This is a genomic window from Mycobacterium sp. E796, assembly GCF_001672815.1.
Taxonomy (GTDB): Bacteria; Actinomycetota; Actinomycetes; order Mycobacteriales; family Mycobacteriaceae; genus Mycobacterium.
On sequence record NZ_LZKK01000194.1, the window covers coordinates 1 to 55,430 of the forward strand.

Below are 55,430 nucleotides of genomic sequence, written 5' to 3' on the forward strand. Positions count from 1 at the left end.
TCCTGGCCGAGCACGCTCGCCACGAAATACGGCAGCATATACCCGGCGATTCCCCGATTCACGAACTCTTCGTCGGCGATGGCGGCATGTATCCCCAAATCGTAGGGGTCCGCCTCGTACCGGGTGGCGATGGAATCCTTTGCGGCCCTGTATAACTCGATGTAGGCGTGGTCTTGGCCATCCTGGCTGGCAAAAAACGGCCGGGAATAGCTACCGTTCAGCTGCGCGCTCAGGTATCGGTGCCAGCGCTCGGGCGGCCAGGCGTATTCCCATGATTCGGCGAGGGCGGGCCGGTTCATCCACTCCGAGATCATCTCGGCGTCGGCGTCCGGGTCGGCAAGCCGGAAAGCGTACGGTTCGGGAACGTCGGCGGCGCCGGGCGGCGGCGGCACGCGACGCACCTCGTCGCTGATGTTGGTCAGTTCCCGCGGCAAGATCACTTCGGGTTCGCTCATATCAAACGCGGAGCCTACCCAAGCGCCTCTGTCCACTCGTCGGCCAGCGCGGAAACCCAGCCGGTAGCGGCCTCGGGGCGGTCGGGCGGCGCCGCCACCAGGACCAGTTCGTCGACGCCCACCTCAGCGAGCGCGCCGATGTCGCGGACACTCGGATCGCGCAGCGCCACGGACACCCTCAGCTCGGCGCGATCGCGGCCATCGTCGGCGCAGAGCCGCTCGAGCCTGTCCATGCGTTCGCGCACCGCGGCCGGCCCGTCGAGGTTGAACCCGTACCAGCCGTCGCCCCAAGCGGCCACCCGGCGCAGCGCCGCATCGCTGTTGCCGCCCAACACAATTGGGATGCAGCGCTCACGCAACGGCTTTGGGTTGACCCGGATCGCATCGAAGCGGACGAACGTCCCGTCGAACGAGGCGACGTCGTCGCGCCACAACGTGCGCATCGCCGCCACGTATTCGGCGGTGCGGGCGGCCCGCTGCTCGAAAGGCACACCGAGAGCGGCGAATTCCTCCCGCGACCATCCGACGCCCACGCCCAGCGTCAGCCGCCCGCCGCTCAGCCGGTCCAGGCTGGCGGTCTGCTTGGCGACCACGACCGGGTTGTGTTCGGGGAGCAGGAGCACGCCCGTCGCCAGGCCGATCCGGGACGACGCGGCGGCGGCGAAGCTCAGCGCGATCATCGGGTCGAGCCAATCCGCTTGCGCGGGAACGGCTATGACGCCGTCGTCGGAATAGGGGTAGCGGGACGCGGATCGATCCACCATGACGACGTGTTCACCGGCCCAGAGTGTGGCAAAGCCGCACTTGTCCGCGGCCGATGCGACGGCGTCGATCACCGCCCGATCGGCGCCGGACCCGATTCCCAGCGCGTGCAATCCCAACCGCATTTCAGTTGCCTTTGAGGAGCTTCGCCAGCACCGACGCGTGACTGCCGTCCACTTCGCGGGCGGCGGTCACCAGGGTTACGACGCCGCGCTTGGCCAGCTTTCGCAGTTCCGCCAGCGCCGGGCTGTCGTGCAACTCGTCGGTGTAGCGCGCCGCGAATTCGTCGAACCGTTCCGGGTCATGGTGGTACCACTCGCGCAGCTCCTTCGACGGCGCGACGTCCTTGCACCAGATGCCCACCCGCGGGTCGTCCTTGCGCACCCCGCGGGGCCAGATGCGATCGACCAGCACCCGCTGCCCGTCGTTCGGATCGGTTTCGTCATATATGCGCGCCACACGAATGCGGCTTCTCGCGCCCACGCGCTCAGGTTAGCGATCTTGTCGGTCGCCCCGGTATAATCGAACCTATGTTCGAACCGAATGCCGACGAGGCCGCTCTCATCGAGAGGATCGCCGACTTGGAGCGCGAAAAATCGGCGGCCGCCGCGGGTCAGGCGCGGTTGGCCGCGGCCCTCGATGCGTTGCGACGCTCGAACGAAGCCGCCGCCGGGGTGCCGACCGCCCAGCGCGGACGGGGCGTGGCCAGCGAGATCGCCCTGGCGCGACGCGATTCCCCCGCCCGGGGCGGTCGGCATCTGGGCTTCGCGAAGGCGCTGGTGTACGAGATGCCACACACGCTGGCCGCGCTGGAATGCGGGGCGCTGTCGGAGTGGCGGGCCACCCTGATCGTGCGCGAGAGCGCCTGCCTGGACGTCGAGGATCGCCGGACGCTGGACGCCGAGTTGTGCGCCGACCCGGACAAGCTGAACGGCGTGGGCGACGCGCGGCTGGCCGCCGCCGCCAAGGCGATCGCCTATCGCCTGGATCCGCATGCCGTCGTCGAGCGAGCGGCCAAGGCCGAGAACGAGCGCACGGTCACCATTAGGCCCGCGCCGGACACGATGACCTACGTGACGGCGCTGCTGCCGGTGACCCAGGGAGTCTCGGTGTACGCGGCGCTGCGCCGCGAGGCGGACACCCGCGGCGACGGCCGCTCACGCGGCCAAATCATGGCGGACACCCTGGTGGAACGGGTCACCGGACGCGAGGCGGCGGCCCCCACCCCGATCGCGGTCAACCTGGTCCTCTCGGACGCAACGCTGCTGGGCGGTGACGACGCGCCGGCCGACCTCTCCGGCTATGGCGCCATTCCGGCGGCGGTCGCCCGGGCCATGGTCGCCGCCACGCTGGCGGACCGGCGCTCCCGGGCGACGCTGCGCAGGCTCTACGCGCATCCGCGTTCGGGGGCGCTGGTGGCAATGGAGTCACGAGCGCGCCTGTTCCCGCGCGGCCTGGCAGCGTTCGTCGAAATGCGCGATCAACGTTGCCGCACGCCCTATTGCGACGCGCCGATCCGGCACCGCGACCACGCGCGGCCGTGGGCCGCGGGCGGGCCCACCAGCGCGGACAACGGTCTGGGGTCCTGCGAGCAATGCAACTACGCCAAGGAGGCCGCAGGCTGGCGGGTCACGACCACTGTGGACGAAAACCACACGCACACAGCCGAATTCACCACGCCGACGGGGCAGACGTACCGGTCGACGGCCCCACCTCGGGCTCCCACGATCGAAGTCAGCGAGATCGAGTTACGAATCGGCGTCGCTATTGCCCGACACGCCGCTTAGGCCATCGAGGTCGATAACTTCGCCGCGGTTGATGCTGACCCAATCGCGCCCATCGAGATACGGGCGCAGGCTTCGGCCGATGAGGTCGAGATCGGCCGGCGCCTTGGGCCGCTGCAGTTCGTAGACATGCGGCAACTCGGCCATCCCGGTTACGACGTTCCACAGCGTCAGCGCGGGAGTCCCGGTCGGCGGATCCACCAACACGGGTCCGAACAAGCACTGGCCCAACAGAAAAAGCGTCGGCACACCGAACCCGCCCGCGTCGAGGACGCGCTGATGTTCCTCGCGGATCTCGTCGTGGGTGGTGGGGTCGTCCAGCGCCTCGTCCAAAACCGCCGCGTCGACGCCGATGTCGCCCAGCAGTTTTCGTGCCACCGCCGGATCGTGCGGCTTGCCACCCAGGGTGTGCAGTTCACGTCCGATCGTGCCGTACCACCGGTCCAGCAACGACATGTCCGTCCGGCGCAGCAGCGCCCCGATCCGCATCAGCGACCAGCCGTAGGACCACTCCCGTTCCCACGGGTGCTTTTGGCCCTCCGACCAATTGACCTCTTCGAGGCTGAAGAACCGCCAGTTGATGGTTATGCCGAGCTGCTCACGAACGTCGCGGAGCCACAACGACGTCTGGTAGGCGAACGGGCACATGGGGTCGAAGTGGAAGTCCACGGTGGCGCTCATCGGACCGACTCCTAGTAGTGGTACGTGTCCGACGGCGCGGGCGAGTGCACGCGCTCCTCGTCGTCGAACTCCGACACCTCGATGCCGTAGGCGCGGGCCAGCTCTAAGATCTTGGTGGCCCTCGCGATACGCGGCAGGTCGGAGCCGTTGCGGATCTCTCCCCCGTCACGTTCGAACTCGGCGAAAAACTCCTTGGCCCAGGAGATTTCGTCCTGGGATGGGGAAAGCCCCTCGTTCACCACCGCGCACTGATCTGGCGTCAGGCAGATCTTGCCGGTCATCCCGAATTCGACGGAAACGGCCGTGGCCTCGATGAGCTTCAAGGCGTTGGAGCCGATCGTCGGCCCGTCGATCGCGCTGGGCAGGTTGGCCGCTTTCGCGGCGATCGTGAAGCGCGAGCGCGCGTACGCCAGGGTGCTCGGGTCCTCCCCGAAGCCGGTGTCGCGGCGGAAATCGCCGATCCCGAACGCGAGCCGGAATGTGCCCTTGGCCGCGGCGATCTCGGTGATGCGCTCCAGTCCCCGGGCCGTCTCGACCAACGCCACGATGGGCACGTTGGGCAGGCGTTGCGCGGTCTCGGTGACGTGGTCCACCGATTCGACCATCGCCAGCATCACCCCGCCGACGGGCGTACCGGCCAGCGCCGCCAAATCATCGGCCCACCACGGGGTGCCGAACCCGTTGATGCGGACCCAGTCGGTGTTTTCGGCGTTGAGCCAACGCACCACGTTCTCGCGGGCGGCCTGCTTGTCTTTGGGCGCCACCGCATCCTCGATGTCCAGGACCACGATGTCGGCGCGGGAATGCGCTGCGGCCTGGAACCGATCGGCGTGCGCGCCGTTGACCAGCAGCCAACTGCGGGCGAGAACGGGATCGATGCGCCAGCCGATGTCGGCGGGATCCGGCGCCTGGTCGTCGACCTGTTCGTACATCTGATCTGTCGCCATGTTCATTCCGTTGAGTGAAATTCGTGTTTCTTAGACCGTAGTCGCCTGGCGAACCGGCGATCACGCGGGCTTATGCGAGCGCCGCCACAGCAAGCCCCCCACAGCCAGGACGGCGAATACCAGGAGCGCGGCGAGCAACGACTGCAGCGCAAAGACCGCGAAGTCGTTGAGGTCGTACGAGTCGCCATCGCCGACACACTGGAAGCTCACGCTGGTGCCCGACTGGCCCGGCTTGTAGCTGTAGTGCGAGGTGTTGTACGCCATCGCGTATCCGCTGCGGCACACGATGGGACTCATCCACAGCGCGCTCGACGGGATGAGGGCGGTCGCCGCCGCCGCGATGCCGACACACAGGCCGATCCCCCCGCCGAGCAGCGCAACGATCGGCCCGATCCAACCGGCCCCGGAGAGCTTGCGCTGCGGCGCCGCGAAGCCTCGACCGATATAGGCTGCCCGCGGGCGCGGTGCCAGGAAAACGGGATCGGATGGGTCGCACCGCTGGTAGACGACTTGGCCCCCGACTTTGATCGTGCCGCCCGCGCGCAGGCCGGCGCGGTCGAGGACGTCTCTGTACTGCTGCTGGGAAAGTCCCGCGTCGACGACGGCGCGTGACAGCGCCTCCCGAAGCGGGGCCGGTCCCCCGAATGACTGACTGCGGTCGGCCGCCAAGGCTTGCGCCAGCCGGCGCGCGTGCTCGTCGATGGCGGCCAGCTGCGCGGCGGAGACCTCGGCCGGCTGCTCGACAGGTTGGCCCCCACCCGTGGCCGCCCTCGCGTCGGCCAGCTGGCGCTCGAGCTCCGCGATGCGCTTCTGCTGCGCGAGCTGCAGCTCCAACTCGGCGATGCGCTGTTGCGGATCCTGCTGGTCCATCAGCAAACGATCGTACTTGGCAAAATCCTCGGGTGCAGTTTCATTCCTCTCACACCGGGTAGCCCCACCCTTGCGACATTCGGGCCCTTTTTCGCGTCGCACTCTTTCTCGGTCAGTTCACTAGATCGAGCAGAACAAATTCAGGAGCAAACATGCGTAGGTCAATTGCGGTCATTTCTGCCACCGGAGCACTGCTGTTCGGCGGGGCGGGCGTCGCCAACGCCACCACTCAAAGTGTGCCGGTGCCGTCATCGACCACAACGACGCTGGCCGACAACAACAATGGCCAAAACACCGACCAACACAGCGACGACAATGGCCTGTGGGGGCTGCTTGGCCTGCTCGGGTTGGGTGGGCTCATCGGCCTCAAGCGCCGCAAGGACACCGACACAATCGCGGCTGTCGGAACACCCACGACACGCGGCAACGTCTAGCGGCATACGCCGAAGCCCCCGTCGGATGCTGCGCACGGTCTGACGGGGGCTCGCGTTTACCCGTCCCAGCGCCGGGTATTTCTGGCAAAGCGGTGCACAGCCCATAGCCCGCACCCCCAAATCCCCTATCGATGGAGGTATCGGCGATGGCCGACATGATTGTCCAATCGCCCGAGGAGGTCGTCGCGTTTCTCAAAGCGCAGCACAACCTCATCGAGGACATGTTTGACGAAGTGCTGCACGCATCCGACCCCAAGGCACGCGAGAAGCCGTTCGTGGAGTTGCGCCAACTGCTGGCCGTGCACGAGACGGCCGAGGAAATGGTGGTGCATCCGCGGATGCGGCGCGAGGGCGACGATGGCGACGCGATCGTCGACGCCCGGCTGAAAGAAGAGCACGAAGCCAAGGAACTGCTGTCGCGGATCGAGAAACTCGACACCACCTCGCAGGAGTTCGTCGACGAGCTGACCAAGCTCCGCGACGCCGTGCTCGACCACGCCCGGCACGAGGAGGACGAGGAGTTCCCCGTGCTGGAGCGGGAAGTCGACCCGAACGACCTCAAGCGGATGGGTTCGGCGGTGCGTGCGGCCGAGGCGATAGCCCCCACCCGCCCGCATCCTGGCGTGGAATCGGCGAAGCTGAATTTCGCCGTCGGGCCGTTCGCCTCGATGCTCGACCGCGCCCGCGACTTGATCGCGCAGGCCATCGGCTAGCGACGCGACCTTCCGTAGTCTCGGTGAAGTGAGCGTTGCGCCGGACACCACCGTTGCTCTGCAGGACCGGTTCTTTCGCCAGCTGCCGGAGATGGCCGTGCGCTGGCAGGCCGAGCCGGCCCCCGGCCTGCGGCTGCTCGCGATCAACGAACCGCTGGCCGCCGAGCTCGGTCTCGACGCCGACTGGCTGCGGAGTCCCGACGGGCTGCGTTTCCTGGTGGGCAACCTCGTCCCCGGCGGCGCCGTCCCGGTGGCCCAGGCTTATGCCGGGCACCAGTTCGGAGGGTATGTCCCGCGATTAGGCGACGGCCGCGCACTGCTGTTGGGCGAGCTCGTCGACGGCGGCGGGCGCCTGCGCGACATCCACCTGAAGGGGTCCGGCCGCACGCCGTTCGCGCGCGGCGGCGACGGCCTGGCGGCGGTGGGCCCGATGCTGCGCGAGTACATCGTCAGCGAGGCGATGCACGCGCTCGGCGTCCCAACGACCCGGTCGCTGGCCGTCGTCGCCACCGGGCGGCCGGTGCAGCGCGAGACGCAGCTACCCGGCGCCGTGCTTACCCGCGTCGCCAGCAGTCACCTGCGCGTGGGCAGCTTCCAATACGCTTCGGCCACCGGCGATGTCGATCTGCTGCGCCGCCTCGCGGACCACGCGATCGCGCGCCACCATCCGAGCGCGGCCGAGGCCGAGCGACCGTACCTGGCCCTGTTCGAAGCGGTGGTCGCCGTCCAGGCGTCGCTGATTGCCCGATGGATGCTGATCGGTTTCGTGCACGGGGTGATGAACACCGACAACATGACGATCTCCGGTGAAACCATCGACTACGGACCGTGCGCCTTCATGGAGGCGTATGACCCGGACACGGTTTTCAGCTCGATCGATTTCTGGGGTCGCTACGCCTACGGGAACCAGCCGGTGGTCGCCGGGTGGAACCTGGCCCGGTTCGCCGAATCACTGATTCCGTTGCTGTCCAACGACGTTGACGAGGCGGTGGGGCTCGCCGAGGAAGCGTTCGGAATTTTCCGGCCCAGCTACGACGCCGTGTGGTCGGCCGGCATGCGCGCCAAACTGGGCCTGTCCGAGGACCTGGACGCCGGAGTCGTCACGCCGCTGTTCGAAGAATTGCTCGCCCTGCTGAACGAGAGCAACGTCGACTACACGTCCTTCTTCCGCCACCTCGGGCGGGCGGCGCGCGGGGAATCGCAAGGAGCGCGCGGGCAGTTCATCAACCTCGCCGGGTTCGACGACTGGTTGGCGCGCTGGCGCGCCCTCGACCCGGACGCCGAATCGATGGACCGGACCAACCCCGTCTACATTCCGCGCAATCACGTTGTCGAGGAGGCGCTGGCCGCGGCGACGGCCGGCGATCTCGATCCGCTCGGGCGCCTGCTCGACGCAGTCACCGCCCCCTATGACGAACGACCGGGCCTCGAGCGCTACGCCAGCCCCGCGCCGGAGGACTTCGGCGCGTACCAAACGTTCTGCGGCACTTGACCTATTGCGCGATGGCGCGATTCTCGTAGGCCACCGTCAGCCAGAACACCGCGCGCTCGATCCCGGGCACGATCTCGGTGACCTCGATCTCGCCCTGCGCAAAGCGACCCAAGAAGCCGAAGACGACGCCCGTCAGGATCAGCTCGAGATCTTTCGCGTAGTCCGAATCCACCTGGGCCGTAATCGATTTGGCGACGGGGACCACGGCATCGACGCCACGCTGGATCAGCCTTTCGCCGCCCGGCCCGGATCGTGCGCGAAAGTACGAGCGCAGCATCGTCGGGTGTCGCTCCCACGGCTCGAAAATCGTCCGCATCACATCCATCAGGTCGGAGTAAAGCGATTCGCCGCTCGCGCCGGTGGCCGGTGACGGCAGGTTCGCGTAGCGATTGGTGTCCATCCACCATTCGAGCGCGGCGACGATCAGCTCGTCGCGGGTCGCGTACCGCTTGTAGATCGTGGCGAGGGATACCCGTGCGCGCTTGGCCACCTCACGGAGCTGCACGGCCTCGTAGCCCTGCGTATCCAGCAGCTCGACCACGATCTCGATGATCGGATCCGGCTGGCGACCCCCTTCTGCAACCACGGTAACCATGTTACTCTACCGCTCGGGTAACCACGTTACTGAAGGGAGGAATGATGGGCCAACTGGAGGGCAAGGTCGCCTTCATCACCGGCGTCGCTCGCGGACAGGGCCGCAGCCACGCGATTCGCCTGGCGCGCGACGGGGCCAATATCGTCGGCATCGACATCTGCGAAGACATCGCCGCGAACGGCTACCCGATGGCCAGCCGCGCCGAGCTCGACGAAACGGTGGCCCTCGCCGAGGCCGAGGGCGCCAAGATGCTCGGGCTGGTGGCCGACGTCCGCGACTTCCGTCAGGTCAAGTCGGCGGTGGACGCCGGCGTCGAACAGTTCGGTCGCCTCGACATCGTCCTGGCCAACGCGGGGATCGCACCCGTGGCCTTCCGCGAGCTGACCATCGAGGAGGAGCTGGAACAGTGGAAGGCGGCGACCGCGGTCAACCTCGACGGCGCGTACCACACCGCGTGGGCGGCCATCCCGCACCTGCTCGCCGGCAATCGCGGCGGGGCAATCATCTTCACCAGTTCCACGGCCGGACTGAAAGGTTTCGGCGGCCTGCAGGGCGGCGGCCTGGGCTACGCGGCCTCCAAACACGGCATCGTCGGGCTGATGCGGACACTCGCCAATGCGCTTGCGCCGCTGAACATTCGGGTCAACACCGTGCACCCGACCGCGGTCAACACCATGATGGCGGTCAACCCCGCCATGACCGAATTCCTCGAGAACTACCCCGACGGCGGCCCGCACCTGCAAAACCCGATGCCGGTCGGCCTGCTGGAGCCCGAGGACGTCAGCGCCGCCATCGCCTACCTGGTCTCCGACGAGGCCAAGTACGTCACCGGGGTGACCTTTCCCGTCGACGCCGGATTCTGCAACAAATTATGAGCGCGAACGGACGAGTCGCCGGCAAGCGAGTGCTGGTAACCGGCGCCGCGCGGGGAATGGGCCGCAGCCACGCCGTACGACTGGCCGAGGAAGGGGCCGACCTCATCCTGGTCGACATCTGCGCCTCACTGCCGGAGATCGAGTATCCCCTCGCCTCGCGCGCGGACCTCGAGGAAACCGCGCGGCTGGTCGAAAAGCACGACCGCCGTGCCGTCCTCCACGTGGTCGACATCCGCGAGGCGGCGGCCCTGGCCGCGGCGGTCGACGACGGCGTCGCCGAATTGGGCGGCCTGGACGCTGCCGTGGCCAACGCCGGGGTGCTGACCGTCGGCACCTGGGACACGACGACGTCGCAACAGTGGCGCACCGTCGTCGACGTCAACCTCATCGGCACCTGGAACACGTGTGCCGCCGCCCTCCCCCACCTCGTCGGCCGGGGCGGCAGCCTGATCCTGGTCAGTTCGTCGGCCGGGCTGAAGGGCACCCCGCTGCACCTCCCGTACACGGCGTCCAAGCACGGCGTCGTCGGGTTGAGCCGCGCCCTAGCCAATGAGCTTGCAGCGCAGAGCGTTCGGGTCAACACCGTGCATCCGACGGGAGTGGAGACGGGAATGCGCCCGGAGTCCCTGCAGGGCCTCCTCGCCGAGACGCGGCCCGACTTGATCCCCATCTTCCTCAACGCCCTGCCCACCCTCATGGTCGAGGCGATCGACATCAGCAACGCGGTGCTGTTCCTGGTGTCGGACGAATCCCGATTCGTGACCGGGCTGGAGTTCAAGGTGGACGCCGGCGTCACCATACGGTGATTGCCACCAAACCCCAACGCAGAGAGCGGGTTTCATGACAGAACGCTCAGAACTGGGCAGGCACCGTTTCGCCGAGGTGATGACGGTGCCCCCGCCCGACGATCCGAGCCCCACGACCACCAGTGGCCTGATCGATTTCGTCTTCGCCGAAATCTGGTCGCGGCCGATCTTGAGCCGCAGGGACCGGCGTTTCGTCACGCTGGCCTGCGTCGCGGCCGCCGACGCCGAGGAGCCCCTGCAGGATCACGTGTACGCGGCGTTGAACAGCGGCGACCTGACGATCACGGAGATGCGCGAAACGGCGTTGCATTTCGCCGTATACGCCGGTTGGCCCAAGGCGTCCCGATTCAACATGGCCGTCGACGCGCAATGGGAACGGATCCAGCGCGCACGCGGCCAGGACGTGCCGCCACCCGAGCCGCTGCTGCCCCTGACGACGCCGAGCGATCCGGAGAGCCGGTTGGCGAGCGGGGAGGAATGCTTCAAGGCAGTCAATTGCATTCCGTTCGTTCCGATCCGCGACAACCCCTACTCCGGAGCGGGGATTTTGAACTTCGTGTTCGGCGAGATGTGGCTGCGGCCGGGCCTGGGAATCAAGGAGCGGCGCCTGGTGACGTTGGCCTGTGTGGCCATCCAGGATGCGCCCATCCCGATCCTCAGCCACGTATACGCCGCGCTGAAGAGCCGCGACATCTCCTTCGACGAGATGGACGAAGTGGCCCTGCACTTCGCCGCCTACTACGGCTGGCCGAAAGCCTCCCGCCTGAGCCAGGTGATCGGCGAGCAGAAGCAGCGCGTCTCGGCGGAATGGCTCGCGGAAGCCACGTGAGCTCGTCGTTGTCCGGAGGACTCCTGATCGGCGGCGACCGCGTCACGCGGTCGTCCGGCGGGGCCCACCAGCACATCTACCCGGCCACCGGCCAGCCCAACGCGAGCGTGCAACTGGCGGGCGCCGCCGAGATCGACGAGGCGGTTGCCTCCGGGTGGGCGGCCCATCGAGAATGGATGTCACTCACCGCCGATCGCCGGCGGGATAAGCTGATCGACTTGGCCGACGCGGTGCGCGACGACCTCGACGAGCTGGCTCGGCTCAACGTGCACGACTACGCCGTTCCAATCTCGCTTGCCGGCAACGCGATTCTGCTCGAACGATTTCTGCGTCACTTCGCGGGCTACGTCGACAAACCGCACGGTCTCAGCACGCCGATGGCCGAATCGTTCGACGTCAACCTCGTCGAGCGCGAGCCCTACGGCGTCGTCGGCGTCATCACCCCGTGGAACGGCGCGCTGGTGGTGATCGCGTCGTGCGTAGCCCCGGCGCTGGCGGCGGGCAACGCCGTCGTGCTCAAGCCGTCGGAGGTGGCGCCGTTCGCCGCCTTACGATTCGGCGAGCTGTGCGTGGCGGCCGGCCTACCGGCCGGGCTCGTCAACGTGGTGCCCGCCGGACCCGAAGGCGGTGACGCCCTCGTCCGCCACCCCGGCATCCGCAAGGTGCACTTCACCGGCGGCGCGGCGACCGCCCGCAAGGTCCTCCAGGCGGCGGCGGTGAACGTGACACCGGTGGTCGCGGAGCTCGGGGGCAAATCGGCGATGATCGTCTTCGACGACGCCGAACTCGACGCGGCCGCCATGCTGTCGGCGCACCAGGGCCCGCTGATCCAGTCGGGACAGAGCTGCGCCTGCGCCAGCCGGATCCTGGCGCACGAATCCGTCTACGACGCGTTCGCCGAACGCTTTGTGCGCGCCGTCACGAGCGCCAAGGCGGGTGACCCGTTCGACCCGGGCGTGGTGTTCGGGCCCGTCATCAGCCAGCCCGCCGCCGATCGCATCATCGCCGAGATCGACGAGGCCGTCCGCAACAAAGCGGGTGAATTACTCACCGGCGGAACCAGATTGGGCGGCGAGCTGGCGAAGGGCTACTACATCGAGCCGACGGTGTTCGGCGGCGTGGACAACGCTTCCACGCTGGCCCAAACGGAGACCTTCGGCCCGGTGGTATCGCTGATGAAGTTCGGCAGCGAAGCAGACGCGGTGCGCATCGCCAATGACACGCCATACGGCTTGAACGCGTTCGTGCAGACGCGCGACCTCGCCCGCGCGCACCGGGTGGCGCGCCGGCTCGAGGCGGGTTCGGTGTGGATCAACACGTTCAGCGACATCTCACCGCAGGGACCGTACGGCGGTTTCAAGCAAAGCGGCTTCGGTCGCACCGGCGGCCTCGACGGCCTGTACGAATTCCTGCAAGTCAAGAACATTCGAATCGGCATGGGCTGAAGCGTTTAGAGTTCCAGGATGGCTGGAAACGTCGCGGTGATCGGGGCGGGACCGGGCGGTCTCATCGCGGCGCGTTGGCTGCTGTCGCAGGGGTTCGAGCCGACGATCTTCGAGCGCTCACAGGTGCTCGGCGGGCAGTGGGCGGGCCTCGACGGCCGCAGCGGCGTATGGCCCAGCATGCACACGAACAGCAGCCGCGTCCTGACGGCCTTCAGCGATCTCGAGCCCGAGACGAGCCTGGTGTATCCGTCCAACCGCGCCATTCTCGACTACTTGCGCCGCTACGCAGAAAAGTTCCGGCTCGTCGAGCGCATCCAGTTCGGCGCCCCGGTCGAACTCGTCACACGAGACGGCGCCCGCTGGCTCGTTCGTCATGCCGGCGGGGAGGAATGCTTCGAGCGGGTCGTGGTGGCCACCGGAAGGTTCCACGCCGCAGCCATCCCCCCGGTGCCAGGGCTCGAGACCTTCGCCGGCTCGGCCGGGGCGACCTCGACATACCACTATCGGGGGCCCGCCCCGTATCAGGGCAAGCGCGTTCTGGTGGCGGGCTGCGCGATCAGCGCGCTCGAGATCGCTACGGAACTCGCCCAACTCGGCGCGGCGCGCGTGGTGGTGACCCAGCGGCGCCAGCGGTACGTGCTGCCCAAGTTCGCCGCCGGCGTCCCGTCCGATCACCGGGTCTACACGCGGTACGGAACGCTGGCCGACGAGACGCTGCAGCCGGCCGAGATCGACCGGCAACTCAAGGAGATGGTGGTCGCGGCGGGAGGGAGCCCCGAACAGTACGGCGCGCCGGCGCCGGACCCTTCCGTCTCGGTGGCAGGCCTCACCCTCAACCAGCACTACCTCCCGCTGGTGGCCGAGGGCCGGATCACGGTGCGCCCGTGGATGGAGTCGGTCGCGGGCACGACGGTGGCGTTCGCCGACGGCCGCACCGAGGAATTCGACGGGATCGTGTTCGGCACCGGGTTCAATCTTTCGATGCCATTCCTCGGGGAAGGCATCCGGCGCGTCCTCGACCTGGACTCGGTGCACCTGAACGCCGACCGCTACACCTTCCATCCCGACCTTCCGGGTCTGGCCTTCGTGGGCATGTGGGACCAGTCGGGCGGATACTTTGTGCCGCTTGAACTTCAAGCCAGGTGGATCGCGTACACATGGGGCGGCACCGTCTCGTCGCCCACCGAGACCGACCAGCGGTCGGCGATCACGGCCTACCGCTCGCGGCGAGGGACGTCGCAGAAGACGCGGATGAACCTGGTCGCCGTGACCTTCGCCCGGGCCGCTGGTGTCGAGCCGAAGCCGGATGACTGGCCGGAGCTGCGGCGCGCCCTGCTGTTCGGTCCCCTGGCGCCGAGTTGTTTCCGGCTCCAAGGCCCGGACGCGTTGCCCGACGCGCTGACCCGGTTCGCGCGCGACGCCGCAACCTTCGGTGCGATCACATCCAACGAGCTGACCGAGCGGGAACGCAACTACTGGTCGCTCGTGGAAGCGGCCCTGGTCCGTTAGATCCCCTGCCCGGCAATCGTTTACGCCAATTGCGCGAACTCGGCCTGCAGCTCATCCAAACGCCGCAGCGTCTCGTCGCGCGGCTCGGTGGGCAGCTCGACCAAAGCCTGCTCCACCCCCAGCGGCAGGTAAGCCTCGAGTGCTTGTGCCGTGTGCTGCCCCATGTGCATGTTGATCACCGGGACGTCGTGCCCGGCAACGGCGCGCAGCTCCTCCAGCTGACCCGACAGGGCGGCCGCCGACCCGCTCATGGCGAGCCAGCCGGCGTTGAGCCGGGCGATGCGCTTGAAAGCCCCCGGCCCGCCGCCCACGTACAGCGGCGGATACGGCTTCGTCAGCGGCTTGGGCCAGCTGTAGATCGCGTCGAAGTTCACGAATTGGCCGTGGAATTCAGCCTTTTCTTGCGTCCAGATCTCGATCATCGCGTCCAGCCGCTCGTCCGCCGTGCGGCCGCGCACTCCCGGATCGACGCCATGGTTGGCGATCTCCTCGCGCAGCCAGCCCACGCCCACACCAAAGCGGAATCGCCCCTGCGACACCAGGTCGAGCGAGACCACCTCCTTGGCCGTCAGGATCGGGTCTCGCTGCGGGACCAGTGCGATCCCGGTGCCCAGGACGAGTTGCTCCGTCGCGACGGCCGCCGCGGTCAACGCCACGAACGGATCGAACGTCCGGTAGTACTTCCGCGGAATCGGGCCGCCCATCGGATACGGCGTCTTGGCGTCGACGGGGATGTGCGAGTGCTCCGCGAGGAACAGGGAGGCAAACCCGCGCTCCTCGAGTGCCCGGCCCAACTCGACCGGGCCGATTCCCTCGTCGGTGATGAACGTCAGAACGCCGATCCTCATGGTTGCTCCCCTCGTCGCCCGACGACGTTACGCCGCGTCGCCCCCCAAAGCCCCACGCCGATACCGACGACGGCACCGCCGAGGCCGATAAGCCGCTGCGACGGCTTCAACTCGTCGTGCACGCTCATCCCGCCGAGCAGGTCGGCCGCGTCGGCACCGCCCGAGGCCAGGAACCAGCCGCGGGTGTCCTTGCCGCGCAGCGCCGCCGCGGCGAGCAGCCCGCCGATCAACGCATCGCGATAGCCCATGGAATGCAGCAACAGGCGCGCCGTCGGCGTCGGCTCCTCCGGGTCGCCCCACAGCCGGTTCGCCCGGAGCGGGTCGACGAGGAAGGAGATGCCCGACGCGAGTCGGATGCTGCCCGCGACAAGCGCGGCCCGGTCGATTGCCATGGCCGCAGCCTAGAGCCAATCGCTCCGGTGCACGAGCATGAGGTTTCGTTCGCCAGTGAACTAGAGTTCACCGAAATAGTCGTTTTCAGTTATGAATTATGGCCAGTCAGACGTTTAAGGAGGTTGCGGTACGTTGCTCAGCTTCAGCAAACCCGTTCGGGTGAAACGCAATTGCCGCGTCGCCGGTTGTGACCCGCAAGCCGCGCCACCGAAACGGCCGGGACCAGCCACAAGCCCGCGAGAACTATTTCGAGCGAGAACAATTGTGCATTTGTCTAATAGAAGAGTCGGCCAACATTTCCCTCGCTCTCGATCCTGCGCGACGTCAATTCGCCCGACACGGGGTTTCCGAAAGCGGGTGTGTATGACCGATCAGCGGATTATTTTTACAAACTATGACGGGACAGGGGGATCCGCGAGCGCGTCCGCAGCAATATGCGAGCCACACGGTCACGCCACGCCGCAAGAAGCTTGCACCCGACCCCGACGTGCGCCGCGCGATCGTCGATGCCGCGGCGAAATCGGTTCGCGAGCAGGGTGTTCGGGGACTCAGCGTCGCCACGGTGCTGGAGCGCGCGCAGCTGAGCACCCGAGCGTTCTACCGACATTTCGAGTCGAAGGACCAACTGGTGGCGGCGGTCTTTCTGGAGATGACGCGCAGCGAAGTGACGCGGCTGCGCGACAAGATGTCGCAAGCCACCGACCCTATCGAGGCGGTGGCCGCCTGGATCGACGGGCGGCTCGACCTCGCGTTCGACGAGGACATCAGGACGGAGCTGCGGCAGGTGTCGCTGGAGGCCCAATCGAAAATGGTCTCCACCCCCGAGGCGGTGACGCCCGCCTATGGCGCAATCCTCGAGCCGCTCATCGAGCAGCTCCAGCGGGGCCTGGAACTCGGCGTGTTCAAGGACATCGTCCCGGCGGTCGCGGCGAAGTCGATACATGGCGTCGTGTGGGCCGGCACGCAGCGGCAGTGGGCGACGAACCATTGGGACCGAGATGACGTGCGCGACCGAGCCGTGCGGTTCTGCCTGCGCGGCTTGGGCGTGGCGCCGCACACCATCGAGCAAATCACCGCCTTGGGCTAGCCAAAGATTTCGAAAACGTAAATTTTCGATCAGTCGATGTTTGGAGGTTTCCGCTGGCAATGGCGCGGGGTACCTACGCACCTATGAAACGTCTGTATAACCGGACTGCCCTCTTCTGACCCATGACTACCTCGTTGACGCAACGGCGGAACAAGCTCGCCCCCGACCCGGACGTGCGGTGCGCCATCCTGGACGCCGCCTCTCAGTCGATGCACGACTACGGCGTCCGAGGGCTTAGCGTCGCCGCCGTGCTGGAACGCGCGCAGCTCAGTACCCGCGCCTTCTACCGGCATTTCGACTCGAAGGACCAGTTGGTCGCGGAGGTCTTTCTGGAGCTGGCCCGCATGGAGACCCAACGGTTGAGGGGCCGGATGGCGAACACCACCAACCCGGTCGAAGCCGTCGTTGCGTGGGTCGACGGGCGACTCGAACTCGCCTTTGGAGACAACGCCGAATCGGGTTCGCGCCGCCTGTCGTTGGAGGCTTACTCGCAAGCGCTCTCCTCTCCGGAGATGGTGGCCCCCGCCTACGGTGCGATACTCGAGCCGCTCATCGAGCAGCTTGAGCACGGGCTCGAACTCGGCGTGTTCGAAGACATCGTCCCGTCGACCGCGGCGAAATCGATCCACGGCGTCGTTTGGGCGGGCACCCAGCGGCAGTGGGCAACCCATCGTTGGGACCGCGCCGTCGTCCGCGAACGCGCGCTGCGGTTCTGCCTGCGGGGACTCGGCGTTGCGCCCCAGACGATCGAACGGGTAACCGGGGACGACGCCGCGGCGGGTTAGCCCTTACGTGGTTGGGTTCTCACAATCGCTCGGTGATGGTTACCATGGCCGTCATGGCCGAGCCGTCTCCGGCTGCCGACGAAACGTTCGGGCTCAACCGCGCCGAGACGGTTGCCGTACCCAATCACGCGGCTTCGGATGAAGCCGACCGCACGTCGGCGCGCGACTACGACGACGTCCGGGATGAACCGCAGGAAGACCGCCAATCATGGAGCGCCACTTGGCGAAAGGCCGGCGTCCTGCTAATGGGCGGTCTGGGGTTGGCGGGCGCGATCGTCCTGGTCTTCTGGCTCGTCAGCCCGTCCCCCAAGAGTCGGCAACCGGCCGCGCCGACGCCTGCATCGACCACACCCGCGGCGCCGCCTTCAGCGGCCGGCCCGTCGTCCATCGTGTCTACGCCGGATCAGGACAACAAGTACGTGCAGGATTTGAACAACCACGGCATCTCCTTCGCCAATCCCGAGGCCGCCATTCACAACGGGAAGGTGGTGTGCGACGACATCCGTCAAGGGATGACGGTGCCCCAGATAGTCGGGGCGTTCCGGACCAGCAATCCGGGGCTCGACGCCGATACCTACGTGACGATCTCCGTCCACGCGTACTGCCCGCAGAACGCGAACCTGGTCGGCCCGGCGTCCTAGCGCGGTCTGTACGGACCGCCGCCGCCATGACAGACTTCGACATCGGCCATTGACGTGTCGTTGAACTCCGGAGCGTAAACGGTGCGATATTGATTGGACTTGGGGTTGCCTGGGGAGTCCGGGCGAGGGGTCGGCGTTGTCCGCGAAGCGCGAGCGCCCTTGGCGACCATCCGGGAGTCAAAGGAGGCCGCGCATGACGGGCAGCCAAACCAGGCAGACGCCGGTTGGGGTGCTCATCGGCGGTGCGGCTCTCGCGGTAGCCGCCCTGGCGGGCCTCATTTCGGTGGGGGTGTACCTGTCACGGGACAAAACGGCGATGTCGCCGGGCCCGCAAACCGTCACGGTCAGCGCCTCGAGCGCCGCCAACGCCCCGGCCGACGGCGCGGACGCACAGTTCCTCTCCACGCTGGACAGCTACGGCATCAGCGACAGCGGAAAGGCGGCCATGCGTCAGCGGTTCATGGAGCTCGGCCACCACACCTGCTTCATGATGCTGCCGCCGCGGCCGGAGCCCATCGAATCCACGGTCAACAACATCCTGGCCGCACAGAACCAGGACAGAGCCGCGGGCAATCCGTGGCCGAAACGGTTCAGTCATGACGACGCCTTGCATTTGGCACAGGCCGCCGTCTTTGCGTACTGCCCGAGTGCGGCGAAGTAGGAGCACTGGCCCATGGTCGACCGCCGTCAGCTGTTCCGGCTGGCGGGCGGCATCGGCTTGTCGGTGATCGGCGCGGGTGCGGCACGGACGGACGTTGCCTCGGCCGCCAGTTCGGCGCAATTGCTCTGCCGAGACGCCTGGGGCGCGCGGCCGGCCCGCGCCGGCGGGAAGCCCCACACCATCACCCGCATGACCCTGCACCACGAGGCGGTGGTCCTCGGTGAAAATCGCAATGCCCCAAGCCATTTGCGCCAAGACCAGCGGTACCACCAAGACGAGAAGGGCTGGATCGACATCGCGTATCACGTCGGCGTCGACCGCAACGGCAACATCTACGAACTGCGGAGCACCGAATTCGCGGGCGACACAGCGACGGACTACAACACGACCGGCCATTTCCTGGTGCTCTGCGAAGGCGACTTCGATCAGGAGGCCGTGTCCGAGGCGCAGCTGCAGGGAGCCGCGCTCGCGTTCGCCTGGGCCGCGCAGAACTTTCGAGTCGCAAGCAACACGTTGGCGGGCCATCGCGATCTGGCCTCGACGTCCTGCCCGGGCGCGAACCTCTATGCCCATCTCTCGTCGGGTGACCTCAAGCGCCGCATTGACGATTTGCTAGCGGTCGGCCCGGTGGACCTCCAGCGCTTTTGCGGGCCCGACGCGGCCGCAAAAGTCGCGGCCATCGAGGCGGGCAGCTGACGGGGCTTATACGTCGTAGTAGAGCGCGTACTACGTTCTCGCTGTTTATACCCCGTAGCTGTGACGGTTGTGCGACAAAACCGCTGCTCAGCCTGGTTAGTCCGCGCAGCCGTCGGAACCGTCAGAAATTCTGCTGCGTACTGACTGCGTACCGGGAAGGACGGCGGCCCGACGGTACTACAGCACGTCGAGAGCCCGCTTCAGCTCCGAGATTGCGCGATCCCGCAAGTCGTACATCGTCCACTCCTCGTCGTATTCGAAGTACGGGGAGGGGTGAATTATCTTGTACGCCTCGTGATACGCGGCCTGAACTGCTTCAGCCGCGTCTGCCATACCCAACAGGTCGAGCCGGCGAGCGACTGGCCAGACGATCAACTCGTCGAACTCCTTCTCCGCGTGAGCTTGTCTGACCTCACTCGGCTCGTCGAGCCAGTCCGGGTCTCCTCCGAAGGCGGCGTATTGGGTAGCGAGCGCCGCCAAGTCATGTACCAGGTGTGCGGCCTCCGTCACCAAGTCAAGCCGCTCCTCCCGTCGCTGCTGGGCGGCAGCGGCCTCGATCTGGCGTGCGACGGACTGGGCGTTGGCTTCGATCTGGCGGCCGACCGCATCGGCGTTCGCGGTGATCTGCTCGGCAACCACTTTCGCGTTGGACCTGATCTGCCGGTTAACGGCCCAGAACGCGATACCCGCACCTATCAGCGCCAGTAGACCGGCTATCAGCGTCGCGGTCGGCCCATTGATCCAGGCGAGGTCGTCATGCGGAGCGAACTTCCCCACCACATCGGGCGGTACGTTCACCACGACGGTCTGGGTCGGGCTCGGCGTCGGCGTAGGCGTCGGCGTGGTCACCGTCCCACTATCCCCAACCGACTGCCGGCGCAAGACGAAAATCCGCATACCCTCTAGGAGCAGCGGGGCGATGACCTCCAGCCCTACCTAGCTGGATCTGTTTATCCGAGGCTCTTGTAATCGACGTCGCTCGGTGTGTCAGGGTTCCGCCACCGGTTCGGTAACTCTGGTCCCTGCCAAATCAGCCGATTACCGTCGCCGATCACGATCTCCTTTTCAACGTCCAGCATCTTAATTGCCAGCTCCTCGATTTCGGGCCACGCCTTCGTCAGCGTCACATGCCACTCCGGATCGGGCGCGGTTAGAGGCGGTGGCTCGACGTTGCGGTCTCTCCCTTCTACGAACGCAGCAACCTCCTCATCAATGAAGGCTTTGATGGCGTCCACGTCTCCGCCCATTTGCCGTTCGTAAGCGAACCAATCGTCGTGATTACAGCGGAACGCCTCGGCCACCTTGCTTTCGAAGGTGCGGTCGTCGCCATCGCGGGTCTCTTCCCCGATGATCCAGGCGCGCGCATGTGCCCACGGCCCGCCGTAGATGATGAACGCTTGGTCCTCGGGCTCGTGGTCATGCTTGGTGTATCCCCGTGCCTCGTCGTCGACGAGAGGGTTGTACGAGATATCTATCTCGTCGACACGCCCACCGGGACACTTCACTGCGGCGACGGCATGACCTGCCTCGTGGTAGGCCACAAGGCGGCGGTCTTCCTGATCCTCAGGGTGATTCACGCGGTCGAGATTAAGCGATGATCCACAGCCAATAAAGGCCCAAATCACCGAAGCGCCCATAGACACCGAGGGGGTATGTAGCGATCGCGGAAAAGCTCGTTGCACGCGCCCGCCCGCCCAACCGAATTTTTACCGCCTCAGATTCGGCGTTTTTTTCGGACCGTGGTCCGATTAGTTCCCCGTGTTGCCCGCGCCCGAGGCCGCCGCGACGCCACACTGGCGGCGTGGGCTGGTCCGACTTGGCCGCCATCCTCGCTCGCGCTCCCGCCTTCCCCGGCGCCCGCTGCGCCGGCCGCAGCGCCTTGTTCGACCCGCACTCGGCGCGCGAGCCCGACCGCGAGGAGCGCGAAGCGGAGGCGCTCTCACTGTGCCGCGACTGCCCGGCGCTAACGGCCTGCCGGGAATGGTTCGCGACGCTCGCCCCGGCCGAGAAGCCGTGGGGCGTGATCGCCGGCGAACTGCGGCGCGAGCCGCTACCGCCGACCGGGCGCCGGTATGTTCCGACAGGCCGGCCAACCGGCCGGCCGCGCTCCAAGGCCTGAGACGAGCGCCGGACCCGCGCCGGCCGACGTAACCGCCCGATCCCGAGGAGAGCTTCAGGTCAGGCGGCGCCGCGAGCGGGGCCAGACGTCTACTTGGACGCACCTTCGGGTCCGCCGGTTCCGATACCATCTACTAACGTGACAAACCCCACCCCCGAGCCCCTCTTCGATGACTTTGTGAGGACCGATGACAGCCCGGCTCTCTTTTCCGAGGGCTCCTACTCCTTCCTGAATCGCGCAGCAGGAGAACGATTTTCACGCATCCGGTCCCTACTGGAAGACTGGTTTACCCACTACCCGGACGAACACAAGGAGCAGCTCCGCAATTCGCTCACGGTCAGTTCCCCGGGCCAGCACCTAGGGGCCTGGTGGGAGTTGTATACCTTCACCCTGTATCGGTGCCTCGGCTATTCGATCGAGATCCACCCACGCATCGACGGCGTGGAGACCCGGCCCGACTTCCTCGTTACCCGCGAAGACGAGTCGATGTACGTGGAATGCACCGTTGTTATGGGAACCGACGCGCCGGCGACGAAGAATCCCGCCATCGCGGCGGCGATTTACGACGCGATCAACGAGATTTCCGACCCCAACTTCATGATCGGGGTCGAATTCAAAGAGGAAGGCACACAACAGCCCAGACGAAGGCAAATCAAAACCGACATCGGCAACTGGCTGAGAGGACTCGACCCCGACGCCGTGCTGGCAGACATCGAGGCCGCAAACGCCATCGGCGAGTTAGGCGACCCGCCTGAGAAGGACTTCGCTTTTCACGACTGGGTCCTCACCTGCACCGCGTTCCCTGTTTCTCCCGACAAGCGGCGGGAGGGACGCCGGGTCCTCGGTTCCCTACCGCCGTCCGGCGCATTCTGGGTTCGGAACGCAGAGCGTATCCACGATGCCGTGCGCGCCAAGGGTTCTCACTACGGGGCACCAGGATCGCTTGACAGACCACTGATCGTCGCTGTGCTCACGGTCGGCAACTTCGCTGACATAGTCGAGGTTACCGATGCCCTGTTCGGCCCGACCGCAATCAGCTACAACTGGGGCGATCCTTCGTCGGTGACGCCGTTCCGCGAGAGGACCGGGTATTGGCGGGGGCCGGAATCCGATCGTGGCCTCCGAGTATCGGCAGTCCTTTTCAGCCACGATATACAGCCGTGGTCAGTGGCGTCTCACTTGCCGACTGCGGTGATTAATCCGTGGGCAGATAACCGCATTGACGAACATCCGCCATTGCCCACTGTTACGGCCACCGACAACGGCGAGATCGTTGAGAGGCCATCGAACACGACGCCGCACGACGTGTTTGGTCCGAATATCTAAATTCCGGCGCGGCCGATCTACCAGCGGTGGCCGGGCCCGAGAGCGGCTCGCAACGCGGGCCCGGCCACCATTCCCTTTTACCCCGGCGGGTCGGGTCAAAGGAGAAATCCCGACCCCGCCAGGCTGTTTCGGCGCCTATGTGCAGTTAAGGACGCGGAACGCGTTATCTACCAGCACATCTGAGCCGTACCGCATCCAAAGCCACGCTCCACGTTGGCCTGTCGGGCGACGATTGGCGCCGAACAGGTGCGGGATGATTTCGAGCGAACTGCCGATCCGTTGGGAGATAAGAAAATTCGAGAAATCGCCGTACACCAACAGATAATTCTCCGCGCCGGTATCGGTCGTCGAATCCATCTCGGAGTTTTCGTGAATCGGTCGACCCAAAAGCATGGGCGGGTTGGCTGCCAGCTCGGGCCAGCGGATCGCGCCATTCGTCGACTCTTGAGCGCGAAGGAGGTTGATCGTCGCGAGGTGCGACATCCATTGTGCCCGAGGCGAAAAGCGCGGCGGCAGCTTATTTTGCAAGCCGTAGACGTCGGTGTCTTTCACGACCTCGCTCGTGCCTGTGTTGACAACAACCGTTGGGCTACTTGCGATCAGCGCGGTGATGATGCCGGTCGGCTGACCCGATCCGGTACCGACCGTGAACGCGGTCGAAAGCAACTGGTTAGCGCTGTCCTGTAGTACTCTCGCGAGTTCGGTCATTAGGGCCGGGGCGTCGCCCTCTAATTCCACGGAAAAGGGCGTGAACACGCTTCCTTTGTAGTTCGGGATGGCGGGCTGCGCGAAAGTCAGCGGCGCTTCAGCGGCTTCCGAAGCCTCACTAAGCCACTCCGAAGTCGTTCCGGCACTTGATATTCCATGCCAGACGTCAGAAACCGTGGTTACCACGCGAGAGATTTGCATCAGCGGATTTGCCGTACCCGAACTAGTCAGCAACACGGTCGGGTCGAGTTCGTAAGGAATCAAATACCCTCCGGCCGAGTCGGTTTGGGAAAGCGCGCGCTGCTCGGTCTTCAACTCGACGACGCGGCGAAACGCCTCCTGCTCGGGTCCCGACCACAGAAGGTGCCCACGGTCGGGGTCGATGACCAGCTTCGCGAACGCGTTGCGGTAATCCTCGGAGCCGGTCAGCGTGACCCAGCGCGCCGCCCATCCCCGCGACGACGCCGGCCCGACCGACATCAATCGCTCGATGGTTTCGGCGCCGGCGGCGGGCAGCCGGTCGGAACGTACGGAATCGTCGAGGCAGCGCATCGCAGCGCTCCTCAGCCCGCCGCGCTCGCCGGCGTATGGGTCGACCCCGCCGCCGCCGACGTAGGCGCCGCCGGTCGAGCCGCCCTCGAACCGGGTACCGGCCGGGAACGCGGGGTACTCGTCGGAGGCCTCGACCTGAGCGCGCGTCCGGGAGTTGATCTGCCTCATCCGGTCCAGGGTTCGGCGGTCGCGCCGGCCGGTGCGAGCGATGTCATCGAGTTCGGCCATGATGCTGTCGTATTCGGCGCTGAATTCGGCGTCGTTCATCATCGGGATCACCTTCAGGTGTTTGGTCGGGTCCCCGTCCGCGCGGTGAACATTCGCCGCCACTGGGGCTTGACTGAAAAACCGCGCAAGACGGGGAGCCCGAAGACTTTTCGGGGAATTTGGCCGGGTGCGCTGCTGCGTCCCAAACGTGGGAGGCGCTGCGCTGCGCGGCATTTATGGTTGTCGCCGGGTGCCTGCCTGCGCCCCGCCGAATCGGCGGAGGGTGGCGAGCTGCGCGGCTTTCGGAGTGACCTATCCCTACCCTGGACGGACCGACAGGTGCCCGGCTACGCGATCGCCTCGGGTGCCGGGCTACGTGCCCCGTCGCCGATCAGCATACGCCGGCGAGCGCGCTGGGCCTATCCCATCCACACCGGGGGCGGGCCGTTCGTCGGCCCACGACTGAAACCCGCCCCGGAGAGGTTTCGCATATCTCGGCGTGGTCTGAGGGGCCTGTGGGGAAACGGTCCTAAGGTACGGACCTTGTGAGTCTCTCTTCTGTCGCGTCGGCGATCGGCGGTGGTGTTGCCGGTAGCGCCCTAACCTACGGTCTGACATGGTTCCGCGAACAGCGAAGAACCGTCGACGCTTACCGGGCACCCCAGCGACGGGCCATCGGCGACATCATCGCCGCAACCAACGAGATGCAGCTCCGCGCGGACGAGATCGCTGACCTGTTGGACCCGGCGGAAGTACCGAACACGAAGGAGCAGGAAGCGTTCGTTATGTCCGCATTCAAGGCGTTCATTGCGGCGAAGCTGAATCTCGATCGCGCCTTCCAGATCGGCAAGCTGACAATCGCCGACGCCGAGTGCTACGAAGCGATGATCGTCGCGTACAACGAATTCGTGCGACTGGGAGACGAGTTCAAGCGGTACTCCGCCGCAGCCGAGAAGGACGAAGAAGACCACGCCCACCTACTCAGCGAGATTAGGAGGTATCACAGCCAGTTAGGCGACCACGTTGACGACTTGGTGGACCTCGGCCATCGGCGGTTGAGCCTGAAGCAAAGCGTGTGGAATAGGCGAAAGCGGGCGCGGGTCAGCAGAAGGCTGAATGCCAAGTACTCCGACGAAGCGGCGCCGCAGTAGCCCTTTGACGGCTAACTACCGCCGCTTGCCGTCGGCGTCGCGAGGCCCGAACCAGATGAAACCGAGCGGGTCCTCGTCCATTTCGCGTTGCAGCCGGGCCCGTTCGGTGTCGAGGGTGGCGTCGAGCGCGGCCCGCTCGGCTAGGTCCGGGTCATCCAGGCCGGGGTGCGCGGCATTCATTGCGGCCGCCTGAGCGGTCGCCTCGCGGGCGTAATCAATAAAACGCTGCCGTTCCTCGCGGGCGACCTTCCACGCCCCGTCACAGGCGGCGCAGCGGGCGCTATCGGGTAGGGCGGCTTCGGTGTGGCAGGTGATGCAGAGTGTGGTGTGGTCAGTCATGTTGGCCTCCTATCGATTTCGGTGATATCAACTAGTTCTCGTGCCGCGTCCGAGCGCTTGGCTTCCCGGCCGAAGCACCGACGCCGCGACTCACGACGCGCCGCCCTCGGCCGCCTTCGACGCCCGGAAACGCTCATCGCGGCGCCGGCGCCAATCCGCGCGGGCCTCGTCTCGAAGCTTGTGCGCCGCGTCAAGGTCGCCGCCGGCGGCCAGAAACGCGTCCAAGCCGGCCGCCCGGAAACCCGCGCTTAAGAGGAGCGCGAAATCGTTAGAAGCGAGCCGCCTGTTATCGCTCTCGGCTCCGGTCCCGTGCCAGCACTTAAGCGCCCACCACGTAAGCCCGTCGCCGGCCGTGCATTCGGTGAGCCGATCGCGCCAATCATTGAGGTAGGCGGGTAGCTCGACGGCGCTCGGCGGGGGAAACAGCGCGACGGGGGTAAGGGTTTCGGCGCGCGTATCGACGGTGTAGTCGAGGTAGTCGTAGCTGGCGAGCCCGGGCTCACCCCAAAACCCGTTCTCGTCGCACGCCCCGCAGGCCGCGATCCCCCGCCGGCGCTCCTCCTCGGCGCCGGCCTGCGCCTCCTCGACTTCGCGGGCCTCGAATCTTTGCCGGGCCTGTCCGCAGGCGTAGCAGGGGTTATCCGTGCCGTCCGGCTGATGGCGCGAACAGTACGGGGAAAGCGCCCCGCCGATCTTGTTTTCAACGACAGCGAGAGGGGGGTGGGGGGGCGCGGCGCCAGCCGCGCGGGCGGCGCCAGCCGCCTCCTTCCCCCCTCCTTCTTTTTCTCCTTCTTTACTTCTTCGGGTGACATCGGTGTCACCCTTTTGCGTCACTGGTGTCACCCTTTTGGTCACCGGTGTCACCCTTTGCGGCGTGATTTGGCATCCTTTTCCGGCCGAAAGGGTGACACCAGTGTCGCCCTTTTTGTCACCCTTTCCGGCCGCATCGACGGGACCGTCGGCCCGCAGCCGCCACACCGTCGGCTTGTAACGGCCCCCCGCCCGGCCGCCGACCGCGTTGATGAGACCCGCCGTAGAAAGTTTGCTGAGCACCCGCTGAACCGTCCGCCGGCTTACTCCGCAGACCGCCGCGAGCGTCTCCACCGACGGCCACGCGTCGGGCCTATCCGGGCTCGTGTACTCGCACAGCTCGACGGCCACCCGGTACTCGGTGGCGCTAAGCCCCGCCCCGCGTAGCGCCCGGCGGAACTCGCGCGGATTAAACCCATTCACCGGTCACCCTGATAGAGACCCTGCCGACGTGCTGGTAGCCGAGGGCGCCGAGGTGGAGGCTGGTGAGTTGACGGTAGGCCGCTTGGCCGGACCGGAGGTCGTGGCGGGTGCCGGTTTCCCTTGGGGGGCCGGCGCTTCGCTTCCCGGCGGCCCCGTCGTCGTCGGGTTCATACCGAGGTCTTCTCCTGCTCGGCGATCCAGGCGAGCACCGCAGATCGCCGCCACACCCGGCGCCGTCCGAGTTTGAACGAGGCGGGACCTTCGCCGATCGATGCCCAGTAGCGCCAGGTTGACGCCTTAGTGCCGGTCAGCTCCTCTAGATCGAGTGAGTCGAGGTATTCGCTGTCCATCGCGGTTCCTTCCTTTTTCGGTTGAAATACCGATTTGGGGACACCGACAGCTTCACCCCCGCTACTTACGTCGGTCAACCCAATAGAGGTATATACTCCGAATATGGGTAGGCAGGCGAGCGTCGAGCTTCGATTTAGGGAACGTGTGAAAGCCGAGCGCGGGCGCCGCGCCTGGTCGCAAGCCGAGTTATCAGACCGCTTGCGCGCCAAAGGCTTAGAGCACATGCTTCCCAGCACGGTCGCCAAAATCGAAAACGGCGATCGCGCAGTTCGCATCGATGAGGCGAACGCCGTCGCCGACATATTCGGTATCTCCGTCGACGAACTACTCGGCCGTAGCCCCGCTGGCGGCAACCTCGTATGGTCCGCCTCCCGGCTAACGGGTCTCGCTCGTAACAGCGCCGGCCATATGAGCGACCTGATCGAGACTGTGACCGACGAGCTGCAAGACGTCCGCTATTACGCGGCGTTCGACCCGCCCACCGACTCGGTCGACGACCTGATCGTCTCAACCGAAGCGGTACTCTCCGCCCTCGAAGAAGCGCGGCGGACGCTCGACACGCTCGGAGAGGCGTCTATCCCCGGCGTAACGATCACCACCACCAAACGGAAAGGCACGAAACGATGAGCGGACCTCAACGTAACCGGCGGGCCGGCGTCGAAGACCTCTGGACGAAAACGATCCGCGACGAGAACGGGAACATCCAGACGGTGCCGAGTAAGCGGGCCGGCTCCGGAAGGCGCTGGCGCGCAAGGTATGTCGATGATCGGAGTCAGGAGCATTCGAAGGCTTTCACCCGTAAGGTCGATGCGCAGCGCTGGCTTGATTCGCAGACGGCCGCGATCGTCGCCGGCACTCACGTCGCCCCCCGCGACGCCCAACTCACAGTCAAGCAATGGTGCGACCTATGGATCGAGGGCTACAAAGTCAATCGCGCATCGAGCGTGCGTCAGGCCCGTACTCATATTCGGTTGATAGACAAAGAGTTTGGACACATGCTGTTGGCAGCGATCCGGCCGTCGCAAGTCAAGGCATGGGTGGCGAAGCTGCAAGCTGAAGAGTTTGAAGCCAGCTACGTCTACGCGCTGCATCGGCGGTTGTCGAAAATCATGTCCGACGCCGTGCACGACGGGTTCCTCGGGCGCAACCCGTGCTCGCGGCGGACGTCGCCGCCGATGGGGAAGGCCAAGCCGTATGTGGCGACTACCGAGCAGGTGTGGGCAATTCACGACGCGATGCCCGAACATCTACGGGTCGCCGTACTTCTCGGCGCGTTCGCCGGCCTCCGGGTCGCCGAAGTTTCCGGACTCCGGGTCGCCGACGTCGATTTCATTCGCGGTGTCGTTCATCCGCAACAGCAGTGGCCGGCCGACCCGCTGAAAACCCCCGGCAGCGCGACACCGATCCCGATCCCGCAAGATCTAGCACTCCTCCTGTCGGCCTCGGTGCAGGCATTCCCGTCGGAGATGATGGTGACGAACGCGGCCGGCGGCGATCGGTGCGGACCGTGGCTGATCGAGCGGGCGTTCCGAAAGGTCTGCGACGGCATCGACGGGTTGCCCGAGGGATTTCGGTTCCACGATCTGCGGCACTATCTCGCGTCGCTGCTGATCGCGTCCGGCGCCGATATCAAGACGGTGCAGGCGCGGATGCGTCACGCCAGCGCACGGACAACACTCGACACGTATGGGCACCTATGGCCGGATGCCGACGAGTCGACCCGCTCGGCGATCGGCGCGGTGATCGCCGAGCGGATGGGCTCCGCCGAATCTACTGCGTACCCACTGCGTACTAGATCGACTCCATTGCGACGTCGCCGCAGGTCAGAGGGTTAGCTGGCCTAGACGTCGTAGTAGAGCGCGAACTCGTACGGGGTCACCCGCAGGTTGAAGGGCGCGATCTCGTAGTCGCGCTTGTAGTTGATCCACGTCTCGATCAGGTCGGGCGTGAAAACGCCGCCCTCTGTGAGGTATTCGCTGTCCTCCTCCAAACGATCGATCACGGCGGATAGCTGGGTCGGCGCCTGAACGATTTCCGCGGCCTCCTCAGGCGGCAGCTCGTAGAGGTCCTTGTCGACCGGTGGTGGCGGCTCGATCTTGTTCTTGATGCCGTCCAGGCCGGCCATCAGCATGGCCGAGAACGCCAGGTAGGGGTTGCCCGACGAGTCGGGGCAACGGAACTCCAGTCGCTTGGCCTTCGGGTTGTTGCCGGTGATGGGGATCCGCACGCACGCCGAGCGGTTGCGCTGGCTGTAAACCAGGTTGATGGGAGCCTCATAGCCGGGAACCAGCCGCTTGTAGGAGTTGACCGTGGGGTTGGTGAACGCGAGCAGCGACGGGGCGTGGTAGAGCAACCCGCCGATGTAGTGCCGCGCGGTGTCCGACAGGCCGGCATAGCCCTCCTCGTCGTACATCAGGGGGACACCGTCCTTCCACAGCGACTGGTGGCAGTGCATCCCGGAGCCGTTGTCGCCGAACAGCGGCTTGGGCATGAACGTCACGGTCTTGCCCGCCTGCCACGCGGTCTGCTTGACGATGTACTTGTACATCTGATGGTCGTCGGCCGCGTGCAGCAGCGTGTTGAACTTGTAATTGATCTCGGCCTGGCCGCCACCGCCCACCTCGTGGTGGCCCTTTTCGAGAGAGAAGCCGGCGTTGGTGAGGTTCGTCAGGATCCTGTCGCGCAGGTCGACGTAGTGGTCGGTGGGGGCGACCGGGAAGTATCCGCCCTTGGGCCGGACCTTGTAGCCGAGGTTGGGGCTGCCGTCGGATTCCGTCTCCTCGCCGGTATTCCACCACCCTGACGTCGCGTCCACCTTGTAGAACGAGCTGTTGATGTTGGAGTCGAACTTGACCGAGTCGAAGATGTAGAACTCCGCCTCCGGGCCGAAATAGGCGGTGTCCGCGATGCCGGAGCTGATCAGGTAGTTCTCGGCCTTGCGGGCGACGTTGCGCGGGTCGCGTGAATACAGCTCGAGGGTGAAGGGGTCGTGCACGAAGAAGTTCACGTTCAGCGTCTTGGCCTCGCGGAACGGATCGATCGTCGCGGTCTCCGGGTCGGGAAGCAGCAACATGTCGGACTCGTGGATCGATTGGAACCCGCGGATCGAGGAGCCGTCGAAGGCCAGGCCTTCCTCGAACACGTTCTCGTCGAACACGTAGATCGGAATCGTGAAGTGCTGCATGGTGCCCGGCAGGTCACAGAAGCGGACGTCGACGTACTCGATTTGCTCGTCTTTGACGAGTTTGAAGATGTCGTCGGGGGTGTGTTCGGACACGTAATGCTCCTTCGCTCGCCACTATCAGACTGTTGACGCGAGTAGCAGTGGCGCCAGGGTTTTGTACACCTCAACTATTTCGTCGGCGTGACGCGCCCGAGTCGAACCTGTTGCACCGCAGGACTTTCTGCATCCGTGCTCCTCAGGTGGCATGACCCGGCACGGTGGCCGATAGTCATAGGAACGAAAAGCGAAAGGCCGAACCATGAAGACGATGTCATCGGTTCCCCGGCTTAGGCCACAAATCGACCATATCGACGGTCGCATGGAGCACCCCGTTTCCCACCCGGCGCGCGAGATCATGCATCGCGAAATCATCGTCGCCGGTGACGACGCTCTGTCGAGAACCATCGCCGAGGAGTTGCGGGGCGCCGGTGCGCGAATCATCAAGATCAACACCGCCGCCGATCTGCTCGGCGCCGGGGTACATCGCGCTCGTGCCGTGGTGTGCGCCGGGCCAAACGACGCGATCAATCTCGAAATCGCTTTGCTGGCAAGGCAATACAGCCCGGACGTCCGCGTGGTGGCCCGCCTCGCCAATGACGTGCTGCGCGAAGCGGTGTCGACGGTCAACGGCCCCGGCGCGATCCTGGACGTCGCCGAGCTGGCGACGCAATCGCTCGTCGAGGCGGTCCTTTCGCGCAACGCGCACCAGTTCGACACGGCCGGTATCGAATTCGTGGTCTGGGGAGCCGAAGCACCGCACGACGGGACGCTGCGCGAGATATACGGCGACCTGGCGCCGGTGGCGGTGGTCCACGGCAAGAACTCGCCCGCCCCCGGCGAGGTGGTGCCATGCCCAGGACGGGATCAGCGGGTCTACGCCGGCGACTGGACCTCGATGATCGGCGTCAAAGACGAATTGGAAGCCCGCGGGATCAAGGTGCCCCCCGCGACCGCGACGCGCTCTCGCCACTCCCGGGTGCGGCGCATCATCGATGCCACGCGCGCCATGCGCGACGACATCAACCCAATGCTGTATCCCTCGTTGGCATTCGCGCTGTTCCTCACGCTCGGTTCGACCGCCGTGGTGCACTTCAGCTACCGCAACCCGCGGATGTCGTGGATCGACGCCCTGTACTTCACCTCCGAGACGATTACCACCGTGGGCTATGGCGAATTCAACTTCACCCAACAACCCGTTTGGCTGCGGCTGTTCGCGGTCGGGTTGATGTTCAGCGGCGCGATCGTCACGGCCATCCTCGTCGCGTTCCTAGCGGACCTGCTGCTGTCGCGCCGCTTCGTCCAGTTGGCCGGACTTCGGCGGGCCCGGCAAATGCGCGACCACGTCGTCGTCATCGGTCTGGGTTCCGTCGGCATCCGCGTCGTCAGCGACCTGGCCGCGGCCGGATACGACGTCCTGGTCATCGAGAGCGACGAGAACAACCGCTTCCTGCCGACCGCGGCGGAGCTCGACGTACCGGTGATCTTCGGAGATCCGGCGATGCGCCAGACGCTGGAGTCGGCGCGCGTCGATCGCGCCCGCGGAGTGGCGGTGGTGACCAGCGACGACATGGAGAACATCGAGACCGGGATCGTGCTGCTGGAGATCCTCGGATCCGATACGAAGACGCCTATCGTCATGCGCGTTCAGGGCCGGGCGCTGGGCACGGCGGTGAATCAGCGGTTCGGCTTCGAAAACGTGCGGTCGATCGTCGACCTGGCCGCCCCGTGGTTCATCGGCGCCGCGATGGGCCTGCAGGTGCTGGGGACGTTCTGGGTCGGCCAGCGCTCGTTCATGGTGGGCGGGATGCTCGTGGCGGAGGGCAGCGAGCTGGACGGGCTGACGATGATGCACATGTCGACGCAAACGCGGGTGATCGCGATCATCCGGCCGGAAGGACCGATCAGGCTACGCCCCCGCCGCGACGCCCGCCTGCAAGCGGGCGACACCGTCTATCTCATCGGCCCGTACCGCGAGCTGATCGCGACGCTGCGCAAGGGCCAGCCGCCGCCGCTGACCGCGATCAACGGTGGGACTGCGGCGACACTGGCTGCGGCGCGTTCGCCGCACAGTCGAGAAACGCGCCGACCGAGATGGGCGCAGGAGACAGAGGTTTGAGGACTCGGTCCCCGGTATTCCGGTCCGCTCAGCTGGACTTTCCTTGCTCGTCGCCGTCCTCGGACTCGTCCGATTCCTCGGAATCGTCGGCCTTGTCGGAGTCCTCGGACTTGTCCGAGTCTTCCGACTTCTCGGAGTCGTCGGATTTGCCGGACTCCTTGGACTTGTCCAGCTTGTCTGCGTATTTCGTCAATAGCCCACTCAGTTCGCGGGCCTCGTCGGCCGCTAACAAGTCGTCGAATAACCGCTCGTCGCTCTCGGAGACGCGCTCGAGGTAGACCGCGTCGTCCTTGGTGCCGACGTCCCATCGGCCCCCTTCATGACCAGCCATTCGATGCCACCTTCCGATTACTGACGTGAATTGCCGAATCCGATGCCGGTTGTTTACCCACTTCTGCTGCAGCACAGGCCACGATTTCCGTCCGCGGTAGCGTTGGCACCGGACTTGTCCGGGAAAACGGTGAGGATTCATCTCCAGTGACGCCCTTCCAGCGGCCATGTGCCGTATTGGCGGAAGTGCTCGCGGCCGGCGTCGTGCTGGTGCAATGCACCGCCGCGCCGCCACCGCATGCGACCACATCGTCTCCGTCGTGGTCAGCAGCCGTGTCGTCGTCACCGGCCGCGCCGTCACCCGCCAGCGCGTCGCCAGCCCCCGCGGGTGCGACGGTGGAGTCGGTCACCGCCGCAGAACTCGGTGCGACCTGGCGGCCGGGGTGTCCCGTCGAACCGGAACAGCTGCGCCGGGTCGACGTCGACTACCTCGGTTTCGACGGCCAGACCCACCGCGGCCAGCTCGTCGTGCATCAGGAGCTGGCGCCGGAGGTCATCGCGATCTTCGAGCAGCTTTACCGGCTGGGCTATCCGATCGAGAAAATGCAGACGGTCGACCACTATTCGGACGCCGACGACGAGCTGTCGATGGAGGACAACAACACGTCTGCGTTCAATTGCCGACTCATCCCCGGAACCAACGAATGGTCACCGCACGCTTACGGGCGGGCAATCGATATCAACACGCTTCTTAACCCGTGCCTTTACGCCAGCGGGTATTTCGAACCGCGGAATGCGGCGGCTTACCTGGATCGCACTCGCACCGACCCGGGACTCCTACACATCGGCGATCCGGCGGTGCACGCCTTTACAGACCGTGGTTGGCGGTGGGGTGGCGAGTGGACGGCTCCCCTCGACTATCAACATTTCGAGCGGACCTAAAGGCCCCTTAAAGACCCAACGCCCGCGCCGCCGCCGTCGCCACTTCGCCGCGCAAATCCGAGATCGGTTCACTGCCCCGCGTGTGGATCGAGTTGGTGAGCAGAACCACGTAGGTATCGGAGCGCGGGTCGAGCCAGATTGAGGTCCCGGTGAATCCGGTGTGGCCGAAGCTGCCGATCGGGAAGATCATGCCACGCGCCATGGAAAGGGGCGTATCGATATCCCAGCCAAAGCCGCGCAGGTTTTGGCCCGCGATCGCCGGATAGCGCGCGGCGAGCAGCGGATATGTGGGGCTTCGTCTCATTGCGATGGCCTGGCGGGCGGCATCGTTGGCCGCCTGGAGCTGCTGGGCCGTGTGGCCGGGCTGCTGCGGAGTGGTCATCAGCTCCAAAGTCGTTTGTGTCAGGGGAAATTCGCTTGGACGGCCCGCAAGCCGATCGAGCAGCGCCTGCGCGTATGTGCCCACATCGTGCGCGGTCGAGAACACGCCGGCATGCCCGGCCACTCCCCCCATGCGCCGCGCCGTGGTGTCCTGCACGGTGCCCCGAATCAGGTAGTCGAGATCGGGATTCTTGCCCGGATCGGCCCGGCCGTCTTCGTCGCGCGCCGTCGGCGCGATGCGCGGCAAGAGATCCATGCTCCACGTGCCCGCCGGACATCCGTTCCCGGTTGACGGGCCGGCCCATCCAATCGCGGCTCCGCGGACCGTGTGCGGGCCACAGGCTTTGTCCGCGGGGAGGTAGCGGGTGTCCTGCATGCCGAGCGGTGCGAGCACGTGTTCGGCAACGTAGTCGTCTTCCGCCTCGCCGGTGATTTTCTCGATCAGCGCTCCGAGCAGGATGAAGTTGATGTCGGAGTAGCGGAAGACCCCGCCGGGTTCCGACTCCAGCGGCGTTGTGAGCGCGCGATGGATGCCTTCCGCTTTGTTCGCTTCGTCCAGTCCCCATGGATCTTTGAGTTCGACGTCGCCGGTCTCGCCCGAGGTGTGCGTCAGCAACATGCGAACGGTCACCTTTGCGCGCCGTGGGTCGTCCGTCGCGTTGAAGTCAGGCAGGTACTGCTGCACCGGGTCGTCGAACTGAACCTTGCCCTGTTCGTAGAGCTGCATGACGGCGGGCGCGGTTGCCAGGATCTTCGTCAAGGACGCCATGTCGAAGAGCGTGTCCTCGGTCATCGGCTCGGCCGGTGCGGGCGATCCGTCCAGTCCGGGTTCGCCCGCAAGCTTGCGCGAGCCATACGCCTGGTGAAAGACGATCTGTCCGGCGTGCCCGATCACAACCACGGCACCGGGCAGCCTATTCGCCGCGATCGCGTCGTTGATCAGCTTGGAAACCGATGCGAAATCAGGTGCCGGAGCCGCGTCGGGCGGTTTGGAGAGTGTTGGGAAGCTGGGCGCGGGGGCCGCGGCGGGAGCGGGCGTTGGCGTCGTCGGCGTTGGCTGCGAACTCTCGATCACCGCCGTCTGCGATACATGGCCATGCGAGCAACCCGCCACGAGTACGACGGCTCCGACGGCGATGGCCCTTCGCATGCGCTTCATGATGATCCCGCACCGATGCTGGATCCGGCGGCACGGCTTGTCAAGGAAGCGGATTTCATTGCGGCGCACGCCCAATGAGCGCGTCCCGCACGCGTCCCCGCGCCCGCTCGAGCCGACGGTCGGCCTCGGCCGCGTCGACGCCGGCGAGCAGCACGACGATCGCGGTCTTGGCGTGGCCGCCCGCGGCGGCGAGCGCGGCGGCTGCGGCCTCTTCGTCGACCCCGGCCGCGTCGCGGACGATGCGCACGGCGCGGCGACGCAACTTGGCGCTGGTGGTGCGGACATCGACCATCCGCGGCCCATAGGCTTTGCCGAGCGCGATCATGGCGCTGGTCGAAAGCGCGTTGAGCACCACCTTCTGTGCCGTCCCCGCGGTCAGCCGGGTGGAGCCGGCGAGCACCTCTGGCCCGGTCAACAGCTCGATCATTATGTCGGCAGACGCCTCGCTGCCCGGGTTGTTGACGATCGCGACCGTCAGCGCTCCCACTGCGCGCGCATGCTCGAGCGCCCCGAGCACGTAGGGCGTCCGGCCCGACGCCGTGATCCCGACCAGCGCGTCGGCGGCGCTGAGATCGGCTAGATCGGCCGGGTCGAACGCGTCCTCCGCGCCCTCGATCGCCTCGGTCAATGCCGCGCTCCCGCCGGCGATCACGCCACGCACGAGGTCGGTGCCGAACGTCGGCTTGCACTCGGCCGCGTCGAGCACCCCAAGGCGTCCGGGTGTCCCGGCGCCAGCATAGATCAGGCGGCCTCCCCGCTCGAGCCGCGCGACGATGGCTTCGGCCGCCGCGGCGATCCGCGGGACCGCCGCCGCAACCGCTGCGTGCGCCTCGCCCTCGGCGGCGACGAGCAGCGCCGCGACGTCGCCGATCGGCCTCAGGTCCAGGTCGTCGAGGCCGGGCCGCGAACCTTCGGTGGTGAGCGCGTCGAGCCCATGCCGGGCACCCCTTTCAGGGGCCGCTTGCACGCGGATCACGTGCGGCTCGTGAATCGCGCCGAGCCGCAGCGCGCCGTCGAGCGCGTCGCCGACGGCCGGGACCAAGTCCAGCCTTTTGCGCAGCGCCTCCACCCCCGCCAGGCCGCCGACCATCGCGACCGGCCCATCCCCGGCCGCTCGGGCGGTCGCAGCCAGCGACTCGGCGGCGGCGCTGATGATCGCCGACGCGACCGAGTCATCTTCTGCGGCGAGGACGTCGGGCGCGAACGACGCAACCGCCGCCGCGTCGGTGAGCCGCGCCGGCCACGATTCGGGCGCACCGAATCGGGCGCGAGCGGCGTCCAGCAGCGTGGTGGACGGGCCGCGGCCGTCGTGGGCGCGCAGCGCCGCGCGCAGGCCCGCGGCGCCGATCCACGCGCCGCCACCCTCGTCGCCCAGCCACGGGCCCCAGCCGTCGGCGGTTCGCAGCGCGCCGTCCGCGCCGATCGCGAGCGCCACGACTCCGGTCCCGGCGACCAGCACGACGCCCGGCTTCCCGTTCAGCGCGCCCGCGTGTGCGATCACGCTGTCACCTGTCACGGCGACCCGCTCGGCGCGCAGCGACTTCAGCAGCGACTCGGCCAGCGCGCGCGCCGCGGCCGGCGCATTCAGCGCCCCGGCGGCCCCCACGATCACCTCGCCGACCGGGCCGAAGTCTCGCGCGACGGCCACGATGGCCGCCTCCGCGGCCCGCACGCCGCCGGGCGCCGCAAGTCCGGGCGCGCCCGCCCCCTCGGCCCTCCGGTCGCCCCCGGAGGCCCGACACGACGTCTTGCCGAGGTCGATGGCGAGGATCATCGGACCCATAATTTCATCGCGGGTCAGCCGCTAAGCCTTGGCCTCAGTCGTGTCGTTGACGGAGGAGGTCGGCCCAGTTGCTCGGCACCCGACCGCGTGGACCTGGGACCGTCTGGTCCTCGGGACGGCATGCAGGCGGGGAAAGTTGGGGACCGTCATAGTAGTCATTGCTCTCGTAGTCCCAGAACCAGTCCTCGCCCGGCTCGAACGATCGGATGATCGGGTGCCCAGTCTCTCGCCAGTGCTTCGTCGCGTGACGTGACAGCGAATCGTCGCAGCAACCGACGTGGCCGCAGGCAGCACACCGCCGTAGGTGCACCCACCAGCCGCCGGCGGCATCACACTCCGCGCAGCCGGTCCCACTGGGCGGCACCGATGGATCGACAGCTGCAGTCATCGCGACTCCCGGGCTTGTGTGTCTCGCGTCAGTTCAGGAGACCGAGTTCCTGATCGATCTGCGCCCAGTAACGGGGGCCGGTCGGGGTCAGCAGAATCCAGTCGTGAACTTGGCCCTGCGCAAGCACGAAGCCCATCGGCGCCCCGTCGGCCAGGGCTATTTGCTGGAGGGCAAGCGTCTCGTTGTAGAGGGAATCGAACGAGCCTGAGTAGACATACGTCGGGGGCACGCCGGTCAGCGACCCGTATAGCGGACTCACCTCGGGGTCGGTGATCGACAGACCGCCCGCCCAAACCCTGCCGATCTGACCCCCGTCGCGCGCCAGGTCGAGCCAGGGGGATAGCAGGACCATCGACGACGGCACCGGTTGACCGTGGGCCACCAGGTATTCGGCGGCCGCCAGGGCGAGGTTGCCGCCCGCCGAGTCACCGGTCACGCTGACCTGCCCGGGGTGTGCGGCGATCTCCGACGAGATGAGGCCCGCGATATTGGGCACCACCGTGTTTGCGGTGCCGCCCTGCTGCAGCAGCGGGTAGATCGGCACCTCGATCGTCGCGCCGGTCTGATACGCCATCACCGTGTAGTCGATCCAATGGAAGATCGACGGCGGCAAGATGAACGCGCCACCGTGAATGGCCACCACGTAATCGCCGTTGGGATGCGCCGGGATAATCTCAACGACGCGCAGCCCGGTGGGTGTGGTGTATTGGTGCACCGTTTCTCCGAGCAGCAACGTCAACAACCGCGGCGGGTGGTTGGTCCCGATGATGCCGGTTAGCGGATTGTCGCCGGTAAGCAGCGCCAAGAGGGGTGAATGCGGGTCTGCGAACAGAACGTCGAATTCCTGGCTGAATCCGTTCCCCAGCGCCGTGGGGATCTGCTGGATTTCCTGCTGCACACCGAGCAACGCCTGCTCAAAGAGCGCCAGAGGGGAGGCGTTGGCCGCCTCGGCGGCGGCGTACGCGCCGGATGCGCCGCTCAAGGCCTGGACGAACCAGTTGTGGTAGGCCGCCGCCTGCAAGCTGAGGGCTTGATAGCCCTGGCCGTGCGCGGAGAACACGGCGGCGATCGCCGCGGAGACCTCGTCCCCGGCCGCGGCCAACACCCCGGTGGTGGCGCCTGCCACGGCGCGGTTTGCGCTCGCGACCACCGAACCGATCGAAGCCACGTCCGTCGCCGCGGCGGACATCACCTCTGGCAACGCAACAACATACGACACCGCGCCGCTCCCATTACCGATCGCCGAATAGCCAGAGCCTATGCCCGCGCCGCGGAGTCAGGGACAAGTTCGCGAGGACTTCCGCCCATGCGAATACAGGGTTTAGGAGTGTCCACCCCCGGCTATGTATGGATGACCAATATCAGCGTCCGTGCGCGTCCGGCCGATGCGGTCGGTGAGCACCGCGGGAGCGAGACGAAGCGATGACCGCCACGCAACCGGTTGCACCTGATCCACCGACGACTGACATTCCTCGCTACTGGGCAGAGCCGTACTCGCCCAGAGAAAAGGCGCCCCTTGTTGCCGGTGCCACGATCGCGGGCGGCCGGATTCGGCTAATGATCTTCTACGGCAAATCTTCGCATCTTCAGTTCTGGCAAGCCGCTGACACGGTCACGGGGCAACATCTGGCCGTCACGGTGGTCGACTCCGAGAACTCGCTGCCGACCAGTACTGTCGACGCGATTCTTTCCAACACCTCAAGCCTGCGCGGCATCGAGTCGCCAGGCTTGGCGAGGGTCATTGATGTGGGACGCGACTGGTGTGGCGGTGTAGTTGTTTCCGACTGGACGCGCGGTGCCACGCTGAAAGAAGTAGCCCGCACGCAGCCGTCGCCCGTCGGGGTCGCGGACGCGGTGTTATCCCTGGCGGAGACCGCCGACGTAGTGCACGGGGCAGGTTTCGCGTTGTCGATCGACCATCCCGAGCGAATCCGGGTCAGCGTCGACCGGCGCCTGGTGTTGGCCTTTCCGGCGACCATGCCGAATACAACGCCGCGGGATGACCTTCGGGGCATCGGTGCGGTCATGTATGGATTGCTCGTCAACCGTTGGCCCTCCAAAGTCGGTGCCGCGGTTGAGGATTGGGAGAGCGTCGAGACCGATGCGGAGGGCCTGATCCCAGCGCCCGCGGTCCTCAACCCGCAAGTTCCGTTCTTGATTTCATCCACCGCCGCGGGGCTAGTGCGTGAAGGCGACGGCATCCGCAGCGCCAAGACGATCTCGACGCTGCTGCGCGAGGCCAGCGACGACGCCAAGAACTACGCGGCGCCCTCCACCACTCGCGAGCTGCTCTTACCTCCACCGCCCGGCGGCTATGCCACCTTTCGCAATTTCGGACCGGCCGAAAAGGCCGAACACGCTCGCCGTCAGCTGTTGAAAACAATGCTGGGGACAGCGGCGGCTGTCGTTCTCGTCGTGTTGATGACGTTCGCTAGCGCAATCAGCCGGATTGTGGGCGCCGTCAACACCGACGCAGCGATGCACCCGGACAGGCTGGGACTTCAGACCACCACGCCGATGTCGGCTACGCCGGCAGCGCCTCCGCCTGCCACTCGAAGTGGAACGGTAAAGCCGCTCAAAGCCTCAGTCTTTTCACCCGGCGGCGCCCCGGACAGCCCAAACTCGGCCGGGCTGGCGATCGACGGTAACCCCGCCACGGCGTGGTCGACCGACACTTACTTCGACCCCGAACCGTTCCCAAAGTTCAAGGACGGGGTCGGATTACTGTTGGAACTTCCCGAGCCGACATCGCTGAGCGCCGTCACCGTCGACCTGGACAGCACCGGCACGGTGGCACAGATACGGTCATCGCCGAGCGCGACTCCCGCCAAGCTCAGTGACACCGCCGAACTCAGCCCGCGCACCGGGTTGAAGCCTGGCCGCAATGTCATCGCCGTGAACAAGCCCGCCCCGGTGACGTTCGTAGTGCTGTGGATAAGCACCCTCGGCACCACCGGAGGGAAGAGCCACTCCGACATTTCCGAGGTGACGCTTCAGCGGGCAGTCAGCCCAAGGTGACGAACAAAGCAGTCCGAACCCGCTTCGACAGCCGCATGAGCACAAAGACTGCGAATCCGACGACCAGCCCAACCGCCGCGGATGCTCCGGTGTCGACCAACCAGCCCAGCACCGCACCAAAAGGCTTGGCACCGTCGCGAACGTGATCCTCGGCGTGGTGGAGCAGGTGATACGGCGTGTGCCAACCGAGGCGGTTGCTGCCCGCGAGCAGAATGTGGCCGCCGACCCAGAGCATCGCCAGCGTCCCGACCACTGAAAGCGCCGAGAGCACTCTGGGCATCCCCGCCACCAGAACCCGGCCGACCTGTCGCCCGAAACCGGATGTTGTCTCCGTGAGGTGCAGGCCGACGTCGTCCATCTTGACGACGACGGCGACAACTCCGTACACGACGACGGTGAGGACCAGGGCGACGACGATGAGGATGATGAGCCGCGGCACCAACGCCTGGTCGGCCACCTCGTTGAGGGCGATCACCATGATCTCGGCGGACAAGATCATGTCGGTCCGGATCGCCCCGCTCACCACTTCGTGCTCGGCGACCGGCGGAGGATCGGCGTCATGACCGCGGATGCTCTCCCAAATCTTTTCGGCGCCTTCGTAACACAGGTACGTGGCGCCGAACATCAACAGCGGGGTCAGCAGCCGCGGCGCGAACTGGCTGAGCAGCACCGCGACCGGCAGGATCACCACGAGCTTGTTACGCAGCGATCCGATCGCGATGCGTTTGATGATCGGCAGCTCGCGCTCGGCGGCGATGCCGTGGACGTATTGGGGCGTCACTGCGGTGTCGTCGATGACGACCCCGGCCGCCTTGGCGGTCGCGCGGCCGGAGGCGGCGGCCAGTCGAGCGAGGACCGCGACGTCGTCGAGTAGTCCGAAAAGGCCGGCGCTCATCGCGTCTCCCCGATCGCGTGGGAGGTTACGCGGGGTTGGCTGTGGGGTTGGCGAAGACGGGTTGCTCCCCGGACATTCCGGCGACGACGGCAGCGATCTGGTTGGGCGTGCCGATCAGCCCCGTTTGCAGAACTGATTCCCGCGCAAGAGCCGTCGCGGGTTCGTTGCTCATCCATGTTTCGTTGTAGAGGCGCTTCGCGGCCCGGACGGCATCCGGTGACTTCAGCGCGATCTCGTCCGCGAGTGCCAGCGCCGCCGACAGCGGATCCGCGGCTGTCCGGGTGACCAGGCCGAGCTCGGAACCCTCGCTGCCGGAAACGATGCGGCCGGTAAACGTCAACTCCTTCGCGACGTCGATCGGTAGAAGTCGCGGCAGTGTCTGCGTGATGCCCATGTCGGGAACGAGGCCCCACTTGATCTCCATGATGCTCAGCCTCGCGTCCGGCGCCGCGATCCGGATGTCCGCGCCGAGGGCGATCTGCAGACCGCCGCCGAAGCAGTTGCCGTGGATCGCGGCGATGACCGGCGCCGGTACCAACGACCAGTCGTAGCTCACGCGCTGAGCGAGGTTCGCCGGCCGGTCCTGGTCTCTGTCCAACAGGACGCCCGTGCCACGTTCGCCACCCATGAAACTCGCGACGTCCAAACCCGAGCAGAAGCTCTTACCCTCACCGTGCAGAACGACCGCGCGGACCGACGTATCACCGGCCAGCTTCTCCGCGGCGTCCACCAAGGCTTCGAACATCGCTTGGTCGAGCGCGTTGTGTTTGTCGCCGCGCACCATCGTCGCCGTTGCCACGCCGTTGTCCGCGATCCGCACACGGACCCTGTCTTCGTTCACGGTTAGCAATGTATCGGGCCGGCACCCGACCAAGTCGACCGCGGCAACCAAAGGTGGAGCTGCCGGAAATCGAAGTAGCTAACCGGGCAGACCCACTCGTAGCGCAAGGTGCTCATCGAGTATCCGGCGCAGCGCAGCGTCCATCGGATGAGCGGATGCGAGGTCGCGGCCGAACCGACTGTCCACCGCAACCGCCGCGCCTTCACGCAGTTGGGCGGTGTCGACCTGATCGACGAAGGGATCGAACAACGCGGGCGGCGTGGCCAGGTAATACAGCGCCCGGCGCGATTCGGTCAACCCGACGGCATACATCAGTCCGTGTTGGGTGATCACGAAGAGTTCGGAGGTGACCCTGGCATTCGGGGTCTCGGTCTCGACCCATGCCATTGCGGCGCGCCGGGTCTGCGCCAATCGATCCGGAACGTGGTCGGTGAGCGTGAGCAAGCTATCGACGAGTGCTCCACCGGTTCGCGGATATGCGCCGATCGCTGGTCCGAAGTACCGCTGGAAGATCTCGCCGAAAAAGTCGTACTGTTGCTCGCTCATCGCGCACTCCCGGGTTTCAGACAGGCCCCTCAATTGTGCGCCCGAAATCGTCAGCTGGGCAGCACGAGTTTGGCCAGGGCGGTGACCCCGCTGCCCCCCGAGACTGTTACTTCGAGCCGCATCTTCTGTTGTGGAGCTGCCGGGAATCGAACCCGTTTCGGTGTGCTGGTCACTGAGCCGAACCGGCACTGAGCTGCAAAATGACATCAACTGTGATTCACCAGAATTGACGTCTGTGGATAGTGAGTGTGCCCAAAATGTGCCCAGCCAGTGCCGACTGACAGCACGCATTTGCGCTCGCTTCGAGCGCCCGATTACGTGCGGCTTGCGATTTGGGCCGCAAGCAACATTACTCAGCGACATCGGCTGTAGTTCAACACTTTTGGCGCATCCCACCGATAGAATCGGATACAAGCGAGATCAATTTGAGGTGCCGGAGATGAGTAGGACTTGTTCCGAGGAACTGAGTCAGGCCGGGCGTCTGCATATCCCGATTCGTGTTGCGAGCGCCTGATGGCCAAGCGACGCACCTACAAGCGCGACCGGCCATTGCCGCTTGAGGCTCAGCGGCGCTCCGGGCCCAACAGGCGACCGACCAGAGAGCGGCTCTTGTCGTGTTCACGCTCCTGGAGGAGGAAACGAATGCCTTCCTCAATCGCGGCCTTCGTGGAATCCCGCACCTTGCGCACCGTGGGGTCGTCGTCCTGCGAGCCGCTCAGCGACGCGGTGGAGATCGGCCGGCCGAACCAGTAGTACTGGCGTTCCAGGCGTGGAATGGGCGTCGGCCCGATCCCGCGCCAGATCGGCCACGAGTCCGGGCTGCCGAGCACCTTCTCGACGAACAACCGCTCCGGGGCCAGTATCGGATTGTCCGCGTTGACGACAATGTCCACGGCATCGTCGGCGCCGACCGACGCAAACGGGACGATCGGGTAACCGTACTGAATGGCCAAGCGCGCGAACCCCATTCGGTTCTTCCACATGAGCTTGTAGCGCTCGCCCTTGCGCTTGGCCACCTCGCGGGCACCGCCCGGGAAGACCAAGATAAGCTCTCCGCGTTCCATCAGCTCGGCGCAGTTCGCGCGCGTGCCCTCGACGACGCCGACGCGCTTGAGCATGTCGCGCCAGCCCGGCACCTTGAATAGGGCGTGGTCGCCCAGGCCCCGCACGAGGCGTCCGCGCTCCCACAGCTCCGCGCACAGCAGCGGCAGGTCGAGCGCCCCCAGGACGGTGTGGTTGCCGACCAGCAGCGCGCCGCGCTCGGCGACCTCGTCGATCCCGTACACCTTGGGGTTGATCACCTTGCGCAGCGGCTCGATCAGCCGAAGGGCGACCGCGATCTCGGCAGACGAGGGCGCGTCGGGAACGGAGGCGGCGGCGTTGGCGCTCATGACGGTATTATCCGCCTCGCTTACCTCAGTCGTCGGCGATCGCCGGGGAACTGAGCGCGGGGACGGTGTCCTCGCGAGGCAGCACCGACCGCGCAGCCACGGCGAACATCTCGAGCTTGTCGACCACCGTCTGCCCCTCCGGCTTGTGCCCCCAGATGCTGATGCCCTGGTGGGTCGTCGGCTTCCAGACGGACTCGTCGACGACGATCGGGTTCCAGCCGACCTCCCACTCGAATCCCGAGGGGGTCATCGCGTAGTACGACAGTTCCTTGTCGTTGGTGTGCTGCCCGACCGACATCGGAATATCGAAACCCAGCGCCTTGACGCGCTGATACGACGTCACCATGTCGTCGAGCGTGGCGGCTTGGACGTTCACGTGTTGCACTCGCGTGCGAATCGGGTTGACGGGCAACATGTTCACGGATGCGATCGCCACGGAGTGGTGACGTTCGTTGACGCGCAGGAAGCGGACCTTCAGCTTCAGGCCGTTGATCGTCTCATCGATGTAGTCCGACAGGCGCGCGTTGAACACGTGGTCGTAGTAGCCCCGCATCTCGTGCGGCTTCTTCGTGACGATCGCCACGTGGCCCAATCCCCCTGCGCCGGTGACGAACCCGCTGCCCGGTATGTCCAGCGCCAGCGGCGCCGTGCGGGCGGTGGTGTACACCTCCTGGGTCAGCCCGTTGGGTCCGGGGAACCGCAGGAAGCGCTCCACGCCGCGGAGTTTGGCGTCGTCGTCGGAGCCCTCCACGGCCGGCACGCCGTGGTCGGTGACCCGCCGGCAGGTTTCGTCGAAGGTGGCGTGGTCATCGAGATGCCAACCGAAGGCGACGACGTCCTCCGCCGGCCCCTGCCGCAGCAGGAAGCGACATTCGTTGGCGTCCAAGCGAAACCGCATCGTGTCGGGCAGCATCTCGTCGAGGTGCATGCCGATCGCCTCGCGCCCGAAGCGCTTCCAGTCGGCGAACTTGTTGGTTTCGATCACGACATAGCCCAGGTGGACGTTGCCGAAGATGTCAGTGGTCATGAGATTCTCCTTGCAGAGGGTCAGGCCGTCAAAAACGCGGTGGTGACGGCGTTGAAGAAGTCGGCGCGTTCACATTGGACCCAGTGGCCCGTTCGCCGTGATGAGCACGTCGGCGTTGGGCATCCGCTCGCCCAGCATCGCCGCGCCGCTGGGCTTGTTGAACTTGTCGTCAAGCCCCCAGACGACGAGCGTCGGGGTGGCCAGGTGCTTGAGCCGGCGGTCGCGCGTGAAGTCCATTCGCCACAACGCCCTTGGCCCGTCGGCCGTTGCAGGGGCGGATTGGCGACGACCTCGGGCTCGATCGACGACTGGTAGCGCGACTCGATCACGGCATCCGGGACGGATGCGCCGTCGTACACCAGATACGAGCGGATCAAGGTACGCAGCTTTTCGGGGCTGGGCCCGTCGCCGCCGTGGTAGCTCAACTTAAAAACTCCCTGACGAGCCGTGCGAAGGTGTCGGGGTGCTCGATCTGCAGCCAGTGGCCGGCGTTGGGAATGACTTCCAGGCGAGCGGTCGGGAGGTGCTCGGCGTACCAGGTGCTGGATTCCAGCGGAATGATCCGGTCGGTGTCTCCGTGGATGAGCAGCACCGGATGCGTGATCGCCTTGAGGGCCTCGTCGCTGATCGGAAGCGGATCGCCGACAAGGAAGAACGTCGCCCGGTGTGAGCGCTCCACCTCCGGGCGGGTTGCCCGCGGAAACCGTTCGGCCGCAATCTGTTCGAGCTGATCGCCAAACACCGCCGGATCCGCCACAAAGTTGGTCAGCAGCTGACGCATCGACTCGACAGAAGCGTTGTCGTAGAAGAGGATCAGAGACAGCAGGCCCGGCGATAGCGGTACTGGCGCACCTCCGGCGCCCATCAACACGATGCGCCGCACCCGTTCTGGATGTGCCAGCGCCAGGCACAATCCGACGATGCCCCCCATCGAATTGCCGACGATGTCGACTTGGTCGACACCGAGTTGGTCGAGCAGCGCCACCAGGGTCTGAACCCGTAGCGCGGTGAACGCGCCGATGCCCTGCGGCGGCGGGTCGGGGTGGGTGGAGTCGCCGAAACCGACGACGTCCGGGGCGATGTTGTAGAAGTCGCCGCTCAGCTCTTCGAGCGCGCCCTGCCAGTTGGTCAGTGCGGTGACGCCCGGCCCGGATCCGTGCAGCCACAACACGGGTCGTGAGCTCGGGTCACCGGAGGTCGACAGGTGAAAGCTCACGTCGCCGACGGCGACGTCGCGGGTGGTGATCGCGCTCATGAGACTTTCCAGCTGTGATCTGGCAGCCGGCGCAGCTGGTTGGCTTCCTGGTCCGTGGCAGTCAGTTCCGGCGCGATGCGTCGAACCTCTGTCATCAACAGACATACGAGACACCCTTCTTATTGGAATGTTCACTACGTTAACGTTGTGGCTACGATGGTGTCAAGCGTCATTGCGGACAGGATTGGTGGGGAGGTGCTGGCGTTGGCGACCGTAGAACGCAACCCGCGCCGCCGTCGGGCCAACGGTGAGGCGTCGCGGGAGAAAATCCTGATCGCCGCCACCGAAATCGCAGCCGAACGTGGATACGAAGGGACTTCGATCGGATTGGTCAGCGCGCGTTCCGGCATGCCGGCCAGTTCCATCTACTGGCATTTCAAGGACAAGGACGCGCTCATCGCGGCTGTGATCGAGCGCAGTTTCGAACTCTGGCTGACAAACGTGGGGGGTTGGGCGCCTCGAAACCCCGATCAGCCCATTCAGCAGCGGCTCGCCGCCATGATGGCTCGAACCGCCAAGGCGCTACACGAGTCTTCGGATTTCCTGCGTCTCGGTCTGATGCTCGCGTTGGAGCACCGCGACCAGGAGCCCTCGGCGCGGCGGATGTTCCTGGCGGTCCGGCAGGAGACGCTGCGACGCAGCGCTGCGGCATTCGCCGAACTGTTTCCCGAATTGCCCGAGTCAGCTACTCGACAACTGGCCACGTTCACCCTGGCGATGGCCGATGGGCTGTTCGTCGCCAACGAGATCGACGGTGACGGTATCGACGTATTTGGCCAATTCGAGCTTCTCGCCACCGCGCTGATGGCTGTGGCCACCAGTTGAGTCGGGCGCACTGCGACCAGTTCATGTAGTGATTACTCCACGATGAGCCGCCGCCATTTGAAGCACAAGCGGTAGCACTCACCCTTGCGTTTGATCACCTCGCCGCCGCCCGGGAAGACCAGGATCAGCTCTCCGCGCTGCATCGGCTCAGCGCAGTTAGCCCGAGTGCCCTCGACAACACCGACGCTCGTGAACAGGTCGCGCCAACCCGGCATCTTGAACTGGGCGTGATCGCCCAGCGCTCGCACGATGCGTCCACGCTCCCACAGCTCAGCACAAACCAGCGGCAAGTCGAGAACCCCAGGACCGGTGTCTCCCGCCCGTCCGACACTGCGCTCAGGTCAAGCGCGGAAGGTCAGCCGTGCTGATTTCGTGTGCCTCGGCAGGATCGATCCCCAGTGCGCGCAGGAGAAGTTCGGCGGTCAATGAGCCGGCGTCACGCCAGGTCTGATGTCCTTCTAAGACCATCCACATGGCGCTGATCGTGGCCCCCAGTACCAACGATGCGACGCTGTCGATCTCGGATGCGTTGAGCTTGTAGCGCCCTGCGGCCACACCAGCACGGACGTCGCTCATGGCTGGGCCTGACATCCAGGACCGCAAGGCCTCCTCGCTGAGACCAAATTTCACCGCGAAGCGACCCAATGTCGGGTTCTCGTGGGCGAAACGCACCCAGAGCCTCACACCGGTAGCCAGCCGAGCGGCCGGATCGTCGATGTCGATGAAAGTTGATGACACCCGTTGATACATTTCGTCGCTGAGGTCTTTGACGATGCGATTGAACAAGTCCTCGACCGACCCGATGTTGCGGTAGAGCGTGCCCCGGGCCACGTTCGCCTCTTGAGCCAGTTCGCTGATGGTGAGCGCAGTCGTTCCCTTCTCGATGAATAGCCGCACGGCGGCGTCGCTGATCCGCTGATCGGTCGTCGTTGCCATCGGCCTGCCCCTCACTCGAAAACATTCGCGTCAAGCAATGGTACATCAATGCTCTATTAGCAGCCCTTTCGTTCCTACTTATACAGACTTGACTTATCTTGAACACTAATGTTCAATACTCGTATGCGTGAGCGGAAGCGACCGGTCATGCTCACCGCCCTACACGGCGAAAACAAGTTCGACACCCACCGCCTATCGGCCTGTTGAAAGTAGCGAAATCATGACCACTTCCATCCTCCGCACCGCCGACGCCTGGTACGTCCAGCTGTCCACAGGCGCAGCGAAGATTGACACCACCGCCACCACAACCGGCGAGCTGCTTGCTGACCGCGAAGCGGTGGCCGCCGCCACCACAAGCAGCCAGACCGTGCCGGTCGACAGTTTGGATCTGCTGTCGCCGGTGACCGCGCCGTGTCGCGTCGTCGCACAGATGACCAACTTCAGGTCTCACGTCAAAGACGCGGGCATGGATCCCGAGACGATCCCGCTGACCTTCTTCCGCAAGTCTTCGGCCTCGATCACCGGACCTCACGACGACATCGTCAAGCCGTCACACGTCGGCTTGCTCGACTACGAAGTCGAGATCGGTCTTGTCGTCGGTCGCGACATCCCGGTCGGCACCACGATCAGTGAGTCAGCCCTGTCCGATTACGTGGCTGGCTTGGTCGTCACCAACGACGTGTCTGCCCGCGACATCCAGCTGCCGCAGACGCAGTTCTACGAAGCCAAGTCCTACCCATCCTTCACCCCGACTGGTCCAGCGTTGGTGCTGCTGGATGCTGAGGAATTACAGCGGTTCGGCGACTTGCGGCTCCAGCTGCGCGTCAACGGTCAACTGCGCCAGGACAAGCTCGTCGACGGTGACATGATCTATCCGCCCGTTCAGGCGCTGCAATCCCTGTCGCGCTTCCAGGATCTGGCCGCCGGCGACCTGATCCTGACAGGGACGCCCGTCGGTACCGCGCTAAGCGCCCCACCCAAACCCATGGAAATCATCGGAAATCTGTTGCCGCCCGCAGTCAAGTGGAAGATGTTCTTCAAACGGCAAGCCGGCAACCCGAAGTACCTCCAGAACGGTGATGTCGTCGAGACCACCATCGCCACCGACGACTGCAAAATCGACCTTGGCGTACAACGCAACACAGTGAGATACGCATGAGCGCCAATCCGACCCTGTCCTACCGCCTCCTTCCGCGCACCGGACAATGGGACACCCTCGAGGTTGAACAAGTCACCGCCCACACCACCACGCCCGCGTTGACATCCATGCGGTCCGTGCGATCCGGCGATGGTGTCTTCCGGTTCCTGCCCGCGGGATTCGAGGAGCTTCCGACGTTGTGCCACATCATTAATCGAGCCGCCGCCGTCGAACTCGGTGACACCGTCGATGCCGGGCAAGCGCGCACCGCCGCGTGGTCCGACGTCAACGACATTCAGAACATCGGCTCCTCAACGAGCGACACGGATACCGATCATGCTGATACGTCGCGTTTTAAGCGATGACCGGGTCGTCGTCGAAGCCTTCGACGACGGCCAATGGCGTCAGGCAACCGATCCCGGAATCGTCGGCGCCGGCGCGTTCGACCCGCGGTGGCAACTCCTCGCCGCGCAGCGCCAGCTCGCGCAGTCCCGGTATCTGCTGCCGATCCAGCCGCTGTCGTTTCGCGACTTCATGGTCTACGAACGTCACACCATCGACGCCAGCCGCGGCCTGCTGCGACGCTTTCACCCGGCCCAGTATCGCGTGGCGTCCACTATCGAGAAGCTCACCCGGCGCCCCTTCCCCCTCTTCAAACCCAAGCGGCTGTTCTTTACGCAACCGATCTACTACATGTCCAACCACCTGACATTCGTCCCCAGCGGCACGCCTGTCGCACCACCGTCCTACTCGCACGCACTGGACTACGAACTGGAGATCGGCTTCGTGCTGTCAGCTCCGTTGTTCAACGCCAGCCCCGCTGAGGCCATTGGCGCCGTCGGCGCGTTCGTGGTACTCAACGACTTCAGCGCACGCGACGTCCAACGAAAAGAAATGGACAGCGGCTTCGGACCACAAAAATCGAAGCATTTTGCGAGCTCCATGTCGGCCACTGCGGTCACCGCCGACGAGATCCTGCCCCGCATCGACGCTGTGCAGGGCACAGTCGCCATCAACGGCACGACGGTGAGCACCGTCAGCAGCGAAGGAATGCAGTGGAGTATCGGCGAGATGTTGGCCCATGCCTCACGAAGCGAACGCCTGCTTCCTGGCGAATTGTTCGGCACGGGAACGCTGCCCGGCGGTAGCGGTATGGAGACCGGGGCATGGCTTCAGCGAGGGGACATGTTGTCGCTGAGACTCGACGGCATCGGCGAAATCGAACACCGCATCACCGGATAACGAAGACACCCGCGCGACCGAATCTGCCGACGGACGGCGATCAGGAGGGCAAAAACACCCTCTGAACTGCATAGTCTCAGTGGAGCTGCCGGGAATCGAACCCGGGTCCTACGGCATTCCCTCAAGGCTTCTCCGTGCGCAGTTCGCTATGCCTCTGCTCGGATCTCCTGGTCACGCGAACTAGCCAGGATGACGATCCCAGTCGCTGTGTATGTCCCGATGAGTCCCGCGACCGGACTCACCGGTGGATCCCTCTAGCTGACGCCAGGCTCCGGGTCGAGGGCGTTCCCGGTCTGACGGACTAGCTGTCGCTTAGGCAGCGAGAGCGTAGTCGCGCTGATGTGAATCGGCGCTTATATGGTTGCAACGACGCTTACGGTGGTCTCTTGCCTGCACCGGCACGCTTCCCTTGATTCGATGCGCGAAGTCGAAACCTTTCAGCCCCTTGTCTTTGTTGCTTCGAGCATCCCTGCCGATTTTCGGCAGGACAATCAATGGTACGCGGTAACCAACAACGGGCAACGGAATTAACTTCCCGCGCCGACCGTCAAAAGCCGAGTACCCCCCGGTCGGGTAACTGCAGGGGGTACTCGGTGCCGAGACGGCGCTTTGGGCATCTGCTACTTGATGCCGACGACGTCCTGCGCGATGGCGGCGACGTGGGTCTGCGCGGCGGAAACGATGCGTTGCCGGTTCTTGTGCGCCTCCTCGTAGGCGATAATCGTCCGAACGTCGCTGGGGTCCGTCAGCTTTCTGATCGCGGCCACCGCCTCGTTGACGTTCAGGTCGTCGTACTTGCGGATCGGCAGCTCCTTTGCGTCCAAGACACCGGCGGCCGTCCGGCCCGAGTGCAAGGCGCTGGCGGCCCCGTCGGCCCCCTCGGACCGGGTGACCCGCTCGGCGGCCTTCAGCGCCGCGCTCTGGGAGGCGGACAGCGCCTTCGCCGCGATCTCGCCGGCGTTGCCACCCCGCTTGACCAGGTCGTTGAACGCCGGACCCGCCGAGCGCAGCGCCTCAACGGTCCGGTCGACCCCCCGCGCCGACCACGCTGCCGGCAGGTTGACCAGCTTCACCGCCGTGCCGGCGGCCGCCTGCAGCGGCGTGCGGCGCAGCGCGGCCGGCCCGCCAAGCGCGTCCTCGGCCAGCACGGTCGTGATCCAGTCCACGGTCGCCGAGTGGGCAGTGATCAGGCGCTCGGCCAAATTCTCGATGTCCTGGCGCTTTGCGGCGACGGCCAGCGCTTTGAGGTACCGAGCGCGGTCCAACAGCTGGTCCTCGAGCGCGAGATCGCCGAGCAGCGCCTCGTCGAACGGTTGCGCCTGCTCGGTCAGCGCCTTGACTGCCGCGGCGGCACGACCCAGGAACGGACCGATGACGTCGGGGTAACCCCCCACCTTGCGGATCGCGGACTCCAGGGACTCGGCGCGCTTGCGGGCATTGGCCGCGTTCTGCGACAGCTCGCGTCGCACGGCGTCGGTGCGCGCCTGGACAACGCGGGTTTCCGCGATCTGGATCTCGGTGTTGGTCAAGTCGAGCAGCGTGCGCAGCTGCGCGAGCAAACGGGTGGTCTCGGGTGCAGTCATTATTGTCGCCCTCCTGGCGTTGACGATTTTGATGTCGGCGCGAGGTGCGCCTGTACGTTCCGGCTACCCGATCGCCCCCGGAGAACAAACCCCCACGCGCGGGATGTGAGATGGCGCTTTGCTTATCGCGCGTGCGCCAAATATGGTCTCAGATCACGAAATTGAGGTTTTCAACGACCTGTCTGGCGACGTCTTGGTCGCCGCCGAGCTCGATGTCCCGGGTGCGCGCGGGGCACATGGGACGCCCGCCCGACAGCCTGGTGAACTGCAGCCCGTCCAGCCGAATCGTCGCCGTCGGTTCCTGGCCGCCGAAGTCCTCGACCAGCTGGGCGCGACCGTCGACGCTGACACGGATGTCGCGCGCCACCGGGCCGGTCAGCTCGAACAGGATGCGCGAACCGTCGGGCGCCTTGCCGCGTTTGCCCACCACATAACCCATGGTGGCCCCGATCTCGTCGAGCGAAAGCTGTGACGCGGGCCCGACGAGCTCGGTGTCGGACGACGGCCGCGACAGCGCCTCGCGGATGTCTTGCTCGTGCATCCAGCAGTCGAACGTGCGCACCCGCATGAACCGGCCGTACGTTTCCAGGCCCACCGGCGTCGGAATCACCGCGTTCCACTCCTCGTCCGACATGCCGGCCAGCACCTTGCGTCGATCGGCGGTGATGTCCCTGAACCGTGCGAGCACTTCCGCGCCCGACTCCCCGCTGAGGTGGCGCACCCAGCACTCGTTCATCGCGCCGATGTCGTTGTGCACGTGGTCGAGCGCCGACACGTCGATGTCGGGCTGCGGGGCCGCGACGCCGGCCAGGAACGACTCGGTGCCGATGATGTGCGACACGACGGCCTTGACGTCCCACCCGGGCAGCGGCGTCGGCGCCAGCCAATCGCCCTCCGGCAGCCCGTCGAGCAGCGCGTCGATGGAGTCCCAAACGGCGAAGAGCCCGGACAGGACGTCGGATTTATCCAGCTGCGTGACGGGTCGGTCGGCCATGGACGGATAGTAGGCCGATCGCCAGCCGATCCGTTAGCTTGCGGCGATCATCGCCACGGAACCCATGGCCATCACCATGCCGACGCCCTGGCATCGGCTCACCCGCTCGCGCAGCACCACCATCGCCAGCACGACCGTCGCCGCCGGATACAGCGAGATCAAGATGCTGGCCAGTGAGAGCAGCCAGGTGTGCAGCGCCAGCAGCATGGTCACGTTCGCACAGATGTCCAGCACCGCCACGCCCAGCGCCAGCTTCAGCGGCTTGCCGGCCGGCATCTTCAGGTTCTTGCTCAGCGCGGACATCCCGAACACCACCGCCGAAGCGGACAGCCGGGCGAACACCAGCGGCCAGAGTTTGGTCTCGTGCGGCGCCTGATGAAGAAACACCAGGTTCAGCCCCATCGCCGAGCCCGCGACCACCGTGAGCCAGGCGACCTTCGGGGTGAATCGATACGGCGTCACTCCCTCGCTCGCGGCTTCGCGGCTGACCAGCATGACGGCGACCAGGGCCAGCACCACGCCCACCGACGCCGCGCGACCCGGCCGCTCCCCCAGCGCCACACCGACGGCCACCGGTACCGCGGCATTGAGTACGGCGGCCAACGGTGAGACCACCGATATCGGTCCGGCGCCCAGCGCCGCGAAAAACGCCCACATTCCGAACGCCATCCCGACGCCGTACAGGCAACCCCACACGACCGCGCCGGACTGAATCGGGCCACCCACAACGACGGCCAGCAGGCCGAGCAATACTGCCTCGACCGGGTAGGCCACGAGCATCACTCGCAGCGCCGCTACCCGTCGAGCGGCCACACCGCCCACGAAATCGCTGACGCCGTACGTAACGGCCGACAGCTGGGCGTAAGCCGCCCCGATCAGTTCATGCCCTTGGCGCGTCGCCCCAGTTCGCGAAGCACTTCGCGCTGGGCATCGCGCTGGGCCATGTCCTGACGTTTATCGTGAGCCCGCTTGCCTCGTGCCAGCGCGAGCTCAACCTTGACCTTGCCCTCGGAGAAGTAAAGTGACAGTGGCATCAGGGCGAGGTTACCATCTCGTATCTTGCCGACGAGTCTGTCGATTTGTTGCCTATGTAACAACAACTTTCGATTCCGACGCGGATCATGGTTGGTCCAGCTACCGTGCTGATACTCGGGAATGTGTAAGTTACGCAACCACACTTCGCCGTCATCAATGGTTGCGTAGGCATCGGCTAGAGAGGCGTGCCCTTCCCGCAGGCTCTTTACTTCGGTGCCCTGCAAAGCGACTCCCGCCTCGAAAATCTCGAGGATTGAATAGTTGTGCCGCGCTTTGCGATTGGTGGCCACGATCCGTTTGCTGCCGGGCTTGTCGCCCGCCGCCTTGGCCCGGCTGGAGTCCTTGGCCACAGCTACCGCCGTACGTACAGGCGCAACGTCACGTAGGCAGTCAACGCGGCCATCGACACGCCGAGCAGGAACAGCCATGGCGAGATGTAGATGATGTCGGCGTAGTCGACCCGGGCGATCAGGTTGGCTTGGTAGAACTGGTTCAGCGCGTTGTCCAAAAATGTTGCCCGTACCAGGATTAACCCGGCGATGGAAATCGCGACACCGACCGCCGCGGCGACCATCGCCTCGACCAGGAACGGCAGCTGGGTATACCAGCGGCTCGCGCCGACCAGGCGCATGATCCCGATCTCCGTGCGGCGCGTATACGCCGCCACCTGGACCATGTTGGCAATCAACAGGATAGCGCCGACGGCCTGCACCAGAGCGACGGCGAACGCGGCCTTGCTCAGGCCGTCCAGGACCGCGAACAGGCGGTCGATCAGATCCTTCTGGTTGAGCACGGAAAGCACCCCGGGCTGTCCCTGCATAGCGGTGTCAAAGTCCTTGTGCTGCTCGGGATTGTCCAGCTTGACGATGAACGAGGCTGGGAAGGAATCTTTTCCGGCAACGTCTTTGTACTGCGGGAACTTCCGGATCGCGTCGTCGTAGGCATCCTGACGGTTGAGGAATCGCACCGATTTGACGTCTTGCCGCGCTTCGATCTTTTCCCGCAGCGCCTTGCACGGGTTGGTGCCGCAGGACGGGTCGTTGGCGGACACGTCCTCGGTGAGGAAGACCTGCGTCTCGACGCGGTCCAGGTAGATGGCGCGGGAATGGTCGGCCAACAGGACCACCAGCAGGCCGCCGCCGAACAGG

General features: G+C 65.8%; 59 protein-coding genes, 1 other RNA gene and 3 pseudogenes (1 of these 63 running past the window's edge). 26 read left to right on the top strand and 37 right to left on the bottom strand.

Annotated elements, in window-relative coordinates:
* The 3 genes from A5706_RS14375 to A5706_RS14385 all read right to left on the bottom strand — a co-directional run.
* Positions 1-455 (bottom strand): GNAT family N-acetyltransferase (locus tag A5706_RS14375; protein ID WP_068131648.1); only part of this gene is annotated, 455 nt, incomplete at its 3' end.
* A 14-nt stretch (positions 456-469) separates the two neighbouring features.
* The gene (locus A5706_RS14380) at positions 470-1,342 is read right to left on the bottom strand and encodes an LLM class F420-dependent oxidoreductase (RefSeq protein WP_068131650.1); all 873 of its coding nucleotides are present in this window, start codon (positions 1,340-1,342) and stop codon (positions 470-472) included.
* Position 1,343: 1 nt separating this feature from the next.
* Positions 1,344-1,700 (bottom strand): DUF488 domain-containing protein, encoded by a 357-nt coding sequence (locus tag A5706_RS14385; protein ID WP_068131655.1) that lies wholly within the window; start codon positions 1,698-1,700, stop codon positions 1,344-1,346.
* Between the two features lie 47 nt (positions 1,701-1,747).
* Here A5706_RS14385 and A5706_RS14390 point away from each other — a divergent pair, with 47 nt between their 5' ends.
* Positions 1,748-3,004, top strand: coding sequence for an HNH endonuclease signature motif containing protein (locus tag A5706_RS14390; protein ID WP_068131662.1), 1,257 nt, complete (start codon positions 1,748-1,750; stop codon positions 3,002-3,004).
* Here the strand turns inward: A5706_RS14390 and A5706_RS14395 are convergent.
* The 3 genes from A5706_RS14395 to A5706_RS14405 all read right to left on the bottom strand — a co-directional run bounded on the left by A5706_RS14395 (position 2,966) and on the right by A5706_RS14405 (position 5,499).
* Positions 2,966-3,682 (bottom strand): DsbA family protein, encoded by a 717-nt coding sequence (locus A5706_RS14395; RefSeq protein ID WP_068131664.1) that lies wholly within the window; start codon positions 3,680-3,682, stop codon positions 2,966-2,968. The genes A5706_RS14390 and A5706_RS14395 overlap by 39 nt on opposite strands.
* Positions 3,683-3,693: 11 nt before the next feature.
* A complete protein-coding gene (locus A5706_RS14400; protein ID WP_068131822.1) occupies positions 3,694-4,614 on the bottom strand; it encodes a CoA ester lyase in 921 nt (306 codons plus the stop codon).
* A 75-nt stretch (positions 4,615-4,689) separates the two neighbouring features.
* A complete protein-coding gene (locus A5706_RS14405; protein WP_068131670.1) occupies positions 4,690-5,499 on the bottom strand; it encodes a hypothetical protein in 810 nt (269 codons plus the stop codon).
* Between the two features lie 152 nt (positions 5,500-5,651).
* Between A5706_RS14405 and A5706_RS14410 the strand changes: the two genes are divergently transcribed.
* From A5706_RS14410 to A5706_RS14420, 3 genes are all read left to right on the top strand, one after another.
* Positions 5,652-5,933 carry a WGxxGxxG family protein gene (locus A5706_RS14410; RefSeq protein WP_068131672.1) on the top strand — a complete coding sequence of 94 codons (282 nt, stop codon included), beginning with the start codon at positions 5,652-5,654 and terminating at the stop codon, positions 5,931-5,933.
* A 146-nt stretch (positions 5,934-6,079) separates the two neighbouring features.
* Positions 6,080-6,646 carry a hemerythrin domain-containing protein gene (locus A5706_RS14415; protein WP_068131674.1) on the top strand — a complete coding sequence of 189 codons (567 nt, stop codon included), beginning with the start codon at positions 6,080-6,082 and terminating at the stop codon, positions 6,644-6,646.
* A gap of 28 nt (positions 6,647-6,674) precedes the next feature.
* Positions 6,675-8,138, top strand: coding sequence for a YdiU family protein (locus A5706_RS14420; protein WP_068131676.1), 1,464 nt, complete (start codon positions 6,675-6,677; stop codon positions 8,136-8,138).
* Position 8,139: 1 nt separating this feature from the next.
* On the opposite strand, the gene A5706_RS14425 is transcribed toward A5706_RS14420, so the two are convergent.
* Positions 8,140-8,733: a TetR/AcrR family transcriptional regulator gene (locus A5706_RS14425; RefSeq protein WP_068131679.1), complete on the bottom strand. Its 594-nt coding sequence runs from the start codon at positions 8,731-8,733 to the stop codon at positions 8,140-8,142.
* Positions 8,734-8,777: 44 nt separating this feature from the next.
* Here A5706_RS14425 and A5706_RS14430 point away from each other — a divergent pair, with 44 nt between their 5' ends.
* The 5 genes from A5706_RS14430 to A5706_RS14450 are packed head-to-tail and all read left to right on the top strand — an operon-like array spanning position 8,778 to position 14,197.
* Positions 8,778-9,608 carry a mycofactocin-coupled SDR family oxidoreductase gene (locus A5706_RS14430; RefSeq protein WP_068131824.1) on the top strand — a complete coding sequence of 277 codons (831 nt, stop codon included), beginning with the start codon at positions 8,778-8,780 and terminating at the stop codon, positions 9,606-9,608.
* Positions 9,605-10,414 carry a mycofactocin-coupled SDR family oxidoreductase gene (locus A5706_RS14435; protein ID WP_068131681.1) on the top strand — a complete coding sequence of 270 codons (810 nt, stop codon included), beginning with the start codon at positions 9,605-9,607 and terminating at the stop codon, positions 10,412-10,414. The genes A5706_RS14430 and A5706_RS14435 overlap by 4 nt, the downstream gene beginning before the upstream one ends.
* A 34-nt stretch (positions 10,415-10,448) precedes the next feature.
* Positions 10,449-11,243 (top strand): carboxymuconolactone decarboxylase family protein, encoded by a 795-nt coding sequence (locus A5706_RS14440; protein ID WP_068131685.1) that lies wholly within the window; start codon positions 10,449-10,451, stop codon positions 11,241-11,243.
* Positions 11,222-12,688, top strand: coding sequence for an aldehyde dehydrogenase (locus A5706_RS14445; RefSeq protein ID WP_068131686.1), 1,467 nt, complete (start codon positions 11,222-11,224; stop codon positions 12,686-12,688). Before A5706_RS14440 ends, A5706_RS14445 begins: the two co-directional genes overlap by 22 nt.
* A gap of 18 nt (positions 12,689-12,706) precedes the next feature.
* Entirely contained in the window at positions 12,707-14,197 is a 1,491-nt protein-coding gene (locus A5706_RS14450; protein WP_068131688.1) for an NAD(P)/FAD-dependent oxidoreductase, read from the top strand.
* A gap of 20 nt (positions 14,198-14,217) precedes the next feature.
* On the opposite strand, the gene A5706_RS14455 is transcribed toward A5706_RS14450, so the two are convergent.
* Both A5706_RS14455 and A5706_RS14460 read right to left on the bottom strand, forming a co-directional pair.
* Positions 14,218-15,045: an LLM class F420-dependent oxidoreductase gene (locus tag A5706_RS14455; protein WP_068131690.1), complete on the bottom strand. Its 828-nt coding sequence runs from the start codon at positions 15,043-15,045 to the stop codon at positions 14,218-14,220.
* The gene (locus A5706_RS14460) at positions 15,042-15,437 is read right to left on the bottom strand and encodes a DUF4267 domain-containing protein (protein ID WP_068131692.1); all 396 of its coding nucleotides are present in this window, start codon (positions 15,435-15,437) and stop codon (positions 15,042-15,044) included. Before A5706_RS14460 ends, A5706_RS14455 begins: the two co-directional genes overlap by 4 nt.
* Before the next feature lie 395 nt (positions 15,438-15,832).
* Here A5706_RS14460 and A5706_RS14465 point away from each other — a divergent pair, with 395 nt between their 5' ends.
* From A5706_RS14465 to A5706_RS14485, 5 genes are all read left to right on the top strand, one after another.
* Positions 15,833-16,525 (top strand): TetR/AcrR family transcriptional regulator, encoded by a 693-nt coding sequence (locus A5706_RS14465; protein WP_082964375.1) that lies wholly within the window; start codon positions 15,833-15,835, stop codon positions 16,523-16,525.
* A gap of 122 nt (positions 16,526-16,647) precedes the next feature.
* The gene (locus A5706_RS14470; RefSeq protein ID WP_068131695.1) at positions 16,648-17,310 is read left to right on the top strand and encodes a TetR/AcrR family transcriptional regulator; all 663 of its coding nucleotides are present in this window, start codon (positions 16,648-16,650) and stop codon (positions 17,308-17,310) included.
* 44 nt (positions 17,311-17,354) lie between these two features.
* A complete protein-coding gene (locus tag A5706_RS14475) occupies positions 17,355-17,951 on the top strand; it encodes a DUF732 domain-containing protein (protein WP_068131826.1) in 597 nt (198 codons plus the stop codon).
* A gap of 193 nt (positions 17,952-18,144) precedes the next feature.
* Complete coding sequence (locus tag A5706_RS14480) at positions 18,145-18,612, top strand: DUF732 domain-containing protein (protein WP_068131697.1); 468 nt, start codon at positions 18,145-18,147, stop codon at positions 18,610-18,612.
* A 12-nt stretch (positions 18,613-18,624) separates the two neighbouring features.
* The gene (locus tag A5706_RS14485) at positions 18,625-19,308 is read left to right on the top strand and encodes an N-acetylmuramoyl-L-alanine amidase (RefSeq protein ID WP_197517829.1); all 684 of its coding nucleotides are present in this window, start codon (positions 18,625-18,627) and stop codon (positions 19,306-19,308) included.
* Between the two features lie 177 nt (positions 19,309-19,485).
* Here A5706_RS14485 and A5706_RS14490 read toward each other — a convergent pair whose 3' ends face one another.
* Positions 19,486-20,157 carry a hypothetical protein gene (locus A5706_RS14490; protein WP_156767121.1) on the bottom strand — a complete coding sequence of 224 codons (672 nt, stop codon included), beginning with the start codon at positions 20,155-20,157 and terminating at the stop codon, positions 19,486-19,488.
* A gap of 101 nt (positions 20,158-20,258) precedes the next feature.
* On the bottom strand, positions 20,259-20,885 hold the full coding sequence (locus A5706_RS14495; protein WP_197517830.1) for a hypothetical protein: 627 nt from the start codon (positions 20,883-20,885) through the stop codon (positions 20,259-20,261).
* A 224-nt stretch (positions 20,886-21,109) separates the two neighbouring features.
* Between A5706_RS14495 and A5706_RS14500 the strand changes: the two genes are divergently transcribed.
* Together A5706_RS14500 and A5706_RS14505 are read left to right on the top strand one after the other, a co-directional pair.
* On the top strand, positions 21,110-21,427 hold the full coding sequence (locus A5706_RS14500) for a WhiB family transcriptional regulator (protein ID WP_068131703.1): 318 nt from the start codon (positions 21,110-21,112) through the stop codon (positions 21,425-21,427).
* A gap of 138 nt (positions 21,428-21,565) precedes the next feature.
* Positions 21,566-22,753, top strand: coding sequence for a hypothetical protein (locus tag A5706_RS14505; RefSeq protein ID WP_156767123.1), 1,188 nt, complete (start codon positions 21,566-21,568; stop codon positions 22,751-22,753).
* Between the two features lie 135 nt (positions 22,754-22,888).
* Here the strand turns inward: A5706_RS14505 and A5706_RS14510 are convergent, their stop codons facing one another.
* Positions 22,889-24,283 carry a phage major capsid protein gene (locus tag A5706_RS14510; protein ID WP_156767124.1) on the bottom strand — a complete coding sequence of 465 codons (1,395 nt, stop codon included), beginning with the start codon at positions 24,281-24,283 and terminating at the stop codon, positions 22,889-22,891.
* 482 nt (positions 24,284-24,765) lie between these two features.
* Between A5706_RS14510 and A5706_RS14515 the strand changes: the two genes are divergently transcribed.
* On the top strand, positions 24,766-25,371 hold the full coding sequence (locus A5706_RS14515) for a hypothetical protein (RefSeq protein WP_156767125.1): 606 nt from the start codon (positions 24,766-24,768) through the stop codon (positions 25,369-25,371).
* 15 nt (positions 25,372-25,386) lie between these two features.
* Here the strand turns inward: A5706_RS14515 and A5706_RS14520 are convergent, their stop codons facing one another.
* The 3 genes from A5706_RS14520 to A5706_RS14530 all read right to left on the bottom strand — a co-directional run bounded on the left by A5706_RS14520 (position 25,387) and on the right by A5706_RS14530 (position 27,293).
* Positions 25,387-25,710 (bottom strand): hypothetical protein, encoded by a 324-nt coding sequence (locus A5706_RS14520; protein WP_068131716.1) that lies wholly within the window; start codon positions 25,708-25,710, stop codon positions 25,387-25,389.
* Positions 25,711-25,800: 90 nt separating this feature from the next.
* Positions 25,801-26,943: a helix-turn-helix domain-containing protein gene (locus A5706_RS14525; protein ID WP_068131718.1), complete on the bottom strand. Its 1,143-nt coding sequence runs from the start codon at positions 26,941-26,943 to the stop codon at positions 25,801-25,803.
* A 167-nt stretch (positions 26,944-27,110) separates the two neighbouring features.
* Positions 27,111-27,293: an AlpA family transcriptional regulator gene (locus A5706_RS14530; RefSeq protein WP_068131720.1), complete on the bottom strand. Its 183-nt coding sequence runs from the start codon at positions 27,291-27,293 to the stop codon at positions 27,111-27,113.
* Positions 27,294-27,396: 103 nt separating this feature from the next.
* On the opposite strand from A5706_RS14530, the gene A5706_RS14535 reads away from it, so the two are divergent.
* A complete protein-coding gene (locus A5706_RS14535) occupies positions 27,397-27,921 on the top strand; it encodes a helix-turn-helix transcriptional regulator (protein WP_082964378.1) in 525 nt (174 codons plus the stop codon).
* Entirely contained in the window at positions 27,918-29,129 is a 1,212-nt protein-coding gene (locus A5706_RS14540; protein WP_068131725.1) for a site-specific integrase, read from the top strand. The genes A5706_RS14535 and A5706_RS14540 overlap by 4 nt, the downstream gene beginning before the upstream one ends.
* Positions 29,130-29,134: 5 nt before the next feature.
* Here A5706_RS14540 and glnA read toward each other — a convergent pair whose 3' ends face one another.
* Positions 29,135-30,571 (bottom strand): type I glutamate--ammonia ligase, encoded by a 1,437-nt coding sequence (glnA, locus tag A5706_RS14545; protein WP_068131730.1) that lies wholly within the window; start codon positions 30,569-30,571, stop codon positions 29,135-29,137.
* A gap of 301 nt (positions 30,572-30,872) precedes the next feature.
* Here glnA and A5706_RS14550 point away from each other — a divergent pair, with 301 nt between their 5' ends.
* Positions 30,873-32,633, top strand: a complete 1,761-nt coding sequence (locus A5706_RS14550; protein ID WP_082964385.1) for an NAD-binding protein — start codon at positions 30,873-30,875, stop codon at positions 32,631-32,633.
* Positions 32,634-32,661: 28 nt separating this feature from the next.
* Here the strand turns inward: A5706_RS14550 and A5706_RS14555 are convergent, their stop codons facing one another.
* Positions 32,662-32,964, bottom strand: coding sequence for a hypothetical protein (locus A5706_RS14555; protein WP_068131732.1), 303 nt, complete (start codon positions 32,962-32,964; stop codon positions 32,662-32,664).
* A gap of 146 nt (positions 32,965-33,110) precedes the next feature.
* Here A5706_RS14555 and A5706_RS14560 point away from each other — a divergent pair, with 146 nt between their 5' ends.
* The gene (locus A5706_RS14560) at positions 33,111-33,845 is read left to right on the top strand and encodes a M15 family metallopeptidase (protein WP_231985300.1); all 735 of its coding nucleotides are present in this window, start codon (positions 33,111-33,113) and stop codon (positions 33,843-33,845) included.
* 7 nt (positions 33,846-33,852) lie between these two features.
* Here the strand turns inward: A5706_RS14560 and A5706_RS14565 are convergent, their stop codons facing one another.
* The 5 genes and pseudogenes from A5706_RS14565 to A5706_RS14575 all read right to left on the bottom strand — a co-directional run bounded on the left by A5706_RS14565 (position 33,853) and on the right by A5706_RS14575 (position 38,775).
* Positions 33,853-35,376 (bottom strand): serine hydrolase domain-containing protein, encoded by a 1,524-nt coding sequence (locus tag A5706_RS14565; RefSeq protein WP_369831870.1) that lies wholly within the window; start codon positions 35,374-35,376, stop codon positions 33,853-33,855.
* Between the two features lie 64 nt (positions 35,377-35,440).
* Entirely contained in the window at positions 35,441-36,352 is a 912-nt protein-coding gene (murQ, locus tag A5706_RS35250) for an N-acetylmuramic acid 6-phosphate etherase (protein WP_068131846.1), read from the bottom strand.
* A gap of 90 nt (positions 36,353-36,442) precedes the next feature.
* Positions 36,443-37,168, bottom strand: a pseudogene (locus tag A5706_RS35255) (BadF/BadG/BcrA/BcrD ATPase family protein); the annotation flags it as partial.
* 34 nt (positions 37,169-37,202) lie between these two features.
* Positions 37,203-37,556: a UBP-type zinc finger domain-containing protein gene (locus A5706_RS32285; RefSeq protein WP_082964380.1), complete on the bottom strand. Its 354-nt coding sequence runs from the start codon at positions 37,554-37,556 to the stop codon at positions 37,203-37,205.
* A gap of 28 nt (positions 37,557-37,584) precedes the next feature.
* Positions 37,585-38,775, bottom strand: coding sequence for a PE domain-containing protein (locus A5706_RS14575; RefSeq protein WP_082964381.1), 1,191 nt, complete (start codon positions 38,773-38,775; stop codon positions 37,585-37,587).
* Between the two features lie 203 nt (positions 38,776-38,978).
* On the opposite strand from A5706_RS14575, the gene A5706_RS14580 reads away from it, so the two are divergent.
* Positions 38,979-40,574 (top strand): protein kinase family protein, encoded by a 1,596-nt coding sequence (locus tag A5706_RS14580; RefSeq protein ID WP_156767126.1) that lies wholly within the window; start codon positions 38,979-38,981, stop codon positions 40,572-40,574.
* Here the strand turns inward: A5706_RS14580 and A5706_RS14585 are convergent.
* The 7 genes and pseudogenes from A5706_RS14585 to A5706_RS14610 form a co-directional block, all read right to left on the bottom strand.
* Positions 40,561-41,469, bottom strand: coding sequence for a DUF808 domain-containing protein (locus tag A5706_RS14585; RefSeq protein WP_068131745.1), 909 nt, complete (start codon positions 41,467-41,469; stop codon positions 40,561-40,563). The two genes, A5706_RS14580 and A5706_RS14585, sit on opposite strands and share 14 nt — an antisense overlap.
* A gap of 25 nt (positions 41,470-41,494) precedes the next feature.
* Positions 41,495-42,310 (bottom strand): crotonase/enoyl-CoA hydratase family protein, encoded by an 816-nt coding sequence (locus A5706_RS14590; RefSeq protein ID WP_068131747.1) that lies wholly within the window; start codon positions 42,308-42,310, stop codon positions 41,495-41,497.
* A gap of 78 nt (positions 42,311-42,388) precedes the next feature.
* Positions 42,389-42,856, bottom strand: coding sequence for a hypothetical protein (locus A5706_RS14595; RefSeq protein ID WP_068131751.1), 468 nt, complete (start codon positions 42,854-42,856; stop codon positions 42,389-42,391).
* A 563-nt stretch (positions 42,857-43,419) separates the two neighbouring features.
* A complete protein-coding gene (locus A5706_RS14600) occupies positions 43,420-44,247 on the bottom strand; it encodes a lysophospholipid acyltransferase family protein (protein ID WP_068131753.1) in 828 nt (275 codons plus the stop codon).
* A gap of 25 nt (positions 44,248-44,272) precedes the next feature.
* Positions 44,273-45,274, bottom strand: coding sequence for a VOC family protein (locus A5706_RS14605; RefSeq protein ID WP_068131755.1), 1,002 nt, complete (start codon positions 45,272-45,274; stop codon positions 44,273-44,275).
* Positions 45,275-45,294: 20 nt separating this feature from the next.
* Positions 45,295-45,699 (bottom strand): annotated as a pseudogene (locus A5706_RS35260) (alpha/beta fold hydrolase); the annotation flags it as partial.
* Positions 45,696-46,634, bottom strand: a complete 939-nt coding sequence (locus A5706_RS14610) for an alpha/beta fold hydrolase (protein WP_369831869.1) — start codon at positions 46,632-46,634, stop codon at positions 45,696-45,698. The gene A5706_RS14610 and the pseudogene A5706_RS35260, both read right to left, overlap by 4 nt.
* A gap of 99 nt (positions 46,635-46,733) precedes the next feature.
* Between A5706_RS14610 and A5706_RS14615 the strand changes: the two genes are divergently transcribed.
* Positions 46,734-47,354 carry a TetR/AcrR family transcriptional regulator gene (locus A5706_RS14615; RefSeq protein ID WP_231985302.1) on the top strand — a complete coding sequence of 207 codons (621 nt, stop codon included), beginning with the start codon at positions 46,734-46,736 and terminating at the stop codon, positions 47,352-47,354.
* 50 nt (positions 47,355-47,404) lie between these two features.
* On the opposite strand, the pseudogene A5706_RS14620 reads toward A5706_RS14615, so the two are convergent.
* A pseudogene (locus A5706_RS14620) lies at positions 47,405-47,656 on the bottom strand (1-acyl-sn-glycerol-3-phosphate acyltransferase); the annotation flags it as partial.
* A gap of 34 nt (positions 47,657-47,690) precedes the next feature.
* On the bottom strand, positions 47,691-48,290 hold the full coding sequence (locus A5706_RS14625; RefSeq protein WP_068131781.1) for a TetR/AcrR family transcriptional regulator: 600 nt from the start codon (positions 48,288-48,290) through the stop codon (positions 47,691-47,693).
* A 220-nt stretch (positions 48,291-48,510) separates the two neighbouring features.
* Between A5706_RS14625 and A5706_RS14630 the strand changes: the two genes are divergently transcribed.
* The 3 genes from A5706_RS14630 to A5706_RS14640 are packed head-to-tail and all read left to right on the top strand — an operon-like array spanning position 48,511 to position 50,670.
* Positions 48,511-49,449, top strand: coding sequence for a fumarylacetoacetate hydrolase family protein (locus A5706_RS14630; protein ID WP_068131782.1), 939 nt, complete (start codon positions 48,511-48,513; stop codon positions 49,447-49,449).
* Entirely contained in the window at positions 49,446-49,793 is a 348-nt protein-coding gene (locus tag A5706_RS14635) for a hypothetical protein (RefSeq protein ID WP_068131784.1), read from the top strand. Before A5706_RS14630 ends, A5706_RS14635 begins: the two co-directional genes overlap by 4 nt.
* Complete coding sequence (locus A5706_RS14640) at positions 49,765-50,670, top strand: fumarylacetoacetate hydrolase family protein (protein ID WP_068131785.1); 906 nt, start codon at positions 49,765-49,767, stop codon at positions 50,668-50,670. The genes A5706_RS14635 and A5706_RS14640 overlap by 29 nt, the downstream gene beginning before the upstream one ends.
* A gap of 77 nt (positions 50,671-50,747) precedes the next feature.
* On the opposite strand, the gene ssrA is transcribed toward A5706_RS14640, so the two are convergent.
* From ssrA to ftsX, 6 genes are all read right to left on the bottom strand, one after another.
* Positions 50,748-51,115, bottom strand: a transfer-messenger RNA (tmRNA) gene (gene ssrA / locus A5706_RS14645).
* Positions 51,116-51,290: 175 nt separating this feature from the next.
* Positions 51,291-52,253 carry a hypothetical protein gene (locus tag A5706_RS14650; RefSeq protein ID WP_068131787.1) on the bottom strand — a complete coding sequence of 321 codons (963 nt, stop codon included), beginning with the start codon at positions 52,251-52,253 and terminating at the stop codon, positions 51,291-51,293.
* A 148-nt stretch (positions 52,254-52,401) separates the two neighbouring features.
* Entirely contained in the window at positions 52,402-53,247 is an 846-nt protein-coding gene (locus tag A5706_RS14655; protein ID WP_068131789.1) for a maleylpyruvate isomerase family mycothiol-dependent enzyme, read from the bottom strand.
* 33 nt (positions 53,248-53,280) lie between these two features.
* Positions 53,281-54,030 (bottom strand): EamA family transporter, encoded by a 750-nt coding sequence (locus A5706_RS14660; RefSeq protein WP_197517831.1) that lies wholly within the window; start codon positions 54,028-54,030, stop codon positions 53,281-53,283.
* Between the two features lie 92 nt (positions 54,031-54,122).
* A complete protein-coding gene (smpB, locus tag A5706_RS14665; protein ID WP_068131793.1) occupies positions 54,123-54,632 on the bottom strand; it encodes an SsrA-binding protein SmpB in 510 nt (169 codons plus the stop codon).
* A 2-nt stretch (positions 54,633-54,634) separates the two neighbouring features.
* A protein-coding gene (gene ftsX, locus A5706_RS14670; RefSeq protein ID WP_068131796.1) for a permease-like cell division protein FtsX crosses the window boundary here: on the bottom strand, positions 54,635-55,430 show its 3' portion. Its footprint extends 98 nt past the window's final position; 796 of the gene's 894 nt are visible here — the last part of the coding sequence; its start codon lies off the right edge, out of view; it ends in the stop codon at positions 54,635-54,637.

Excerpts from the sequence above, each read along its gene's own strand:
- A5706_RS14380 (WP_068131650.1), bottom strand. The coding sequence starts at position 1,342 with ATGCGGTTGGGATTGCACGCGCTGGGAATCGGGTCCGGCGCCGATCGG.
- A5706_RS14390 (WP_068131662.1), top strand. The coding sequence starts at position 1,748 with ATGTTCGAACCGAATGCCGACGAGGCCGCTCTCATCGAGAGGATCGCC.
- A5706_RS14395 (WP_068131664.1), bottom strand. The coding sequence starts at position 3,682 with ATGAGCGCCACCGTGGACTTCCACTTCGACCCCATGTGCCCGTTCGCC.
- A5706_RS14400 (WP_068131822.1), bottom strand. The coding sequence starts at position 4,614 with ATGTACGAACAGGTCGACGACCAGGCGCCGGATCCCGCCGACATCGGC.
- A5706_RS14405 (WP_068131670.1), bottom strand. The coding sequence starts at position 5,499 with ATGGACCAGCAGGATCCGCAACAGCGCATCGCCGAGTTGGAGCTGCAG.
- A5706_RS14410 (WP_068131672.1), top strand. The coding sequence starts at position 5,652 with ATGCGTAGGTCAATTGCGGTCATTTCTGCCACCGGAGCACTGCTGTTC.
- A5706_RS14415 (WP_068131674.1), top strand. The coding sequence starts at position 6,080 with ATGGCCGACATGATTGTCCAATCGCCCGAGGAGGTCGTCGCGTTTCTC.
- A5706_RS14425 (WP_068131679.1), bottom strand. The coding sequence starts at position 8,733 with ATGGTTACCGTGGTTGCAGAAGGGGGTCGCCAGCCGGATCCGATCATC.
- A5706_RS14430 (WP_068131824.1), top strand. The coding sequence starts at position 8,778 with ATGGGCCAACTGGAGGGCAAGGTCGCCTTCATCACCGGCGTCGCTCGC.
- A5706_RS14435 (WP_068131681.1), top strand. The coding sequence starts at position 9,605 with ATGAGCGCGAACGGACGAGTCGCCGGCAAGCGAGTGCTGGTAACCGGC.
- A5706_RS14440 (WP_068131685.1), top strand. The coding sequence starts at position 10,449 with ATGACAGAACGCTCAGAACTGGGCAGGCACCGTTTCGCCGAGGTGATG.
- A5706_RS14445 (WP_068131686.1), top strand. The coding sequence starts at position 11,222 with ATGGCTCGCGGAAGCCACGTGAGCTCGTCGTTGTCCGGAGGACTCCTG.
- A5706_RS14450 (WP_068131688.1), top strand. The coding sequence starts at position 12,707 with ATGGCTGGAAACGTCGCGGTGATCGGGGCGGGACCGGGCGGTCTCATC.
- A5706_RS14455 (WP_068131690.1), bottom strand. The coding sequence starts at position 15,045 with ATGAGGATCGGCGTTCTGACGTTCATCACCGACGAGGGAATCGGCCCG.
- A5706_RS14460 (WP_068131692.1), bottom strand. The coding sequence starts at position 15,437 with ATGGCAATCGACCGGGCCGCGCTTGTCGCGGGCAGCATCCGACTCGCG.
- A5706_RS14465 (WP_082964375.1), top strand. The coding sequence starts at position 15,833 with ATGACGGGACAGGGGGATCCGCGAGCGCGTCCGCAGCAATATGCGAGC.
- A5706_RS14470 (WP_068131695.1), top strand. The coding sequence starts at position 16,648 with ATGACTACCTCGTTGACGCAACGGCGGAACAAGCTCGCCCCCGACCCG.
- A5706_RS14475 (WP_068131826.1), top strand. The coding sequence starts at position 17,355 with ATGGCCGTCATGGCCGAGCCGTCTCCGGCTGCCGACGAAACGTTCGGG.
- A5706_RS14480 (WP_068131697.1), top strand. The coding sequence starts at position 18,145 with ATGACGGGCAGCCAAACCAGGCAGACGCCGGTTGGGGTGCTCATCGGC.
- A5706_RS14485 (WP_197517829.1), top strand. The coding sequence starts at position 18,625 with ATGGTCGACCGCCGTCAGCTGTTCCGGCTGGCGGGCGGCATCGGCTTG.
- A5706_RS14510 (WP_156767124.1), bottom strand. The coding sequence starts at position 24,283 with ATGATGAACGACGCCGAATTCAGCGCCGAATACGACAGCATCATGGCC.
- A5706_RS14520 (WP_068131716.1), bottom strand. The coding sequence starts at position 25,710 with ATGACTGACCACACCACACTCTGCATCACCTGCCACACCGAAGCCGCC.
- A5706_RS14530 (WP_068131720.1), bottom strand. The coding sequence starts at position 27,293 with ATGGACAGCGAATACCTCGACTCACTCGATCTAGAGGAGCTGACCGGC.
- A5706_RS14535 (WP_082964378.1), top strand. The coding sequence starts at position 27,397 with ATGGGTAGGCAGGCGAGCGTCGAGCTTCGATTTAGGGAACGTGTGAAA.
- A5706_RS14540 (WP_068131725.1), top strand. The coding sequence starts at position 27,918 with ATGAGCGGACCTCAACGTAACCGGCGGGCCGGCGTCGAAGACCTCTGG.
- A5706_RS14550 (WP_082964385.1), top strand. The coding sequence starts at position 30,873 with ATGCATCGCGAAATCATCGTCGCCGGTGACGACGCTCTGTCGAGAACC.
- A5706_RS14555 (WP_068131732.1), bottom strand. The coding sequence starts at position 32,964 with ATGGCTGGTCATGAAGGGGGCCGATGGGACGTCGGCACCAAGGACGAC.
- A5706_RS14565 (WP_369831870.1), bottom strand. The coding sequence starts at position 35,376 with ATGCGAAGGGCCATCGCCGTCGGAGCCGTCGTACTCGTGGCGGGTTGC.
- A5706_RS32285 (WP_082964380.1), bottom strand. The coding sequence starts at position 37,556 with ATGACTGCAGCTGTCGATCCATCGGTGCCGCCCAGTGGGACCGGCTGC.
- A5706_RS14580 (WP_156767126.1), top strand. The coding sequence starts at position 38,979 with ATGACCGCCACGCAACCGGTTGCACCTGATCCACCGACGACTGACATT.
- A5706_RS14585 (WP_068131745.1), bottom strand. The coding sequence starts at position 41,469 with ATGAGCGCCGGCCTTTTCGGACTACTCGACGACGTCGCGGTCCTCGCT.
- A5706_RS14595 (WP_068131751.1), bottom strand. The coding sequence starts at position 42,856 with ATGAGCGAGCAACAGTACGACTTTTTCGGCGAGATCTTCCAGCGGTAC.
- A5706_RS14600 (WP_068131753.1), bottom strand. The coding sequence starts at position 44,247 with ATGAGCGCCAACGCCGCCGCCTCCGTTCCCGACGCGCCCTCGTCTGCC.
- A5706_RS14605 (WP_068131755.1), bottom strand. The coding sequence starts at position 45,274 with ATGACCACTGACATCTTCGGCAACGTCCACCTGGGCTATGTCGTGATC.
- A5706_RS14610 (WP_369831869.1), bottom strand. The coding sequence starts at position 46,634 with ATGTCTGTTGATGACAGAGGTTCGACGCATCGCGCCGGAACTGACTGC.
- A5706_RS14625 (WP_068131781.1), bottom strand. The coding sequence starts at position 48,290 with ATGGCAACGACGACCGATCAGCGGATCAGCGACGCCGCCGTGCGGCTA.
- A5706_RS14630 (WP_068131782.1), top strand. The coding sequence starts at position 48,511 with ATGACCACTTCCATCCTCCGCACCGCCGACGCCTGGTACGTCCAGCTG.
- A5706_RS14635 (WP_068131784.1), top strand. The coding sequence starts at position 49,446 with ATGAGCGCCAATCCGACCCTGTCCTACCGCCTCCTTCCGCGCACCGGA.
- A5706_RS14640 (WP_068131785.1), top strand. The coding sequence starts at position 49,765 with ATGCTGATACGTCGCGTTTTAAGCGATGACCGGGTCGTCGTCGAAGCC.
- A5706_RS14650 (WP_068131787.1), bottom strand. The coding sequence starts at position 52,253 with ATGACTGCACCCGAGACCACCCGTTTGCTCGCGCAGCTGCGCACGCTG.
- A5706_RS14655 (WP_068131789.1), bottom strand. The coding sequence starts at position 53,247 with ATGGCCGACCGACCCGTCACGCAGCTGGATAAATCCGACGTCCTGTCC.